Origin of the sequence: Paenibacillus sp. NPDC093718, assembly GCF_050279985.1 — a bacterium.
Classification (GTDB): domain Bacteria; phylum Bacillota; class Bacilli; order Paenibacillales; family Paenibacillaceae; genus Paenibacillus_AQ.
Genome location: NZ_JBNNUS010000007.1, coordinates 1 through 57,671, shown reverse-complemented (window position 1 = coordinate 57,671; position 57,671 = coordinate 1). Strand labels below are relative to the sequence as shown.

The 57,671-nt window shown below is 48.6% G+C and carries 54 protein-coding genes (1 of these 54 running past the window's edge); 46 read left to right on the top strand and 8 right to left on the bottom strand.

Annotation, left to right across the window (positions count from 1 at the left end):
• A protein-coding gene (locus ACQKPA_RS20945; protein WP_427494437.1) for a DUF4855 domain-containing protein crosses the window boundary here: on the top strand, window positions 1-2,574 show its 3' portion. Its footprint begins 381 nt before the window's first position; the window shows 2,574 of its 2,955 coding nt (coding positions 382-2,955); its start codon lies off the left edge, out of view; the stop codon is at window positions 2,572-2,574.
• Between the two features lie 162 nt (window positions 2,575-2,736).
• Here the strand turns inward: ACQKPA_RS20945 and ACQKPA_RS20940 are convergent, their stop codons facing one another.
• Entirely contained in the window at window positions 2,737-3,435 is a 699-nt protein-coding gene (locus ACQKPA_RS20940) for a MerR family transcriptional regulator (RefSeq protein WP_427494436.1), read from the bottom strand.
• A gap of 155 nt (window positions 3,436-3,590) precedes the next feature.
• Between ACQKPA_RS20940 and ACQKPA_RS20935 the strand changes: the two genes are divergently transcribed.
• From ACQKPA_RS20935 to ACQKPA_RS20905, 7 genes are all read left to right on the top strand, one after another.
• A complete protein-coding gene (locus ACQKPA_RS20935; protein WP_427494435.1) occupies window positions 3,591-4,079 on the top strand; it encodes a DUF6022 family protein in 489 nt (162 codons plus the stop codon).
• Window positions 4,080-4,184: 105 nt separating this feature from the next.
• Window positions 4,185-4,418, top strand: coding sequence for an XRE family transcriptional regulator (locus tag ACQKPA_RS20930; RefSeq protein ID WP_427494434.1), 234 nt, complete (start codon window positions 4,185-4,187; stop codon window positions 4,416-4,418).
• A 305-nt stretch (window positions 4,419-4,723) separates the two neighbouring features.
• The gene (locus ACQKPA_RS20925) at window positions 4,724-5,335 is read left to right on the top strand and encodes a TetR/AcrR family transcriptional regulator (protein WP_427494433.1); all 612 of its coding nucleotides are present in this window, start codon (window positions 4,724-4,726) and stop codon (window positions 5,333-5,335) included.
• A 7-nt stretch (window positions 5,336-5,342) separates the two neighbouring features.
• The gene (locus tag ACQKPA_RS20920) at window positions 5,343-5,936 is read left to right on the top strand and encodes a GNAT family N-acetyltransferase (RefSeq protein ID WP_427494432.1); all 594 of its coding nucleotides are present in this window, start codon (window positions 5,343-5,345) and stop codon (window positions 5,934-5,936) included.
• A 162-nt stretch (window positions 5,937-6,098) separates the two neighbouring features.
• Complete coding sequence (locus tag ACQKPA_RS20915) at window positions 6,099-6,575, top strand: N-acetyltransferase family protein (protein WP_427494431.1); 477 nt, start codon at window positions 6,099-6,101, stop codon at window positions 6,573-6,575.
• Between the two features lie 150 nt (window positions 6,576-6,725).
• Window positions 6,726-7,238, top strand: coding sequence for an HIT family protein (locus ACQKPA_RS20910; protein WP_427494430.1), 513 nt, complete (start codon window positions 6,726-6,728; stop codon window positions 7,236-7,238).
• Window positions 7,239-7,447: 209 nt separating this feature from the next.
• Window positions 7,448-7,822 carry a hypothetical protein gene (locus ACQKPA_RS20905; protein WP_427494429.1) on the top strand — a complete coding sequence of 125 codons (375 nt, stop codon included), beginning with the start codon at window positions 7,448-7,450 and terminating at the stop codon, window positions 7,820-7,822.
• Window positions 7,823-8,103: 281 nt separating this feature from the next.
• Here ACQKPA_RS20905 and ACQKPA_RS20900 read toward each other — a convergent pair whose 3' ends face one another.
• Window positions 8,104-8,313: a hypothetical protein gene (locus ACQKPA_RS20900; RefSeq protein ID WP_427494428.1), complete on the bottom strand. Its 210-nt coding sequence runs from the start codon at window positions 8,311-8,313 to the stop codon at window positions 8,104-8,106.
• A 1,062-nt stretch (window positions 8,314-9,375) separates the two neighbouring features.
• Between ACQKPA_RS20900 and ACQKPA_RS20895 the strand changes: the two genes are divergently transcribed.
• From ACQKPA_RS20895 to ACQKPA_RS20870, 6 genes are all read left to right on the top strand, one after another.
• Window positions 9,376-11,691: a helix-turn-helix domain-containing protein gene (locus tag ACQKPA_RS20895; protein WP_427494427.1), complete on the top strand. Its 2,316-nt coding sequence runs from the start codon at window positions 9,376-9,378 to the stop codon at window positions 11,689-11,691.
• A 266-nt stretch (window positions 11,692-11,957) separates the two neighbouring features.
• On the top strand, window positions 11,958-12,932 hold the full coding sequence (locus tag ACQKPA_RS20890) for an ABC transporter permease (protein WP_427494426.1): 975 nt from the start codon (window positions 11,958-11,960) through the stop codon (window positions 12,930-12,932).
• 25 nt (window positions 12,933-12,957) lie between these two features.
• A complete protein-coding gene (locus tag ACQKPA_RS20885; RefSeq protein WP_427494425.1) occupies window positions 12,958-13,878 on the top strand; it encodes a carbohydrate ABC transporter permease in 921 nt (306 codons plus the stop codon).
• A 58-nt stretch (window positions 13,879-13,936) separates the two neighbouring features.
• Window positions 13,937-15,595, top strand: a complete 1,659-nt coding sequence (locus ACQKPA_RS20880) for an ABC transporter substrate-binding protein (protein WP_427494424.1) — start codon at window positions 13,937-13,939, stop codon at window positions 15,593-15,595.
• Window positions 15,596-15,620: 25 nt separating this feature from the next.
• Complete coding sequence (locus ACQKPA_RS20875) at window positions 15,621-15,746, top strand: hypothetical protein (protein WP_427494422.1); 126 nt, start codon at window positions 15,621-15,623, stop codon at window positions 15,744-15,746.
• A gap of 244 nt (window positions 15,747-15,990) precedes the next feature.
• On the top strand, window positions 15,991-16,878 hold the full coding sequence (locus ACQKPA_RS20870) for a sugar phosphate isomerase/epimerase family protein (RefSeq protein WP_427494421.1): 888 nt from the start codon (window positions 15,991-15,993) through the stop codon (window positions 16,876-16,878).
• 291 nt (window positions 16,879-17,169) lie between these two features.
• On the opposite strand, the gene ACQKPA_RS20865 is transcribed toward ACQKPA_RS20870, so the two are convergent.
• Both ACQKPA_RS20865 and ACQKPA_RS20860 read right to left on the bottom strand, forming a co-directional pair.
• The gene (locus ACQKPA_RS20865; protein WP_427494420.1) at window positions 17,170-17,373 is read right to left on the bottom strand and encodes a hypothetical protein; all 204 of its coding nucleotides are present in this window, start codon (window positions 17,371-17,373) and stop codon (window positions 17,170-17,172) included.
• A 93-nt stretch (window positions 17,374-17,466) separates the two neighbouring features.
• Window positions 17,467-18,309 carry a helix-turn-helix domain-containing protein gene (locus ACQKPA_RS20860; protein ID WP_427494784.1) on the bottom strand — a complete coding sequence of 281 codons (843 nt, stop codon included), beginning with the start codon at window positions 18,307-18,309 and terminating at the stop codon, window positions 17,467-17,469.
• Between the two features lie 117 nt (window positions 18,310-18,426).
• Between ACQKPA_RS20860 and ACQKPA_RS20855 the strand changes: the two genes are divergently transcribed.
• The 6 genes from ACQKPA_RS20855 (at window position 18,427) to ACQKPA_RS20830 (ending at window position 27,723) form a co-directional block, all read left to right on the top strand.
• A complete protein-coding gene (locus tag ACQKPA_RS20855) occupies window positions 18,427-20,679 on the top strand; it encodes an FAD-dependent oxidoreductase (RefSeq protein WP_427494419.1) in 2,253 nt (750 codons plus the stop codon).
• 61 nt (window positions 20,680-20,740) lie between these two features.
• Window positions 20,741-22,285: a response regulator transcription factor gene (locus ACQKPA_RS20850; protein ID WP_427494418.1), complete on the top strand. Its 1,545-nt coding sequence runs from the start codon at window positions 20,741-20,743 to the stop codon at window positions 22,283-22,285.
• A 41-nt stretch (window positions 22,286-22,326) separates the two neighbouring features.
• A complete protein-coding gene (locus ACQKPA_RS20845) occupies window positions 22,327-24,108 on the top strand; it encodes a sensor histidine kinase (RefSeq protein ID WP_427494417.1) in 1,782 nt (593 codons plus the stop codon).
• A gap of 287 nt (window positions 24,109-24,395) precedes the next feature.
• Complete coding sequence (locus tag ACQKPA_RS20840) at window positions 24,396-25,298, top strand: ABC transporter permease (protein ID WP_427494783.1); 903 nt, start codon at window positions 24,396-24,398, stop codon at window positions 25,296-25,298.
• Window positions 25,292-26,152 (top strand): carbohydrate ABC transporter permease, encoded by an 861-nt coding sequence (locus ACQKPA_RS20835; RefSeq protein ID WP_427494415.1) that lies wholly within the window; start codon window positions 25,292-25,294, stop codon window positions 26,150-26,152. Before ACQKPA_RS20840 ends, ACQKPA_RS20835 begins: the two co-directional genes overlap by 7 nt.
• A gap of 32 nt (window positions 26,153-26,184) precedes the next feature.
• A complete protein-coding gene (locus ACQKPA_RS20830; protein WP_427494414.1) occupies window positions 26,185-27,723 on the top strand; it encodes an extracellular solute-binding protein in 1,539 nt (512 codons plus the stop codon).
• A gap of 50 nt (window positions 27,724-27,773) precedes the next feature.
• On the opposite strand, the gene ACQKPA_RS20825 is transcribed toward ACQKPA_RS20830, so the two are convergent.
• Window positions 27,774-28,571 (bottom strand): helix-turn-helix domain-containing protein, encoded by a 798-nt coding sequence (locus tag ACQKPA_RS20825; protein ID WP_427494413.1) that lies wholly within the window; start codon window positions 28,569-28,571, stop codon window positions 27,774-27,776.
• A 119-nt stretch (window positions 28,572-28,690) separates the two neighbouring features.
• Between ACQKPA_RS20825 and ACQKPA_RS20820 the strand changes: the two genes are divergently transcribed.
• A complete protein-coding gene (locus ACQKPA_RS20820) occupies window positions 28,691-29,506 on the top strand; it encodes a phytanoyl-CoA dioxygenase family protein (RefSeq protein WP_213646853.1) in 816 nt (271 codons plus the stop codon).
• A gap of 553 nt (window positions 29,507-30,059) precedes the next feature.
• Here the strand turns inward: ACQKPA_RS20820 and ACQKPA_RS20815 are convergent.
• Window positions 30,060-30,347, bottom strand: a complete 288-nt coding sequence (locus tag ACQKPA_RS20815) for a helix-turn-helix transcriptional regulator (protein WP_427494782.1) — start codon at window positions 30,345-30,347, stop codon at window positions 30,060-30,062.
• Window positions 30,348-30,613: 266 nt separating this feature from the next.
• Between ACQKPA_RS20815 and ACQKPA_RS20810 the strand changes: the two genes are divergently transcribed.
• From ACQKPA_RS20810 to ACQKPA_RS20740, 15 genes are all read left to right on the top strand, one after another.
• The gene (locus ACQKPA_RS20810) at window positions 30,614-30,823 is read left to right on the top strand and encodes a hypothetical protein (protein WP_427494411.1); all 210 of its coding nucleotides are present in this window, start codon (window positions 30,614-30,616) and stop codon (window positions 30,821-30,823) included.
• A gap of 93 nt (window positions 30,824-30,916) precedes the next feature.
• Window positions 30,917-31,651, top strand: coding sequence for a phosphonate metabolism transcriptional regulator PhnF (gene phnF, locus ACQKPA_RS20805; protein ID WP_427494410.1), 735 nt, complete (start codon window positions 30,917-30,919; stop codon window positions 31,649-31,651).
• Between the two features lie 27 nt (window positions 31,652-31,678).
• Window positions 31,679-32,638 (top strand): phosphate/phosphite/phosphonate ABC transporter substrate-binding protein, encoded by a 960-nt coding sequence (locus ACQKPA_RS20800; protein WP_427494409.1) that lies wholly within the window; start codon window positions 31,679-31,681, stop codon window positions 32,636-32,638.
• 28 nt (window positions 32,639-32,666) lie between these two features.
• Window positions 32,667-33,410: a phosphonate ABC transporter ATP-binding protein gene (phnC, locus tag ACQKPA_RS20795; RefSeq protein WP_427494407.1), complete on the top strand. Its 744-nt coding sequence runs from the start codon at window positions 32,667-32,669 to the stop codon at window positions 33,408-33,410.
• Between the two features lie 14 nt (window positions 33,411-33,424).
• Complete coding sequence (gene phnE / locus ACQKPA_RS20790; RefSeq protein ID WP_427494405.1) at window positions 33,425-34,234, top strand: phosphonate ABC transporter, permease protein PhnE; 810 nt, start codon at window positions 33,425-33,427, stop codon at window positions 34,232-34,234.
• Window positions 34,231-35,076 carry a phosphonate ABC transporter, permease protein PhnE gene (phnE, locus tag ACQKPA_RS20785; RefSeq protein ID WP_427494404.1) on the top strand — a complete coding sequence of 282 codons (846 nt, stop codon included), beginning with the start codon at window positions 34,231-34,233 and terminating at the stop codon, window positions 35,074-35,076. Before phnE (ACQKPA_RS20790) ends, phnE (ACQKPA_RS20785) begins: the two co-directional genes overlap by 4 nt.
• Window positions 35,077-35,080: 4 nt before the next feature.
• Window positions 35,081-35,518 (top strand): phosphonate C-P lyase system protein PhnG, encoded by a 438-nt coding sequence (gene phnG, locus ACQKPA_RS20780; protein WP_427494403.1) that lies wholly within the window; start codon window positions 35,081-35,083, stop codon window positions 35,516-35,518.
• Window positions 35,505-36,158, top strand: a complete 654-nt coding sequence (gene phnH, locus ACQKPA_RS20775) for a phosphonate C-P lyase system protein PhnH (RefSeq protein WP_427494402.1) — start codon at window positions 35,505-35,507, stop codon at window positions 36,156-36,158. Before phnG ends, phnH begins: the two co-directional genes overlap by 14 nt.
• Window positions 36,159-37,325 carry a carbon-phosphorus lyase complex subunit PhnI gene (locus tag ACQKPA_RS20770; protein WP_427494401.1) on the top strand — a complete coding sequence of 389 codons (1,167 nt, stop codon included), beginning with the start codon at window positions 36,159-36,161 and terminating at the stop codon, window positions 37,323-37,325. It abuts the gene before it with no gap.
• Window positions 37,294-38,187, top strand: coding sequence for an alpha-D-ribose 1-methylphosphonate 5-phosphate C-P-lyase PhnJ (locus tag ACQKPA_RS20765; RefSeq protein ID WP_427494399.1), 894 nt, complete (start codon window positions 37,294-37,296; stop codon window positions 38,185-38,187). Before ACQKPA_RS20770 ends, ACQKPA_RS20765 begins: the two co-directional genes overlap by 32 nt.
• Window positions 38,184-39,032, top strand: coding sequence for an ATP-binding cassette domain-containing protein (locus ACQKPA_RS20760; protein ID WP_427494398.1), 849 nt, complete (start codon window positions 38,184-38,186; stop codon window positions 39,030-39,032). The genes ACQKPA_RS20765 and ACQKPA_RS20760 overlap by 4 nt, the downstream gene beginning before the upstream one ends.
• A 24-nt stretch (window positions 39,033-39,056) precedes the next feature.
• A complete protein-coding gene (locus ACQKPA_RS20755; RefSeq protein ID WP_427494397.1) occupies window positions 39,057-39,782 on the top strand; it encodes a phosphonate C-P lyase system protein PhnL in 726 nt (241 codons plus the stop codon).
• A gap of 27 nt (window positions 39,783-39,809) precedes the next feature.
• A complete protein-coding gene (locus ACQKPA_RS20750) occupies window positions 39,810-41,003 on the top strand; it encodes an alpha-D-ribose 1-methylphosphonate 5-triphosphate diphosphatase (protein ID WP_427494396.1) in 1,194 nt (397 codons plus the stop codon).
• Between the two features lie 15 nt (window positions 41,004-41,018).
• Window positions 41,019-41,978 carry a sugar phosphate isomerase/epimerase family protein gene (locus tag ACQKPA_RS20745; protein WP_427494395.1) on the top strand — a complete coding sequence of 320 codons (960 nt, stop codon included), beginning with the start codon at window positions 41,019-41,021 and terminating at the stop codon, window positions 41,976-41,978.
• On the top strand, window positions 41,975-42,853 hold the full coding sequence (locus ACQKPA_RS20740) for a PHP domain-containing protein (RefSeq protein ID WP_427494394.1): 879 nt from the start codon (window positions 41,975-41,977) through the stop codon (window positions 42,851-42,853). The genes ACQKPA_RS20745 and ACQKPA_RS20740 overlap by 4 nt, the downstream gene beginning before the upstream one ends.
• Window positions 42,854-43,137: 284 nt before the next feature.
• Here ACQKPA_RS20740 and ACQKPA_RS20735 read toward each other — a convergent pair whose 3' ends face one another.
• The gene (locus ACQKPA_RS20735) at window positions 43,138-43,587 is read right to left on the bottom strand and encodes a MarR family winged helix-turn-helix transcriptional regulator (RefSeq protein ID WP_427494393.1); all 450 of its coding nucleotides are present in this window, start codon (window positions 43,585-43,587) and stop codon (window positions 43,138-43,140) included.
• A 752-nt stretch (window positions 43,588-44,339) separates the two neighbouring features.
• Here ACQKPA_RS20735 and ACQKPA_RS20730 point away from each other — a divergent pair.
• Window positions 44,340-45,176 (top strand): alpha/beta fold hydrolase, encoded by an 837-nt coding sequence (locus tag ACQKPA_RS20730; protein ID WP_427494392.1) that lies wholly within the window; start codon window positions 44,340-44,342, stop codon window positions 45,174-45,176.
• Between the two features lie 550 nt (window positions 45,177-45,726).
• Complete coding sequence (locus ACQKPA_RS20725; protein WP_427494391.1) at window positions 45,727-46,887, top strand: Gfo/Idh/MocA family protein; 1,161 nt, start codon at window positions 45,727-45,729, stop codon at window positions 46,885-46,887.
• A gap of 64 nt (window positions 46,888-46,951) precedes the next feature.
• On the opposite strand, the gene ACQKPA_RS20720 is transcribed toward ACQKPA_RS20725, so the two are convergent.
• Window positions 46,952-47,827 (bottom strand): AraC family transcriptional regulator, encoded by an 876-nt coding sequence (locus tag ACQKPA_RS20720; RefSeq protein WP_427494390.1) that lies wholly within the window; start codon window positions 47,825-47,827, stop codon window positions 46,952-46,954.
• 929 nt (window positions 47,828-48,756) lie between these two features.
• On the opposite strand from ACQKPA_RS20720, the gene ACQKPA_RS20715 reads away from it, so the two are divergent.
• From ACQKPA_RS20715 to ACQKPA_RS20680, 8 genes are all read left to right on the top strand, one after another.
• Entirely contained in the window at window positions 48,757-51,027 is a 2,271-nt protein-coding gene (locus ACQKPA_RS20715; RefSeq protein WP_427494389.1) for a helix-turn-helix domain-containing protein, read from the top strand.
• Between the two features lie 118 nt (window positions 51,028-51,145).
• Entirely contained in the window at window positions 51,146-52,237 is a 1,092-nt protein-coding gene (locus ACQKPA_RS20710; protein WP_427494388.1) for an ABC transporter permease, read from the top strand.
• Between the two features lie 14 nt (window positions 52,238-52,251).
• The gene (locus tag ACQKPA_RS20705; protein ID WP_427494387.1) at window positions 52,252-53,151 is read left to right on the top strand and encodes a carbohydrate ABC transporter permease; all 900 of its coding nucleotides are present in this window, start codon (window positions 52,252-52,254) and stop codon (window positions 53,149-53,151) included.
• A gap of 53 nt (window positions 53,152-53,204) precedes the next feature.
• On the top strand, window positions 53,205-54,857 hold the full coding sequence (locus ACQKPA_RS20700) for an extracellular solute-binding protein (protein WP_427494386.1): 1,653 nt from the start codon (window positions 53,205-53,207) through the stop codon (window positions 54,855-54,857).
• A 73-nt stretch (window positions 54,858-54,930) separates the two neighbouring features.
• Window positions 54,931-55,974 carry a glycoside hydrolase family 88/105 protein gene (locus tag ACQKPA_RS20695; RefSeq protein WP_427494385.1) on the top strand — a complete coding sequence of 348 codons (1,044 nt, stop codon included), beginning with the start codon at window positions 54,931-54,933 and terminating at the stop codon, window positions 55,972-55,974.
• A gap of 258 nt (window positions 55,975-56,232) precedes the next feature.
• Window positions 56,233-56,526 (top strand): hypothetical protein, encoded by a 294-nt coding sequence (locus ACQKPA_RS20690; protein ID WP_427494384.1) that lies wholly within the window; start codon window positions 56,233-56,235, stop codon window positions 56,524-56,526.
• A gap of 69 nt (window positions 56,527-56,595) precedes the next feature.
• Window positions 56,596-56,805, top strand: a complete 210-nt coding sequence (locus ACQKPA_RS20685) for a hypothetical protein (RefSeq protein WP_427494383.1) — start codon at window positions 56,596-56,598, stop codon at window positions 56,803-56,805.
• 336 nt (window positions 56,806-57,141) lie between these two features.
• Window positions 57,142-57,671 (top strand): IS110 family transposase (locus ACQKPA_RS20680; protein ID WP_427494381.1); only part of this gene is annotated, 530 nt, incomplete at its 3' end.

Here is a 57,671-nt window from a genome sequence, read left to right as displayed (position 1 = left end):
AAGATTACAGCACACTTCTTCCAAGATTATCCTACCAATTCGATCCTCGTACCTTTGACCGTATCGATGTATGTCTCCGACGATAAAGAAAATTGGGGACTGCTGTCCCATAACGCCACTCAGCTGCTCTGGGGGGCTGGACCGCCAAGACAGGAGACCTTTGAATGGGACGGCAGCCGGGATGGAATCAAAGGCGGGAATACGGACGGCAAGCTGGCTTATGCCCGTTATGTTAAAGTCACCTTTACGATGCATCCTACACAATGGACATATATTGATGAGATTGAAATTTCGGGCACCGATGGACAGGCTGAAGGATCGGTAAAGGTTCCTGCCGAGCATCCGCAGTTTATGGCGCCGGGAGAAGCCACTGCAGGCATCCGCAATCTCGGACTGCTTTATAATGGGCATTATGCGGATGGTTTAGGTGATTGGAGTAAAGAGCGGATCATCCCGAATATCAGCTATGTAAATCAAGAGGGCAACCCGAAAGATTGGTTGTTTGACGGCATTTTGTATCTGGGACTTAACTCGCCTCAAGGCCATGATTTTGGCTTAGGAGAAACCAACCTGAATGAATGGAATTGGTATTTGGATAAAACGTTTAAAGCGGATGGCGACATGCAGCATTTAAACGAAGCTACCAAAGAGGTTGCTGAGAAACTCGGCCAGCCGGACTATAAGGAAAAAGTCGTGTTGATGGTTCCAAATCCCGGAGAATCAATGAGAGACTTTGGTGTCATTAACGGAGAAAATTTAAGTTTTAACGCAGCTGATGGCGGAGAAGAAGTAGCCTTAGCAAACCGAGTCAAGGCGATACAGTGGTGGCTTGATGAGGTTGAACATAGATGGAATGCTGCCGGGTATTCTAATCTGGAGCTTGTCGGGATCTACTGGCTCGATGAACAAATCAGCACAAGCCAATCGGGTCCGGCTTTACTCCAGGCTGCCAGCGAAAAAATTCATAATAAAAACCTTAAGTTTTTCTGGATTCCGCATTTTATGGGATACAAAGTGTTTATGTGGAAGGACGTAGGTTTAGACAACGTTGCCTTCCAGCCGAACTATTTCTTCGAGGCCTTGGATTACGACCGTCTGGAGGATGCCGCGAACCTGGCGAAGCAATACGGCATATCCAACGAAGTCGAGTTTGATGACCGGATGTTGACCGACGGCGTGTTCCGTGAGCGATTTATCGACTACTTGAACAGCGGCGTTGAAACAGGCCTGATGCAAAACGGATACAGAGCCTATTATCAAGGGAATAATGCCGTTTACAATGCGGCGGTCAACCAAGATCCTTCCAATCGCGTTTTGTATGATTGGTTGTATCAATATGTGAATGGAACATATGAAATCAATAATGCGGCTCCTCCGGAGGCAGCCGTGCAAATGAATGGACAGCCTCTTCAAAGTGACGTTTTGGTAAATGAAACAGAGCCGCTCCAGTTTACATGGCAGTTAAAGGATGACGACGGCTTGACGAAAGTGACGGCTCAGTTTGACGGCAAGCCTTATACGGCCGGAACTACCCTGAATCTGATGGGCGCGCCCGGAAAACATGAATTGCTTATTACGGTAACGGCAGGAAAGTCGCAGAAAACGTCTTATATCATCAATGCCCGTGCAAATGCGGACAGCATGAAAACATCGGTGAACCGATTTGTAGAGCAGAATCAATTGACGAATGCCGAAGCGGCTCGCTCTTTGAACAATTATCTAGAGCTGATGAAACGCTATGAAGGAACGGATGCGACCCAATTCGACAAATATCTGAGAGGATTTAATGCGAAACTTGATATTTTGTTGAAAGAGGGCCTTATAAAAGAAACGGCGTACAGTGCGCTAAAGGAAGACGTTTATTACCTGATTGGAGACTTGGCGCACAATAAAAAGGTGGAAGCCTCTTCGGTAGAAGGCGGCAGCCCGAACTTGCAACCTGAAAAAGCGGTGGACGGATTCCAGGCGACAAGATGGGCCAGTGATTACACAAATAATAGCTGGTTCCAGGTCGATCTTGGCGAAGCCAAGGAATTCGATAGCGTACGAATTCATTGGGAATATGCGCGAGCTAAAACCTACAAACTTCTTGTATCTGACGATAAGCAGAATTGGACCAGTGTGATCAAGAACAACGAGGGAATCATTACGGCACGTGAAGGAAAAGAAACGCTTCATTTTGAGCCGGTCAAAGCCAGATACGTCAAATTTCAAGGGCTCGAAAGAAATACGGATTATGGTTACTCCTTCTATGAGTTTGGCGTGTACAACCTTGCGGGAGGCGATGCGGTAACTCCGATCGACGGTGTAAGAGCTGTGGCAGATGTCGGCGCAGGGAAACTGACGATCGATGGTCTGGTAATGAATGGAAGCAGCCAGTCCAAAGTGAATTTGAAAGTACTCGATTCGAAAGGGAAAGTTACGTATGAAGGCCAGACGACAAGCACAGTAACGGGAAGTTTCCAATTCACGATCAAGCTTACCGGTAACCTGAAGGGAACTAACGTTGCCTATCTCTCAATGGATGGTATGTCGACTCCCGTGAAGTTTACATTTGATTACAAGCCACAGTGAATGATAATTATTTCTCGGGCAAGCGACAATTCGATAACAAACGGGATGCATGATAACTTGGAATTCCTAATAAAAGCCATGGACGCAGCGTTATTTGCACGCTGCGCCCTATGGCTTTCGCTTTTAAATCGGTGTCGATGTTATTTTGTAATCATCTCCACACTAACAGTAGTCTTTAATCAAGCGATATAGAAAATAGAGCGCTCGCATCTGAAATTTGATCGTTTTGTGCAGGTAAGCCTGGATACGTTCAGTTAGATTCATCGCATGCTCGATGTTCTCTAGTTCTAAGCGTGCAATGGATTGTTTTAAGTACACGGTTTCCTCGGAATAAACAGAGCTCTGAAGTACCTGAATCATCCTAATTTTAAAGAGATGCGCTTCATTATAAAGACGGTAATCGTTATCAAGGTCTCGCATAGCGGTGAACAGGCCGCTTTGCTCCCAGTAGCGGATTGCCGATTTAGGAACCCCCGTCCGTCTGGAGACCTCGTGGATGCTGAAATATTGGTTGAAATCGAGAGCTCGGCTACCTTCAGAATACGATTTCAACTCCCTTACCAGTTGATCCAAACTTGCTTTTTCCCGATGCAGCATGACCTCTCGATCCCTGACGATCCACAATGCGTCATCGAACTCGTTGCGTCCAAGACAATGCATTACCTCGCTCGTTACTTCCATACCGAATGCGGCAGCCATGGCTTGAATACATGCCAGATAAGCTTCATGGCGTTCTGTATACATACGATATCCATTTGAAGAACGTTCTGCAGGAGGTATCAATCCCTTCGCTTCGTAGTTCCGCAGGGTGCTGCTGCTTACCCCGTACTTTTCTGCCAGTTTTTTCGGTCGAAAGTCCATGTTATCTCACCTTCATAAAAAAATGCGCAAACATTAAATCCAATGTAATGTTATTCTGGATTTTTTGTTGATTACCTTCATATTCATTTCTCAAACCTTCCAATTGGCTTTCATGTTGTACGATGGAGATAATCCAATTCAGAGGAGGAGTTTATATGATAGTAAAACCAGTATTCCGGTACGACATGACCATTGAGGAGATTGGCGTGGCAGGTAATCAGTATATCGAATCGGTGTGGAAAACATTTTACGATTCGATGTTTGAGGAGTTAACGATCGCTTTTCGTGAAATCGAGGATGCTGCCTATGGGCTTTATTTGGACCAGTTGATGCCCGCATTATTTGATAGCCTAAAAGACGCCGGGTTCGAAGCAGCGGAGCCCCTCAAGGAGCATGATTTCGTCATCGGGAAATGTTTGCTATTTCGCAATTCGCTTGAAAAATGGGGAACTGAGGAAAATAGGTCCAGAATTTTTTGGAACGTTATACGTAGTACGAATGGTCAACAACCCATTGGAACTCTATTGACGGAAATCCCTCATTCTCATCTGAAATTCGACATTCCTAGGGCACCTGTATTATATTCACTGAGCGAGCATGAGAGGGAACAAATCGCGCGAGGGATTCGACGGATCAAGGAATAACTTTACCTTCATCGTTATGGCTCCCTTTATGAAGTATATTCATACTGGCAATGGACAACGCTTAAGGTTAAATCGATATAATCTTACGCGGGAGGTCATCGCTTCTTGAAATTTGCACTTGGACGTTGCTTGCTGAATGATCGATTGATGGAATCCGGAAAGTCAGCGGAATGGCTGGCCAAAGACTTGCTTATTAAACCGGAACGAGTTTACGACTTTATTGAAAACAAAAGAGTGATGCCACTCAAAATTGCCATATCGATCGCCGATTCCATCGGTTGTGATGTTGGTGCCTTGTATGAATTAATTCCGAACGAATATGAAGTAAAGAGAGATTAACGGAATAAATGGTAGGTGGCATCGAGGCTGCAAAATATTGACTAATTGTGATGTCGGTGTACATAAACATGGTCCCTTTAAAAGTCGCTATTTTAGCGGCTTTTTTGTTTTATCGGTACAAGTTCTTGTCCAGAGCCAACAACAAGAACTTGTATCATCCATTACCGTAAAGGACAAGAACATGAGTCGGTTACCGAATAGATAAGTACGGGTTGATTTCGCTAATTTGGAGTTGAATGTTGTTATTTCACTCTCAATATTATATATTGAGGAAATTTCATTCATTAAAAAAAGGGGGGAACTGTTTGCCACGTAGCAAGGAACAGTTTGAAGAAATGCGCAATGTTACTAGGGGAAAAATCCATTCAGCCGCGATGCAGTTATTTGTTAATCAAGGTTTTGGCTCGACGAATGTTCAAGATATTGCGGATACAGCTGGCATTAGTATTGGGCTGCTGTATCGTCATTACAAAAACAAGGATCAGTTATTTAACGAGTTGGTTGCTTACGCGGTTGGAGGATTGAAACGTAATATTACATTCTTTGAATCCGACCAATCCCCTAAAAAGTTAATGGCACAGTTTGTCGACGAAGTCTACACTGACATGATCAGGGGGGAGGAACTAACCCATCTACTGATCCTTATTAATCAATCTCTATTAGCTGGAGCTGCCACAGCCTCAAAACATTATGAAGAGATCCTCCAGGTAAATGCCAGGCTGCTTGATTCTACGGCACAGCTCATTCGAAGGGGTCAAGAGCTTGGGGAATTTCACTCGGGTGATGCGCAGGAAATGTCAGCTCTTTTTTATGCTTCAATTCAGGGATTGGCTCAGATGAAAGTATTACTAAAGAGCAACTTTACCATGCCCTCTCCATCTATCCTCACCGCATTTTTATTTAAGGAAAGGGAGTGACCATACCATGATTAACGTGGTTAAAGCTGATCAAGCCGAGTTTGATGTGAGGCGAGGGATATCCGAAATATTCGCAGAGGGATTCACACAGTGGCTAGGGTTTTTCTCCAAGAATCCTAAGAAGATTGCTGCAGCGTTCGCTCATATGTTCGCTCTGGATCAATTTTATGTAGCTTTATACAAGGGACAAGTGATCGGGATGGCTTCTTGCACGGATGGAACTTCTCTCTCGGTTAAACTTAATACAAAGGAGCTTCGCAAACATTTAGGCTTTTATAAAGGAAGTTTAGCTGGTATTTTCCTAAAAAAGGAATTTGCATCACCCTTTGTTAATCCTTCACCTGGTGTAGGCTCAATCGAATTCGTAGGAACAGCTGCCGAATTCAGGGGGCAAGGTATTGCTTCTCAAATGATTCGTCATATCCTTGAGCATACACCTTATGAGGCTTACTTGATTGAAGAAGTTGCTGATACCAATATTCCAGCCATGAAACTCTATTCTAAATTAGGTTTTGAAGAATATAAACGCAGGCAAATACCTGTGAAAAGGGCAAAGAAGATCGGGATCAACTACCTTATATCATTGAAATATTCGAAATAATGCAGATTAGAAAAAGTTTGTTACATCCCCGATATGATTTCATTGTCGGAGGATCGCAAAGATGACTGTTTATTAAACTAACCGGGCAGATATGCTCAATAAACCTACTTTGGCCGAAAATAAATCATGATATAATATGTTAAAATATTGGAGGCCAGAAATATGGATATATCTATCCGAAACGCTCACCAAGATGACTACGAGTCTTTGTTACCTTTGTTTAGGCAGGTTCATGATCTCCACGTTTTTGAAAGACCCGATTTGTATAAAGAAAACCCAACTCCAGTCGGGAAGGAATTTTTCTTAAGCCAGCTAAATGATCCCAAACAGCATATTTTTGTTGCTACCATAGGCTTAGAGATAATCGGACTAGTTGTGACGAAGGAAGAAGACATAACGGAAAATTCATTTGTAAATGCGAGAAAGATATTATATGTAAATAGTTTGTGTGTTTCCGAAACGTACAGAAATAAGGGCGTTGGAAAGAGACTTATGCAATATGTTATGGATTTCGGAGGAAGCCTGAAAGTCGATAGTATTGAATTAGGGGTATCGGAGAACAATGCTTCTGCATATTCATTTTATACATCATTTGGAATGACAACGAAGAGTAGAAAAATGGAGTTTAGGTTGAACTAACGGACGAGTAACTATAGCTTGATAAATAACTAAAACGCGGCTGCCGGCATGGATCGGCCAGCCGCGTTTTGCTAACTATAACGCAACGAACAGAAGTTGCCTGCGTCTAATAGCTGGTTGGAGAAATATGAAAGGAGTTGAATGGGAAAGATGACAGCATCATTTTCACATAAGCCCGAAGGATACGAATGTCCATTTTGTCGTATTTGGGGTATCGAGCGACCTAATCAGGGAACAAAACAAAGGGAAATCATCTATCAGAATGAAAAGGTAACGGCATTTATAGCGAGCAAATGGTGGCCAAACAATAAAGGACATGTTCTTGTTGTTCCTAATCAACATTTCGAGAACATCTTTGAACTCCCTGTGGATTACGCTGTGGAAATTCACCGCGCGGCTCAGCTTACAGCATTTGCAATGAAAAGTACATATGGATGTGATGGAATTTCTACGCGGCAACATAATGAGCCTGCTGGCAATCAAGACGTGTGGCATTATCATCTCCATGTTTATCCTAGATATGAGAATGATCAACTTTATCTGACAAAGGGTTCTCAGTCCGATCCAGATGAACGCTCTTTCTATGCCGATAAGTTGCGTTCTTGGATAAAGGAAAACATTGAAGGTCTAGGAGGAGCGTATGATAACCCTAACAGGAGATGAACCTGAGATTACATGGTTTGTTGCATTGTCCGTTGACTGCTTTCTTACCAGGGAGGGCTTATTCCCAGTCCTTCAGGACATGGCCCCAGGGAGTCCTTTGTGGAGCCGATGGGTGTCATCGTCGAACCGATATCTTTTTATGAAACATCTCATCTAATAACAAGATTTCTGCTTTTTGGCAACGATTTCACCGAAGGGAGTTGGGGAACATGCTTTTGTTAATCTTGGCATTTTTATGGTTCATTTGGTTTTTGATTGTTATTCTGTATTATTTATGGACATCTTTATTCTGGTCGATGATATTTCGTGCCCAAAAACTTGAAAATGAGGGAAAACGTACGCTTTCAGGTTTTGTCGCTTTGGTCTCCATTGCCTTGAACATATCTATCTTGAAATTCATTTGCTACTTTACGGATACTCCGAGTTTGTTCCAATACTCTAAAATTACCTCAACTTGTTTTACGGTTGCATTTATTTATATCGTCGTATTAGGAATTGCAACCATTCCTTTTATCAAAAAAGACGGAGCCTATTTGCTGAGGCTAGCAATATATGGAAAAAAGAGGAAGAAAAAGAAATGGTAAAAAAACTACCCAATCGTTTTAAAGAAAGGCACCATTTTAGAACTATATATTCAATGCCGAGCAAGCGATAGAGATTATTAAGAGAAATAAAATGATAGGTCATTTAGGATGACAGCTACTTCATAAAATCTCATAATCACCCATTGGAGCTTAGCGGTTCCTTGGTCTCCCGTGAGGAGATAGGCAGTGAAGCAGAATCAGGAGGACGCTTCCGCACCGACTAACCGCATCGCGGCCGCCCCGTCGGGGCAGTCGTGAGATCCAATACATGTGCACTCCATTCACTTTTTCTTTTTTTTGAAGAAATCGAATTTGATCACAAAATCAAAGAGAGAAGTGATTACAACAGCTCCAAGTGGAATCATTGCGTATGCCCAAGGCGGATTATTTGGAGCTTCACCAGGGGGTGCATCAATTAAAATCTCAAAAAGAACAATACAGTAAATTACGGCCAATACAATACCCGTTACGTTCCTTTCTTTTTTACGCATAGCTATGTTTCACCTCCCTTAACATGAACAACCCTTGAAAATAAATCCTCTTATGAAAGATCATAATAATTATATTGTTTTAATTGTATATAAACCATTTTCAATGCAAATAACGTTAATGGCGATTAGAGAGCTGCTACGTGACAACAAAATAGAGAGTGGAGGAAATCTAGTAAAGGATGGTTACCATTAGTCTTGGACACAGGATTAACTTTTATTCTAATCAATTTGCTTGATATCTTTATGGAGGATATTACGATAACATGGCAAGGAGCTATTATATTTTCATTAATTTCTGGGCTCATAAGTAGGAAATTGAAAGAGAAGGAAAAAGAGCCATCAGTTATGGATAGTAACGAATACAGAAGAATAAAAAGTGAAATTGAATCCAAGAAAAATGCTTAAAAGGTAGAGATTTAGTTGAAAAATCAAACTTGAATAGCCATTCAACTAACGAAAAACATTAGATCAGTGATCCAAAAGAGCAGGTACGTCAGTTGGTAGCTGCTCTTTTTCATTAAGCTAACGCAGTTATGTTCAATGAGTCGATACTTTAATACAAAGCAGAATGAAGGGAGAACAATCACATTATGTTCTTTGAGAGACCGGAACATCTCTCAATGTAACATGGAGCAACTTCTGGGCCCATCTTCCCGCGCAAAGTGTTACGACCTTTGTAGGCGAACTCGGGCGGTAACTCATCGTCCACGGTACTGGTATCAATGGTAAAGCGTTTTAACAAAGAGCTGTCTCCAGGTCATACAGGCGACTTGGAAGGGCAGCTCTTTGTTCTGAGCTGGAATTGAACCGAAATGTCAGCCGTATACGGTTGGATGCATGAAAGGGAGCAAAGCAAGAACCGGGTTCCCCTACGCCTTAGTGATAGCTCCGGTTTATCTTATTGCCTCGTAAAGGAGTTTGCGTACTTTCGCTCCTAGCCGATAGCCATATCGTAAGCAAATTGTACCCCGAGGAAGGAATTGTACCTTTTTCTTGCGAACAGTCAAGTGTATCATCGAATTGCCTTGTTTTTGAAAACGCTTACTGTTGAGGAGGGTACGTATGCAGCGTTTATGGTCCAAGTTCTCCCCGGTGTTCCGCAGATTTCTGATTTCCTACTTGATTGTGCTCTTAATCCCCCAAATTGCGGGCTATGCATCGTACAGGACTTCGATTGATGTGGCGAAAGCAAGCTCAATCGAAAACAGTCTGAGTTCCCTGAATCTGGGAAAAGAGATCATCGAGCGTCATCTGGTGGAGGTGGAAGCCTTCACGAAGCAGCTTGCGATCAATCAGGACCTATATCGTCTGATCGCTGATCCCAAGCCGCTCGACATCAACAACGTTTACGGACTGGGACGAATGCAGCGCAGCCTGTCCATGTACAGCAGCACGAATGATTACCTCACCAATTTCTTCATCTACATACGTAATTATAATGCCATTATTACGCCGAATACCGTCTATTACCGGCCAGAGCATTATTACGAGGCGAATCGGCTTGAAGGGTTGACGTTCGAGGAGTGGGAGGAGGCCGTATTGAAGAAACCGCATCTAAACGAGATGATTCCGCTTAAGAAATATAGGCGGGAAATCCGCGACACGGTGTTTGTCGAGACACCGGCCGTCACGTTTCTGCAGTCGATCCCGCTTAACAGCTTCAACAATCCGCAGGCGATGATCGGCGTACTGATCGATGAAGAACATATGGGCAGCCTGCTGCAAAATATTGTGGACCAATACGGGGGCTGGGCGCTGGTTGCGGACCGGGAAGGCAGCTTGATCTTGTCCCGGGGCATCGGAGAAGAGGAAGCCAAGCGCTTCACCCAAGCGCCTTCCGATGAGAACGGCGAGGTTAGCCCAACGGGAGACGGGCGGCTGTTGATATCCATCCGGTCCGACCTGAACGGGTGGACCTATATGGCCGGAATACCCGAGCAGGCGCTGATGGCGAAGGCTGACACAATCCAGCGGGTCACGACGACGTTTACGCTGTCTGCGCTGGTCATCGGTTTGCTGATCGGACTTGTGCTTGCGTACCGGCACAGTGCAAAGGTCCAGTCGCTGCTGTCCGTGTTTCGCGAGCAAAGCCATGTTTCCCGGGAGAAGATCGGGAACGAGTACGATTTCCTGGCCGGTAATATCGCGGCTCTGATCGCAAACAACAAATTGCTGGAGTCCTCACTGAACGATCAGCTCCCGCTGCTTAGGGATGCGTTTATTAAACGGCTGCTGACTGGCGACTTCTATACGCTGCGCGAGCTCGATGCGGTCTCCGGTCAGACGGGAGTCCCGCTTCGCGGCGAGCATGGACGCGCAGGCATTCTTAAAGTCGCCGGATATGGCAGTGCCGACAGCGAAGAAATCATCCAGGAACTCAGCGTCGCCCGGTTGATCGTCCGGCAGGCCTTGAGCCGGCTGGAACCCGATGTGCTGGTTACGGACTGGGGTTCGGACCAGATCGCTTTTGTGCATCCGCTTGCCGAAGAGGCGCTGGACGACTGCACTGGTCGCCTGGAAGCCGGTTTGCTTGAATTGGTCGATACCGTATATCGGCAGCACCGATTGTCGATAACGATCGGGCTGGGTTCGGTGTTCGACGCGTGGAACGGCGTGGCCGACTCGTTCAACGAAGCGCAGCAAGCGCTGGAATACGCCGTCCACACCGGGGCGGTCGGCATCACCCGGTTCGAGGATGCGATGAAAGCAACGGAGCTGTATTATTATCCGATTGAATCCGAACAGCGTATGCTCAATACGCTTAAGGCCGGAGAGCTGGAGGAAACAAGCCGCCTTCTTGACCAGCTGTTCAGCCGGAACTTTGAAGAGAGGGAGCTGTCGTACGATATGACGCAGCAACTCGTGATGGAGCTCAAGGGAACCTTTCTGAAGCTGGCCGAACTCAAAATATTCCACGACGAGTCGCTCACTGACCATATCAAAGAGCAGATCGCTGCCGTTTCGACGACGGACGGGGTCGATCAGCTCAGGGAACGATTCGGGAAGCTCATTCATGATATCTGTATGGACGTCCGGAAGAAAAAATGCGACATGCATGCCGAGACCGTGGGTGAGATTATCCGCTACATCCACGAGCGTTATTCCGACGCAGAGCTGACGCTTTATCGTATCGCGGAGCATATTGGGAAGCCCGAGAAGTATATCTCCCAAATGTTCAAGGAGCATACGGGAACGAATCCTTCGGACTACGTTGAACTGGTGAGGATCAGCAAGGCGGCCGAGCTGCTGCAGCAGAACCTTTTGACGATTGACGAGATCGCCGCGCAGGTAGGGTATAACAGCGCTCATTCGTTTCGGAGGGCCTTCAAGCGGGTTCGCGGTGTGTCGCCCAGTACATATCGGCAAATGGCCGATTAAGGAGAAAACGGGCTTGCCGTCTTTAACGGAAGGGTTGGTCAGTATTTGCTTAACGAGTGGATCAAACGTCTGGCATATTTTTTATCATATTCGCCAAATGAAAAAAACGAGGAACATCAAGGCTTGGAAAGCATCCGTCTCCGAAATTGTACGGCCAGGGAGAAAGTGTGCCTTTACGAAGCAAAGCATGCAAATTTATGATTGCACACAAGAAAGCGCTGCCATAAAAGTTCATACTTCATTGGCAGCTACTCATCGAAGGAGGGATGGAACTGAGTACGCTATTTTCCAAGTCCAAAACGGTCAGAGCTCCGAGCGGCAAACGCTCGGAAATCGGGAGGTTTGCTTACCGAAGCTTCAGAAGACATTGGCAGCTGTATCTGCTGGTCATTCCGCCGGTCTTGTATTTCATCATCTTCAAGTACTTGCCTATGGCAAACGCCGTGCTTGCATTCAAGAACTATAACGTGATGAAAGGGATTTGGGGGAGTCCCTGGGTCGGCACGCAGTACTTCGAGATGTTTTTTCGCAACCCGGCGTTCGCGACGCTGATCAAGAATACGCTGTACATTTCGTTCTATCAATTGATCGTCGGGTTTCCGATTCCGATTCTGCTGGCGTTAGCCTTGAACGAGGTGAAGAGCGCAAGGTTCAAAAAAACCGTACAGATGGTCACCTATGCGCCATATTTCATCTCCACGGTGGTCATGGTGTCTATCATCATGCTGTTCTTGTCCCCGCGTCTTGGGATCGTGAATACCATTGCTGGCGCGCTTGGCTTTGAAGCGATCAATTATCTTGGAGAGCCTGGCATGTTCCGAACGATCTACGTGCTGTCCGACGTATGGCAAACCATGGGCTATTCCGCCGTGATTTATCTTGCTGCTCTGGCGGGCGTGGACCCGTCATTATATGAAGCGGCCAAGGTGGACGGCGCCAATCGGTTCCAGAAGATCCTGAACGTCGATCTTCCCGGCATTCTCCCGGCCGCGGTCATCATTCTGATTCTCAGTGTAGGCAACATTATGGCGCTCGGCTTCGAAAAAATGTACTTGTTGCAAAATCCGCTGAACTTGTCCTCGTCCGAGATCATTTCCACGTACGTGTACAAAATCGGATTGCTGAACGCGAACTACAGTTTCGCCACGGCAGTCGGATTGTTCAATTCCTTGATCAATCTGGTGCTGCTCCTGGTCGTCAACGCCATTGCCAAGAGGGCTTCCAATACGAGCCTCTGGTAAATTTCGAAAAAAGGGAGTGAGTGACATGAACGCATTGCAGGCCCATTCCGGAAGCCGGCGGAGCGTGAGGATCAGGGAGTCGCTGGGGGACCGCATCTTTCTGACCGTGACCTATATCTTGCTGATCTTGGTTTTAATGGCCGTCCTGTATCCGCTTATTTACATCGCAAGTTCATCCCTGAGCAGTCCAAGCGCTGTCTCTGCAGGCAAGGTGTGGCTGTGGCCGGTCGACGTATCGCTGGCAGGGTATGAGGCGGTGTTCCGAAATGACCAGGTGCTGACAGGTTATGCTAATTCGCTGTTTTATACCGTTGCCGGTACATTCATCAGCGTATCCCTGACCATTATGGTCGCTTACCCGCTGTCGAAAAAGTCATTCTTCGGCCGCACGCCGCTTATGGTTTTCATTACTTTCACCATGCTGTTCTCCGGCGGGTTGATCCCGACCTATCTGGTCGTCAAATCGATGGGCATGATCGATACGCGCTGGGCGCTGCTCATTCCGAATGCCGTGTGGGTATGGCAGGTCATTATCGCCAGAACCTTCTTTCAGACCTCGATCCCGGATGAGCTATCCGAGGCGGCGGATATCGACGGCTGCAGCGACATCCGCTACATATTCAGCGTCGTTCTTCCGCTTGCCAAACCGATCATCGCCGTGCTATCGCTTATGTACGCGGTGGGGCAGTGGAACGCTTATTTCGATGCCCTGATCTACTTGAAATCGCAATCGCTCTATCCGCTTCAGCTCATACTCCGCAGCATTCTCATCTTGGGCAGCGGAACGGGCAATATGGACGCCGGGGAAATGGTGAAGCAGCAGCAAATGGCCGAGCTGATGAAATACTCGCTTATTGTGGTGGCAAGCCTCCCGGTGCTGGTGATCTATCCGTTTGTACAGCGCTATTTCGTACAAGGCATGCTGATTGGCTCCGTGAAGGGCTGATCCTGGGCCGGGCTATTCCCATTGTGTTGCATTACCAATTCATGAGGAGGAGATTGATTTGAGAAAAACAAGAGCCCGTCTGCTTGTTCTTATACTGATGCTTAGTTTCGCGCTTGCCGGATGTTCTGGAGGTAATGGTAACGCAGGCAGCGAGGGGCCGGATGGCGGCACGCCGGATTCCGGTCAGAAGGTTACAATCAACGTATTTGCCCATCAAAGTTCGGATGTGGATCTGATAACCAACAAGTTTACGAAGAAAATGGAAGAGAAGTTCAATATCAAGTTCAACTGGACAACTGTTCCGTTCGACGGCGCGGCCGAAAAGCGGCAAATTTCGCTTGCGTCCGGCGACTATCCGGACTTGTACATGCTCATTCCGTGGGTAGACCGTTTCTCGCAGACGGATTTGCTGAAGTTCGGACAGCAGGGGGTGATCATCCCGCTGAACGACCTGATCGATGAGCATGCTCCCCACATTAAGGAAGTTCTGGAGAACAACGAATATTATAAAGCCATGAACACCGCGCCGGACGGCAATATTTACGGATTGACCGGCTTAAACGAATGCTTCCACTGCTCATACCCGAATAAAATGTGGATCAATACGAAGTGGCTTGATCAGCTCGGGCTTGCCAAACCGACGACGCCGGAAGAATTCAAAGCGGTCCTTGAAGCCTTCAAGACGCAGGATCCGAACGGAAACGGCAAGGCGGACGAAGTGCCGCTCAGCGGATCCGTCGAAAATTTCGGCGTTCATGTGATTCCGTACCTCATGAACGGCTTTATTTACAACGACGACAGAACGTACCTCATCATGAAGGAGGGGAAGGTAGACACTGCCGCGAACAAACCGGAGTGGCGGGAAGCGCTGGCTTATATTAAATCGCTGTATGACGGCGGCCTCATCGACCCGGGGGCCTTTACGCAAAATGCAGGCGCGTACAAAAAAATCGGGGATAACGCGGACGCACAGCTTTTGGGTGCCGGAGCAGGCATGCATCCCGCCCTGTTTTTGACAACGGGAGAAGACGCACCCTACAGCAAGGACTACAACCCGCTTCCGCCTCTGCAAGGACCGCATGCCAATTATGCAACGTTCAACTATCCGATCGATCCGGGCGCTTCCTTCGTTCTGACGAATAAAGCGAGCAAAGAGACGCAAATCGCCGCCATAAAAATGCTGGATTATTTCTATACGCAAGAAGGGGCGATGCTTTCCTATCTCGGTGAAGAGGGCAAGAGCTGGCGCAAGCCGCAGGATGGGGAAATCGCGCTGAACGATAAAGTGGAACCGCTCTATAAATCGATCCCGCTTGAATCCGGGGAGCAGCCCCGCAATGACAGCTGGGGGGCATTAACCCAATATAACCATCACCGGGCATACCGCGACGCCGAGGTTCAGGGCACGGATATTTACGCGAACGATGGTTACGAACGCCGCCTTTACGAGGCAACGTTATTGATGGAAGGCAAGGAGCCGAAGGAAATATTCCCCCATTGGGCACTATGGGTAGACCCGTTGGTCGCCGATGAAGCCAGCATGATGCAGACCAACATCAAAGACTATGTCGACCAGAACGCTTTGCTGTTCATTACCGGCGCCAAGAGTCTGGACAAGGATTGGGATGATTACGTGAAAGGGCTTGAGGGATTGAACATGCAGCGTTATCTTGAAATCATGCAGGCTGCCTACGATTCATCAACAATATCGAAGTAAACCACGGTGCGATAAGCTCGGCTTCTTGGGGGCAGGAGTCTACGCTCAGGACACGGGGAGCCAGCTGCCGCCGGAACGTCGTTCCGGCATCCCGATCCGGAGCTTGATGGCAACGGCGGCTGGAGATGTTGAGCCGGGTTCCATAGGCTGAACTAGGACCACGGCCTGATCGCGAGTATCAATTCGGCCTATACCCTGCTCATTGCCTTCAGTCGGCCGGGCTCTTCTTTCCGCTATGCAATTGGATCCGATGGGCAGGCTGGACGAGTCAAGGCTAGAAACTTCCGCAATATTGAACTAGTAAAGCACAAGATAGGACGAGAAAGGGCAGGGAAATCTAGTTATACTAAACTTGCTTACGCACACTAAACGTTAAATCGGGAGTGGTAAACTACATGGCGAATGTATTGCGCATCGGAACGCTGGTTGGCGGCGGGGACGCTGTACGCGTAATTCCTCAGATTGCGCCCCACGGCTTTGAATCGTTCAGCCTTACCTTCTGGCAGACGACAGGTGCTACCGATCTTGTGGAGACGGCCAAGAAAGTTCGTGAGCTGCAAGCTGAACACGGTTTTATCGTGTCGACGCTTGGGATCTTCGGCAATCCGCTAACCGGAGAAGGCGGGAATGCTGATACTTTGGCGAGCTGGGAGCGTCTGATCGATCATGCCCATCTGTTCGGCACCGATATCGTTTCCGGTTTTACCGGACGATTAACGGGCGAATCCATCGAAGCCTCGATTCCGCAATATGCGAAGGTGTTCGGCGAGCTGTCCAAAAGAGCGGCGGATCAAGGCGTCCGCATTGCGTTCGAGAACTGCGACATGGGCGGGACATGGGAGACGGGGGATTGGAATATTGCCCATAACCCGACGGCGTGGGAGATGATGTTCAACGCCATCCCGTCGAACCATATCGGCCTGCAGTGGGAGCCCTGCCATCAGATGGTGTCGTTGATCGATCCGATTCCGCAGCTGCGGAAGTGGGTGGATAAAGTATTCCACGTCCATGGCAAGGATGCGACGATTGCTTGGGATATCGTGAGGGAATATGGAATTCACGGGCCGAAGCCTTATGTATGGCACCGTACGCCCGGATTCGGCGACACCGACTGGACCGACATCATCACGATTTTGCGGCAAGGCAACTATGAGGGAACGATCGATATTGAAGGCTGGCACGATCCCGTATATAACGGGGAGCTTGAGATGACTGGACAGGTTCATGCGCTTCATTATTTGAAGCGATGCCGAGGTGGAGATTTCGTACTGAATCCGGTGTGATTTCTACTACTTTAACAGTCGAGCGATAAGAATATGGTCCCATTGAAAGTCGCTATTTTAGCGGCTTTTTTATTTTACCGTTACTAGGTCTCGTCCTCAGCCAAGGACAAGAACTTGCCCGATTGCCGAAAAGGACAAGAACATGTTCCAATAACCGATTGGATAAGCATTTAACTACATTTTACTGCTTTAGATCATTAAGCCAACAGGCAGTATTAGTAAATAAAATAACAAAATATCTAATATTGTAATACCCGATGGTGTCCACATTATTGGTTTAGGCGAAGCAACTCATAACAATCCGGATCGGCTGCTTAGCATCTCCGTCTCCCTATACGAGAGAGACGATTCGTGGTGTCCGACAACGTCCAAGGCATACCACTGCCGGAACAGGAAGATCATCTTCGAGCAGTTCATCCGCGGCGAGAACAAAAAGCATGCCGTTCGCTGCCTGGCCTTGGCCATACGTTCAGCAGCCAGCAGGCGCAAGCTCAAGGCAGGCAGCTAACGCTTATGGAAAGCTCGGAACAAGGAACTGTATTTGTCCTTTCGCTTCCGACAATTGTATTGAGGGGATTGTGGCAGGCATTAGACCCGGTTCGTTTTCCGGTAAGCGGAAGGACTGACTTTCATCAGCTTCGAGAACACGCGGCTGAGGTAGAAGCCATTGTTGAAGCCGCAAGCTAATGCGATCTGCTCCAAATTCAGATGGGTATCGACGAGCAAGGACTTTGCTTGCTCCAGCCTAGTATGGCTTAAATAGCGTGAAGGAGTCATCCCCACGCTTCGGGTGAATCTGCGGGTGAGCTGAACGGGACTGATGCCCAGCTCGTCCGCAAGCACCAGCATGCTCATGTCCTTATAGGCGTTCTGCTGGATATAGAGCCGTGCCTGTTCCATCAGAGGATCGGCAGGTTCTTTGTCTTCGCCAACCACGCCGGCCGCTATCGACTGCAAACAAAACAGCCAAATATCGTTCAGCGCATGGTTTTGCCAATAGCTCCGCTGATCGATCTCCGCGGCAGCTTCGTCCTGCCTCTTGAAACATCTCAGATTATCGGCAAACCTCTCTTTATGCGTGACGACGGGCTTGTAGGCAGAAGCCGCCAAACGAAGGTGGACGTGCTGCTCTGCCTCTTGCCCTGGAACCGCCTCTCCCGATATAGAGCCTAACGAAAATCCGATGAAATGAAAGGACGGCGCATGGATAACGTCACGATGAAAATCGACGCCCGGCGGGCAAACGATGACGTCGCCCATCTGCGCTATTCCCTCGCTATCGCCGATCCCATAACGGAAGCTGCCGCCCTCCAGCGCAAATAGAACCCAATGTCCGTAGGTGTCCACGCTGTATTGAAATTTCCTCTTATGATTCCAAAAGACATGATGCATTAGGCTGGGATATAGGATGGAGCTTAGATTCGACATCATCACCGCAATCAGCCTCCAGAATGAAATAAAGTATATGCCAATATGATAGCGCAGTGCATGTTAAATAACGACCCCCTCGATTAAGATGATAGTAATTCCAGACTTGGGGGGATTCGATTGAAGTTTGAATTAGCAAAATCCGACATTACCGTTATTGGCGGAGGCTTGGCCGGCGTATGCGCTGCCGTTGCAGCCGCACGTCTAGGCCAAACCGTGTCGCTCGTGAACAACAGACCCGTACTCGGAGGCAATTCTAGCAGCGAGGTAAGGGTATGGGTATGCGGCGCTACGGCGCATGGAACGCAGCGTTATGCGAGAGAAACCGGCATTATGGGAGAGATGTTCGTCGAGAATCAATTCCGGAACCCGGATGGAAATCCGTATTTATGGGATCTTGTAGTACTCGAGACAGTCCGAGCAGAGCCGAACATTACCTTGTTTCTCAATACGGATGTGCACGAGGTCGAATCGGAGGGCGCGGAGGAGGAGCGCATCATTAAGTCGGTCACGGGTTGGATGATGGGCTCCGAGCGGAAAATCCGGTTTGAAAGCGATATGTACATAGATTGTACAGGGGATGGCCTTGCGGGTTTTCTGGCAGGCGCTAAATACCGGATCGGCCGCGAGGCTGCAGAGGAATACAACGAGGACTGGGCGCCGGAGACGGCGGACGATATTACGCTTGGCAGCACGCTCCTGTTCTATACGAAGGAGGCCGATCGGCCGGTCAAGTACATTCCGCCGAGCTTTGCGAAGGACATTACCCAAACGGCGATCCCGATGAAGCGGGTCATTCGCAGCGGCGACTCAGGCTGCCACTATTGGTGGATCGAATGGGGCGGCGAGCTGGATACGGTGCATGATAATGAACGAATTCGCGATGAGCTCTGGTCGGTCATTTATGGGGTATGGGATTATATCAAAAACTCAGGCAATTTCGATGCCGATCGCATGACGCTGGAATGGGTCGGATCGATCCCCGGCAAACGGGAGTACCGCCGATTCACCGGAGATTATATGTTGAATCAAAATGATATTATCGCGCAGGAGCCATTCACCGATCGCATCGCCTTCGGAGGCTGGTCGATAGATCTTCATCCCCCGCAAGGCATGTATTCGACGGAAAGCGGTTCGAAGCATTTATATTCGGACGGCATCTATCATATTCCATTTCGGTGTCTGTACTCCAGCAACGTCAACAATCTGATGTTCGCAGGCCGCGATATCAGTGCAACTCACGTCGCATTCGGCACAACGAGGGTAATGGCAACCTGTGCCGTCATCGGCGAAGCAGCTGGGAGCGGCGCCGCACTGTGCGTGCAGAAAGGGATATCGCCGCGTGAGCTGCACCGTGACCATATGAACGACCTGCAGCAGACAATGCTCAGGCAGGATGCGTCGATAATCGGGATCGCGGCAGACGACCCTTACGATCAAGCCAAATCGGCCCATATTACGGCATCCAGCACAATGACCAAAGTTTCGCTGACGGACTCAACCTATACGTACCCGTTGGACAAAGAACTGGGCATCCTGTTTCCAGTGAATCCCTCGCTTGAATCTGTGGAGTTGCTGATCGATGCGGCAAAGGCTGCTACTCTTGAAGTGGAGCTGTGGCATACTGATAAAGGTGAAAACTACGTGCCAAAGCAGATGGTGGCTGAAGCATCGGTGTCAGTAGCCGAAGGTACCGGGCAGTGGGTTAAGCTGGACCTGGTTTGGCAGCCCGATGCGGCCTGCAATGCATTCCTTATTATTAAGGCGAACGAAGCGATTCAGCTACACGGATCGGATTGTCCGATGACCGGCGTGCTGTGCTTTGAGAAGGGGCCAAAGCCGATCGTCTCTACTCTTTTAGAGGATCGCCAGCCGGATCAGCCGGTCGTACAGTGGAGCATGCGCCGTTGGAACCGCAAGCCGCTATGTCTGCAGGTTACGCCAAATACGGAAGCATACGCTGCCGCAGCGGTGACGGACGGGTATATTCGGCCGTTCGCCGGTCCGCATTTATGGATGTCCGAGCCGATGTCTCCAGGCAAACCGGAATGGCTGCAGCTGGAGTGGGCTGAAGTGCAATCGATCGCCGAGGTCCACGTCACCTTTAACGACGACGTCAATGAAGACTTAATAAATTTGCACCATCATCGCACCTCTTTCGAAGCGATTCCCGAGCTCGTTCGAGCTTATCGGATAGAGGCACTCATCGGTGAGGAATGGGTCACGCTGGCTGAAGAGAAGCACAACCATAAGCGCAAAAAAGTGCATAAGCTCAGCCGTTCCATCACGTCACATAAGGTTAGACTATGGATCGACGAAACGAACGGAGGACCACGCGCGGAGGTTGCCGAAATAAGAGTGTATGCTCTATAATAGAATAAACTAAATGACAGCGCTTTCAATTTATTTTATGAGCATTAAAGGAGAGGATATCATGGCCATAAAGCCGCTTGGCGTATTGATCGTCGAAGATGAAATTCCTCTGCGGCAAGAGCTTCGGATATTTCCATGGGAGGCGTGCGGAGCCGAATGGATAGGGGAAGCGAGCAATGGCTCGGAAGCGATGCAGTTATGTGCTGAACGCACGCCAGATGTCGTGATAACGGATATTACGATGCCGGTTATGGACGGCATTGCGCTCATTAGGGAACTCCGGAAGCGGCACCCGAACGTCCAGATCATATTGTTAACCTGTCATAGCGATTTTCATTACGTACAAGAAGCGCTCCATCTCGGAGCGCTTGAATATATTTTGAAGGTGTCATTGGAGGAAGAAGAGCTTAAGCAGGCGATGAACAAAGTGAGAGCTGCGGTCGTCAAGGAGCGCATGGTGCAGGAGCATGCGAGAAGGGAACAGAGGCAGCTGCTAGCCGCCTTATTCGGCAAGCTGCTTCACGGGCAAGAGCCAGCCGGCTCCGATTGGCAGTCGATGACGCTAAGCGTAGATCGTCCGATTCGACTGGTACGGCTTCAGCTAGACATTCCTCCATTAGCCTATCTGCCTGTGAAGGAAACGGTTCAGCAGAGGCTGACCGAGCAGGAGAACAGGGATCCAAACTGGCTGACTTGGCTGACGGTACGGGAGCGGGAATATTTTGTTCTGCTTGAAGGCAGAACTCCTCCCAATGCTGTTCTTGAATCACTCCGCACGGTCGTTCAACATTTGACGGAGCTGTTGAATCGGGAAGAGACCAAGCAGGAGCGGCGGGCCACAGCACATGCCCTATTTAGCAAACCGGTCGCATCGAAGGAAGGAGTTGCATTGGCGCTCGCCTATTCGAACGAGTGGAAAGATGCGCTGTTTTACGACCGATGTCCCGAGGAAAGCGCTGTGTACGCTCAGCATTCGTTGCCTCTATCGGATCTGACGGAAAAGAAAATGAAGGAATTAAACGAGCTTCTGAGAAAAGCATCATGGTCTCCTGCTAGCTTGAAGGAATGCTTGCTTGGCAAGTTCAGGGACTGGTGCATCGCAGAGAGAGTGAAGCCAACTCAACTGAAGGAGCGGATACTCCATTGGCAGGTTGATTGGCACAGACAGCAAGAGGGCGCTGAGCTGAGCGCAGCCCGTATGGGGCTATTAATGGACACAGGAACATTAGCTGAGATGATCGCGAATATCGTTCAGGATATGGAAGCTGCCGAGCTTGGGAAGTCGCGTTCGCGCTTCGAGATTCGTTTGGCCGTGCAATGGATCAAAGACCATCTCAAGGAGCCGATCTCGCTGCCCGTTATTGCGGAGCAGGTAGGGCTGAGCCCACATTATATCAGCAAATTGTTTCGCGAGGAAACGGGGAGTACGGTCAATCAGTATATTACCCGTCTTCGTATGGAGAAGGCGATCGAGCTTCTTAGGCATTCGAATAAGAAGGTATATGAGGTCGCGGAAGAGGTCGGCATTCCGAGCTACCGCTATTTTACCGTTACGTTTCGAAATTGGACCGGGGTATCGCCGACAGACTATAAACGGAATGGCTGAAAGCACGGGAGCGTAAGAACGAGCGCGAAGGAAGGGTGGAAATGACGAAACTGTTTCATTGGTATGCCAGCCTTGGTCTCGCTACCAAGCAGTTTATTTATTTGTTCATCGTGACGCTGCTGCTCGTTCAAGTGCTTGCATGGCGCAACCTCCACGAGGCTGAAAGTCTGCTTCAGAATCAAGTCATTCGCGATGCAGAGCTGCTCGTCAGCCGGACGAATCAATATATCGATGCAAGTTTGGACAGTGTGGAAAATATGCTGCTGCTACTCTCGACACGCGCCGATTTGCTGGAGGAAGGGAATGAGGAGGCAGCCGTCGAGACGCTTCGCAAGTTCGCGGGAATTAACAACTCCATTGCCAGAACGTTGTACATGATTCGAGCTGACGGCCAAGTATTTGCAAGCTCGCAGGTCGTACATGACATCATTGGCAATCCAAAGCTGAATCAGCTCTATGAGCTGGCGCTTATTAACTACGGGGCTATTAACGTGAGTGAACCTTATGATTCGCCAATGTCGGGGCGAACGCTTGCTTACGTATTGCCGATTGCGGATGCAGGCAATAAGGTGAAGGGTGTCGTAGTCGCCGAACTTAATCTCGATTTGCTCACGGAGCGTATTGCGCCGATGATCTATCAATCTTATATACTGTTTACGAAGGAAGGCAGCGTCATTAATCGGCTGGATTCCCGCGATAAGCTGCTCCCCTTCCAAGCCGCCTCGTATCCGCCGAAGCTGGAGGAGAGCTTTCGCGGGCAGCTCGCCTTGCTCAAAGTCGGCGTCAGCGGCATAGAAGGGGACTCCTTGAATCCACTCGTTGCCGTGAAGTCGACCAAAAACCGTCTAGGCTGGTCGCTTGCGGCGTTCATCGAAGAGGATTATTTCTATCAGGACCTGCAGAGGCTGAACAACAACTACCGAACCGCGAGTATCGTGTGGATCATTATGCTTCTGATCAGCGCGTATCTGCTCAGCCGATCGTTCACGCATCCGATTCGCCGATTTGTCGAGAAAATGGACCGACTTAACAACTTTGAGGTCGTGGCGAAGCTGCCTGTCACGAGAATGGACGAAATCGGCAGGCTAACGCAGAGCTACAATGCCATGCTCGAGAGGATTCAGAGCCTGCTCCAGAAGACGAAAAATGCGGAGGAGCAGAAGAAGGAATACGAGCTGAAGATGCTGCGAAGCCAGATTGCGCCCCATTTTCTGTATAATACCCTTGCCTGCATCAGCAGCTTGGCAAAGCAGCAGCGTATCGACGAGCTGCGCGATACGATTCGTTCGCTGGTCAAGCTGTTAAGCTTCAGCTTCGACAAGCAATCGGAATACGTATCGCTTGAGGAGGAGCTGGAAGGGCTGCGAATGTACATGCATATTCAGCAGGTGCGCTATGGGGAACAATATCAGTTTATGTTCGATATCAATCCTGACCTTCTGCAGAATCGCATACTTAAGCTTACGCTGCAGCCGCTCGTAGAAAACGCACTCTTCCATGGACTAACGCCGAATCACGGCGGGCTTATCGTCGTGAAAGGCGGGCTGAGGAAGGGGATGCTGAGACTCTATGTGCGCGATAACGGGATAGGTATCAAGCGGGAGAAGCGGAGCAGGCTGCTGTTAGAAAATCAGGACGGTGGGCTGAGCTCCATGTACCGGTTTACGGGCATCGGGCTGCGGAACGTGCATGAGCGGATTCGGATCCATCACGGCGAGACGTACGGCTTGCGGATCGGAAGCGCGGAGGGGGCAGGAACTGTTGTCCGCGTCGATATGCCCGTCCTGACGGAAAGCGACGAACGATTAGGTATTTGGCGTTAACCCAAAACGATTCTAAGGCTGTCACGTGGTTTTTCAGACCATTCGTGACAGCCTTTACTCATTAATCAAAATATGGATAATGATGCAGATGGATCCATATTCGAGGCTAATGTTTATGAAGGAAATACGTACATTTTTTACGTTTTTGTGTATATCGAGGAGACGTCAGTACCTTTATACTTACCTTATTGGAAGCGCATTCAAACTATGGAGGGATACGTATGGAAGCCAATCATAGCCTAACGCCAGCCCCTCGGATACGGCCTTCTCCGCGGACAAAGCTGCTTATGATTTTAAAATTGGCATGGCGGTTTAAAGCCTTTTACGTCATGCTGCTGCCCGGCATTATTTATTTTGTCATATTTCGGTACTTCCCGATGTACGGAGTCATTATTGCCTTCAAAGATTTTGCAATCCTGGACGGCATAACGGGCAGCTCGTGGGTCGATCCGTGGTATAAGCATTTTCAGAGCTTTTACAAGTCGCCTTACTTCAGCCAGCTGCTGACCAATACGCTGTTGATCAGCCTCTACAAGCTGTTATGGGGGACGCTGCCGCCGATCATGCTGGCCGTACTGCTGAACGAATGCCGCGTCCGCTGGCTGAAGTCGATCGTACAAACGCTGACCTACATGCCGCACTTCTTGTCTTGGGTCATTATTTTCGGCATTCTTTTGACGCTCTTCTCCCAGAACGGCGGTCTCATAAACCGCTGGATTGTAGAAGCGGGGGGAAGCTCAATCCCGTTTCTGACCTCAACGGAATATTTCCGCAGCATACTGGTCGGATCGGAGGTATGGCAAAATCTCGGTTGGGGTGCGATTATCTATTTAGCCGCGATGGCGGGCATCGATCCGACGCTATACGAAGCGGCGAAGGTGGATGGTGCGAGCCGAATGCGAATGATTTGGCATATTACGCTTCCTGGCATTAGAAGCATTATCGTCCTGCTGTTCGTTCTGAAGCTTGGCCATCTGCTTGACGCAGGCTTTGATCAAATTTACGTTCTGTACAATATTCAGGTGTACCCGGTTGCGGACATCATCGACACATGGGTTTACCGAACCGGTCTGCAGCAGCTTAATTTCAGCTTGGCGTCGGCAGTCGGATTGTTCAAATCGGTCATCGGACTCATCCTTGTGCTAGGTGCTAACCGCGTGGCGAAGAAATGGGGTGAGGGCATATGGTAAGAGGCCTCGATGATAAAATTTTTAACACCATCATATACGTCATTCTCGGAATATGCGGACTTGTCGCCATTCTGCCGATCCTTTATGTCGTATCCGTATCCATCACTCCGTTCGGAGAAGTGCTGCGTAACGGCGGATTCATATTGTTCCCGAAGGAAATTACGTTTTCCGCTTACCGCACGCTGCTGACGGAGTCCAATATTCCGAAGGCGTTCCAAATAACTGTTCTCATTACGGTGATCGGAACAGCGGTCAATCTCGTCTTGACGGGACTGATGGCGTACCCGCTCAGCCGCCGGAATTTGCCGGGAAGAAACTTTTTTCTGCTCATGATCGTGTTCACCTTGTTGTTCAGCGGAGGGCTTATTCCGACCTATCTGGTCGTTAAGTCGATGGGGCTGCTTGATTCTATCTGGGCGATGATTTTGCCAAATGCAATATGGAGCTTTAACGTACTTATTATGAAAAGCTTTTTTGAAGGGCTGCCGGAGGAGCTGTTCGAGTCGGCTCGAATGGATGGAGCAAAAGAGTTCCGTATCCTGCTGCAAATCGTTACGCCGCTTTCCGTTCCTGTCTTGTTGACTGTTGGATTATTTTACCTGGTCGGCCATTGGAACGAGTTTTTTCAAGCGATATTTTATGTGACCGATCGCACGCTGTATCCGCTGCAGGTCGTCGTCCGGGAAATTCTGATGCAAAGCCAGCAGCCGCTGGAGAACGCGGAAAATATGATGCCGACACAGACGATGCAAATGGCATCTGTCATGATTGCGAGCTTGCCGGTCATCGTGATCTATCCGTTTCTTCAAAAGCATTTTACAAAAGGAATGCTGCTTGGTTCGATTAAAGGTTAACCGATGAAACCATTCAGAGAGGGGTTTTAATCATGAAGAAATTAGGGACCTTGCTAGTAGCCGTTTCATTAGCGGGGGCCATGCTTACGGCTTGTTCGGGAGGAAACAGCAGCGATAATCCGGGAAACCATTCGGACGCTACCGCCAAGCCCGGAGCGGAAACGACGGAGCAGCCTAGCGGCAAACCGGTTAAGCTAGACATTATCGAGACGGGGAACAATCTCCCATCGCCCGATAAAGACATAATTAAGCAGGAATTGGATAAGGCGCTGAATATCGACCTGAACCTGACAGTGTATCCAGCAGCGGACGATTACAACAATCAACTAAACGTTCGGATGTCCTCGGGGAACTTTCCCGACCTGTTCATGGTCGACCGGCAGCAGCTAATTCAATTTTCCAAGCAAGGGCTGCTGCTCGATCTGACGCCGCATATGGATAAGCTGGAGCAAACGGGAGCGTTTATTGGGGAGGACAGCGTCAAGAAGGGGATGGTCGACGGGAAAGTATATAGCATCTCCAAATCTCCGCAAATCCCTTACAACACCCTATGGATCCGCAAGGATTGGCTCGACAAGCTGAAGCTGGAAGTGCCGACGACCGTGGAGCAGTTGGCTTCCGTTGCGGAAGCGTTCACGAAGAACGATCCGGATGGAAATGGCAAGCCGGACACCTTCGGTCTAACGGGCGGCAAGCTGAGCGCATTCTCGACCGTTTTCGGAGCCTTCGGCGTTGGAATGCCAGGCAATTTCTACGAGAAGGACGGCAAAGTCGTCAATGCGCTGCATGAACCGGCAATGAAGGATGCCTTGGCCTTTATTAAGGACATGATCGCATCTGGATCGGTTGATCCGGAGCTGCTCGCCAATAGCGGATTGCAGCATCAAGAGAAGGCGATCAAAGGGCAGGCGGGCATCGTCTATATCGATTGGCCGAACATGACGAAGGAGCAGTTCGTGGAACAAATCAAAACCGTTAATCCGAATGCGGAATGGCTGCAAATCGCCGCTCCTTCAGGTACAGGAGGACAATTTGACGGTTCATGGGATATCGGCGCGGCGCCTGGGAGATATGCCATTCCGAAAGCACTTGAGAAAGACCCAGAGAAACTGCAGCGGGTATTCGATCTGCTCAACTATATTTCGAATCCGGAAGGAGGCTCGCTGCTCGTGCAGTTCGGGGTGAAGGATACGCACTTCACACTTGAGGACGGCAAGCCGTTGATGACCGACAAAGCGGGCGAGGTCGGCCATTCTTGGCTGTACCAATTCACCGGCAGACCGGAAATGGAGTATTTGCAAGCAAAGTTCGCCGCACAATCGGCTGCAATCGAATTCGCGAACGATCAACCCCGTATTGAAGCGTTGAATGGATTTGTCGACAATCCGGAGGGGTATAACCCTGCCGATGCGAATCGGTACATGGAAGAGGAGATCGCGAAGTTTATTTACGATAAACGTCCATTGACCGAATACGATGACTTTATCAAGACGCTGGAAACGTCTATGAACTACAAAGTGTTAGTGGACAGCGCCATGGAACAGCTCAAGGCGCTCGGTTACGGGGAATAAATAACGGGAACGAAAGGCCGACCTCATCCAATGCTGGTCGGTCTGTTCTATCATACGCTATGAGTTTTTCGGTACGACGAAGGATTGACACCGCACAGTTTTTTAAAGCTTTTGCTTAAATGATGTTCGTCGGTAAATCCGCAATGCTCGGCGATTTGGGCAAGGGTAAGCGAAGAGTATACAAGGAGTTGCTTCACCTTGTCCATTCTAAGATTAGTCGCGTAGGCGCTTGGCGTTATGCGGAACTCGCGTGTAAACCGTCTTGTCAGCTGCACCTGGGTTAGACCAAGCTCCACAGCGATCGACTTCAACGACAGGCCGAATTCTGCTTGCTGCTGAAGCAGATGCAGGGCTCGCCCAAGGGTCGGATCCTCGCTGAACAAGTTCATCGTATACTGCTCGGATTGCTCGATCTGAAGCAAATAGAGCAGATCCTTGAGAAGATGTTTCTTGTACGAAAGCCCAATCCCTGCATGCAAGTATTGGGCTTCGCGAAATTGAGAGAGGGTGGATTGGAAGCGTTTGTTGTTCAATAGCCGAAGCTTGCCGATAGTAGGGAAATCCGCCACACGCAGCGGCTCCTCAAGGGAATTGATCCATTGAAACCCCATGAGATGGAACGATAAACCGTCCGTTTGCCGGTAGAAGGTTAGATCGGGCGGGCATAATACGATGTCATCCTTGACCGCCCTTCCGCTTTGGCTGCCCATTCTGTAATTAAAAGCGCCTTCTTCGACGATGAACAACGCCCAATGATCATATGTATCATGCGTTTTCTGAAATTGAGGGGTATCCTCCACGTAGACATGGTAATGCAGATCGGGATCCAGAAATCGGCTGAATTCCATTGCATGACAACACCTTTCATTGAATGAAATTATTTACAAGTAAAATCGACTTTTCTTACATTATAACATCATGGTCCGCCAAATATAATTAAATTAAATACAAGGAGGAGGTATAAAGGATGAAGACAGCCAATTTGGAAATACCGAAATTAATGGAGCAATTTCATGAACAAGGGTATTTGGTTATACCGGATATTTTGTCGCAGGAACAGGTGAGCCGGCTGAATGCCGCGATCGACGAAATTGTTTTGACGGAACCAGAAGCGCTTTCGCATAATATTTATAACAGCGTAGAACGCCATGCCGAGATCGCGGCATTAATCGATCAGCCTGCCATTCTTCCGTTAATCGTTAATTTGCTTGGCCACAACATTCAGCTTCATATCTCCCACCTCACGATCAGACAACCGAATCCAAGCGAAGCCCAAACGGCCACACATAGCTTTATCGATTGGCATCAAGACGGGCCGCATCCGCAGTTTCCTGTCATTAACGGCTTGACGGCAACCTATTATATTAAGGTTTGCTATATTTTGAGCGATATGTCGGAGCCGGATCGCGGCAATACGAAAGTGATTCCGGGCAGCCACAAGCAGCCGTACAATCCGAATCACAAGGATGTGCGCCAGCAGCTAGACGGAGAGGTACAAGTGTGCGGAAAACCAGGTGATGTCTTCGTGTTTGCCCAAAACTTGTGGCATGCTGGCTCGCCGAATCGCTCCGCATTCACAAGAAGGCAGCTGTTCCTCGGCTACAGCCCGATCTGGATGCGTCCTATCGACTATCATTCGGCGTCTGTGAGCCTGCTGAAGGACGCCGATCCGATACGCCGCCAGCTGCTTGGACAGATCAGCGACAATAAATTCAATTATTACGTTCCGGAGGATTCGATGGTACCTCTCAAATCCATGCTGATCCATCCATCCTCGCAGTAACCGATCTGTGTTTATCCACTCCTTTTAAGGTTATATCATAGTTATTACGTCTAGCCATGCTCAAGAGGCGATAAAGCTGGAACTCGAATCCAGGAAACTGCAACGAATAGTGCTTAATAATCGTCAACAAATTCTTAAAGTAAATGAAAGAAAATATCAACTTAGAGTTCAAAAGGCGAAGAAGTAGCACAGGGGCAAATAGTCAAAAACAAACTAGCGGTCTCAGAAGAAGCAGGTCTTAAATACTTGCTTCTTTTTATATTAATATTTTTCTACAAGCTAATGGATTGCTAAAGCTCAATACAACGGCAGCAAGAGCGGTGTCCAAAAGATTAATCCAAGGGAAAACAGAGCTCCGCAGGATACACCTACACGTGCTGAAGCTGTCGTAATCCTCTGGCAGGCTTTGCAGTATTTGAAGTTCATGAATTAGTTAGCTCGGCTCAACGATTTCGTTGAGCCGAGCTTTGTTTCATGGCTTCGTTATAAGCATGTACATACTGTCAGCATAATTTTGGGTCAGGTTGTTTTTATTTCCTGACGGCGGCAGGCTTTAGGTGTCACTCCGATATACTTCTTTGAATACAGTCGCAAAGTGTTGACTGGTTTTATAGCCCAGATCGTGAGCAATGTCCGTAATCGATGCCGGGGATTGAACAAGGAGCCGACAGGCTAAGTCCATTCGCGCCCGTTCCATATACGAGGCCGGCGACTGTCCTGCTGTATCACGAAACACACGAGAGAAATAGGATTCGCTCAAGCACAACTCCGCAGCCAACTGGCTGGTGGAGAACGTCCAGGAATGGGAAGCGTATCCTCTAGGAAACACGCTGCTGTCCATAATGAAAGAAAGCTCGGATTGACATATATTACGACTTCCCGGATAAGGACCTTCGTCTGCGTATATTGCAGTTATAACGGTTGAAAAGTTGTATATCAAAGTCTCCTATTAGATTCTTTATAAAATATTTACACTGACTTGACCTCCCCAACATGTAAACAACTTACGATAGTTGCAACTTGAGGAATGGAGGGAGTTCATGTTTCGGAAACGTATAATGACCATTCAATTGTAAAGAAAATATATTCGCCCAAGCCCGCAAATCCATGAAACGGCAGCAATCCGCAAAAACCTCAGCGGGGGAATGGACGGTGATCGGCGCATGCAGCCGTATCCAGGAGGTCGCTTCGGAGAATACAGTCGATAGACTGTTTGCCATCGATTGGTGGAACTGGACGAGAGAGCAGCTGGATGAGGGAGTTGATGATTTAGGCGACGTCGAAACGTTCATCGGGAAGTATGAATCGAAGCTCTGAACTTTATAAAGAGCCCCATTCCTCTTGATATTCCCCTGATGTCGACAAGTTACATTCGAATCAGAGCCGAGTCTGGATAGGAGGTGGACCATCGTGTACCAGACATTGGAGAAGAATGAACCGATTCCAAAATACATCGAAATTGCGGACATTTTACAGTCTGAAATTGAAGAAGGCAGGTATAAAGTCGGAGACAAAATCCCTTCGGAAGCGCAGCTGTGCCGCAGATTTCATGACAACCGCTATACGATAAGGCAAGCACTCGATCTATTGGTCAATACGGGAATCGTCCGTTCCCATCAAGGAAAAGGGCATTTCGTATGCGAAAAGCCGTTGGATATCCGATACACGATCACTTCGTCCATGCGTTTCTCCAAGATCATGAGGCAGGTGGGCTGCGTGCCGGAAGCAAAGGTGCTGAGGAAGGAAATTATGAGCCCGCCGGATCATATCAGGCAGACCCTCGATTTAGAGGAGGATACACAGGTATACCGATTAGATATTCTTCGGTATGCCGACGGAACTCCGTTAACGCTGAATGTCACCTGGCTTCCGGCTGATCTGTTTCCGGATTTGCTGTCGCGCTTGGAATCGCTGGTGTCGTTGTATTCCATTTTGGAGGATGAATACGGTGTCTTCCCGGTAAGGATGCGGTCAAATGTTCAAGCGATATACCCCAATGCAATTGAAGCGAGTTATTTACAAATTCCGCCGAATCAAAATTTGCTGCACATTGAAAGTGTAATGCGCGACAATTACGGCCGTCTTGTAGAGTACACCTCCGCGAAATACCGTGGAGATTTATGCAGCGTTTCAATTGATTTTTAAGCCAATAAAAAAAGGAGATGAATCAAAATGTTTAAAAAGATGCTGGCTTTGGTTTCCGTATTCGGTTTGTTTGTCATTACCGCTTGCGGCGGAGGTACTCAATCGGGGGCAGCAGAAACGCAAGCCGCGAGTGCACCGGCAGCGGCTGCCGCTGCGGTCGAGGATCCGAAAGCGGATTGGCCGGAAGTGCTGCGCTTGGGGGTTCTTCCGGGTGAAGAAGAAGGCAAGCTGTCCCGCGGAAACCAGAAATTTGTTGATGATTTGGGCGCAGCCCTCGGCATCAAAACGGAACTGTTCGTCGGCGACGACTATACCGCCGTCATCGAAGCGATGCGCACGAAGAACATCGATATCGCCACGTTCGGACCGTTCTCTTACATTATTGCAAACGAACGCAGCGGAGCGCTGCCATTGGCGGTTAAGGAGAAAAGTAAAGAGGAGGCATTCTATAACAGTCTTGTCGTCGTTCCGAAGGATTCTCCTGCTCAAAAGGTTGAAGATTTAAAAGGGAAGACGTTCCTGTTCTCCGATCCGGCATCTACTTCGGGCCACTTATTCCCGCGAGCGAAAATGATCGATGAGCTTGGCATTACGAACGACGAAGTAGAGTCCTTCTTCTCAACGGTTTCCTTTTCCGGGGGCCACGATAAATCGATTATTGCGATTTCCAAAGGGATTGCAGACGGGGCTGGTGTGTGCGACACCTGTATTCAACGGGTTGTTGATGCAGGTTTGGTGAGTGCCGATTCTTATCGAGTGATTGCGACATCCGACCCGATTCCTGCCAGCCCTCTGACTTATCGCGACGATTTGCCTGAGAGCCTTGTGGAAGCGATCAAAGCGTTCATTTTCGAATATCACACCCAAAATCCAGATTTTTTCAGTGATGGCACAACGAAATACATTCCGGTCGACGACAGCGATTACCAAGTAGTAAGAGATACAGCAGAAGCGCTCAACATGAGCCCGGAAGAATTGTTGAAATAATAATTGAGGAAGAGGTGAACATGTTCTAATGTCAACGATTCTAGAAATACGAAACCTGAAGAAAGTGTATACCGACGGAACCGCAGCGCTCAAGGGAATTGATTTTCAGGTAAATCGTGGAGAGTTTATTGCGATCATCGGGCCGAGCGGAGCAGGAAAAAGCACCCTTCTTCGCTGCATCAACCGGTTGGTAGAGCCTTCGGAGGGACTGATCCAATTCAACGGGATGGATGCGACGAGAGCCGGCGCGAAGCAAATCCGAAAGATGCGGCGCGAGGTAGGCATGATTTTCCAAAGCTTTAATCTCGTTCAACGGGTTACGGTGCTTCGGAACGTGCTTCATGGTCGCCTCGGTTATATGAATCCTGTAAGGGGAAGTCTGGGAATCTACTCCAAGAAGGATATCGAAGAAGCGAAACAAATTTTGACCCGGTTAGGGCTGCAGCAGCAAACGTTCAAGCGCGCCGATGAATTAAGCGGTGGGCAGCAGCAGCGGGTAGGCATCGCACGTGCGTTATCCCAAAAACCCCTCATGATTTTAGCGGACGAGCCGATTGCAAGCTTGGATCCCGTAACGTCGGATTCCATCATGCAGCATCTTCAAACGATCTGCTTGGAGGACGGCATTACATGTATGGTCAATCTGCATCAAGTGGAAGTCGCCAAGAAATTCGCGACCCGGATCATTGGAATTCATAAGGGAACGGTCGTGTTCGACGGAACGCCTGATCAATTGTCCGATGATATGATCGAGAAGGTGTACCAGCAATGAGGGCGGCGACGAACTTGTCCAATACGCGAAGCCGGTCCGAGGATCATCTGGAGGAGCTTCTGAAACAGAAAAGAAGGCAAACCTGGATGATTTCCATCGCGATTCTCGCGGTCACGGTATGGTCCGCTTGGACAACCGAATTTTCCTTCTTCGAGGTATTTACAGGCGTGGAAGAAATTATTCGGTTTATCTTTCTCGACTTCCTGCCCCCGGATTTTTCTACGTTCAACCGATTGATCGGACCTGCGCTGGATACGATCTATATTAGCTTCGTTGCGATGGTCGTCGGTGCATTGCTTTCTATGATTCTGGCGTTTTTTGCGGCGGCGACGACAAGCCCTTCACGTACAATCCAAGTCGCGGTTCGTGCGTTCTGCTCCATTTTGCGAAATATTCCTACGCTCATTTGGGGGATTTTGCTTGTGGCGGCTTACGGGTTAGGAACGCTTGTCGGGACGCTTGCGCTTATTTTTACAGCCATCGGCACCCTTACACGGGCTTACGCTGAAATTCTTGAAGAAATCGATATGGGTCCGGTGGAGGCCGCCCGGTCGACGGGAGCTTCCTATTTCCAAGTGCTGGGACAAGCGGTATTTCCGCAATTTATGCCGGGGTTTATCGGTTGGTCGTTGTATAAGCTGGAATTAAATGTTCGGGCATCCACGCTCATTGGGATGGTTGGCGGCGGAGGTCTGGGGTTCGCCATTCAGAACGGACTGAAGCTGTTTCAGTATAAAGAGGTAAGCTTGGCGATCATTATGGTGATTGTACTTGTTCTTGTAACGGAGTGGATGACTAGCAAATTAAGGGAGAGGATCATATGAGCACAGAATGGGCACAGTCGGGCGGCACGATCGGCCCAACGAATGCGGAGAAACCCGATCACGGACTATATCCCAAGAAGCCGAAACGGGACCCGGTGCTCGTTATCGTCGGCGTTGTCGGAGCCGTCTTCTTTATATTCTGCTTAGTTCAGTTGAACTTTGATTACAGTTTGTTGTTTTCGGGCACTTTGAAATTTTTACAATCGTTCACTTACATGTTCCCTCCGAACGCATCGGAATGGAGACATGTTCTTGCTGCGGCGCTGGAATCGCTGCAGATCGCGATCGTGGGCACCGCGCTCGCTGTTGTGTTTTCGTTCGTCCTGTCCTTCTTGGCTGCTGAGAACGTTTCACCCCGAACGGCATGGTTTTTCAAAGGTTTCGCTTCGTTTCTTAGGGTCGTACCGACGCTGGTGTGGGCATTGATATTCATCGTTGCAGTCGGGATGGGGCCATTGCCAGGGATTCTGGCGATTTTCACGCACGCTGCGGGCATGCTGGTGAAGGTCTTCTCTCAATCCATTGAAGAGATCGACGACGGCGTTCTGGAAGCACTGCGCGCTACCGGGGCAGGCTGGTCGCAGATCATGCTGCAGGGCGTACTGCCAAGCGTCATTACTTCCTTCCTCGCGTGGAGCGTGTTCCGGTTGGAGGCGGATATCGGGGAATCGTCCATTCTGGGCGTTGTGGGCGCGGGCGGCATCGGCTGGGAAATCGCTAACGCAATGCGCGCTTACGAATTCGATACGGCCTTCTTTGTAGCTTTGGTCATCTTTGCAATGGTGTTCTCGGTCGAATTTTTCAGCAATCGCCTAAAAATCCATATTCGAAAGAAGGTTTGACGCTTTGAAGAAATCTCAAATTACACGAGTGCTGATCGAAGGGGACCGCGAGCTTCTACGTAAGCTGAGCGGCGAAATTGAGGAGCGTTATCCCGTTGCAATCGTCAGAACGCCGGAGAAATCGCTGGTGATGAGCAAAGCGAGAGATGTGGTTTCCCAGCAGCCTTTCTTTATGGGTGAAATTCTGGTGTCGGAATGCATCGTAGACATTCAGGGGACGCACGGCTTTGGAGCACTCATCGGCGAGGATGCGGAAAAAGCATATGAGCTGGCTGTCATCGATGCCGCCATGAACGCCTCTTTGCCGGAAACGAAGGACTGGATCTCCGTATTGAGGACCGAAGAGGAGCGCATCGCTACTCGGCTGTTGCAGGATAGGGAATTGGTTATGCAGACGAAGGTAAATTTCGACACGATGGAGGAAGCATATGGAAAACGTTAAAGAGTGGGCTGCTGCCTTGGAGACTTCCGATCGATTCGACGCCGTGCATGACACGCAGCACATTTATCGTGCGCTCTTGGAAGCAATGGCCTTCCCCGGAACCGTGCAGGATATCGGACCTGTCATACAAAAATTAGACGATTCCTTAGCGTTTAACCGCACAGCGGCGGGCATTGCACTCACCTTGCTTGACGCGGAAGTCAGCCATGCGGTTCAAATGGCGGAAGCTGCGCTGCTGCCGGATTACATCCGGAGAATGACGTTCAGTCCGGTAGCGCCGATGAACGATGCCGATTATGTGTTTGCGGACGGCGATATGGATGCGGAGGCCATTGCGCGAATCATCCAATCCGTTAAATGCGGAACGCACGAAGGTCCGGATGCTAGCGCGACGTTACTGTTAAAAGTGACGGGCTTTGCAGAGGAACAGGGAACGAATGAACGGCGGCTGGCGCTGTCTGGACCGGGGATTGCCATAGAAAACGAATGCCGTGTTGTCGGATTAACAGCGGAATGGTTGACAGAACGGGAAAGGGCGAACGGGGAATATCCGGTCGGCATCGATCTCATTCTTTATAACGGCGAGGGTCATCTGGTTGCGCTGCCTCGGACGACAAACCTCAAGGAGGTGGAACGGTAAATGGCATACGTTGCAGTCACCGGGGGGCAAGAAGCCATTGCCCAAGCCGAAAAACTGATAAATTATTATCGTTTGAAGGATGCGGCGTTCGAGCTTCCGGTAGAAGCGATCGAGAAGCAAATGCGTCTCTTGGTGGATCGAATCATGAGCGAGGGCGGCATGTATTCGCCGGATTATGCGGCTTTGGCGCTTAAGCAGGCTGAGGGGGATCCTTCGGAAGCCGCCTTCTTGATTCGGGCGTATCGGTCTACCTTGCCGCGTAATCATTACTCCTTGACGATCGAACCGTCGCAAATGCGGGTTATTCGCCGGATTTCCTCATCGTTCCGCGACATTCCGGGCGGGCAGCTGCTGGGGCCGACGAACGATTACACACACCGGATGCTGAATTTTTCCCTGAGAGAGGAGAATGCAGACGACATCCGCCGTTTTGTCGAGGAATATTGGGGAGAAGCCGCGATGGAGGAGTCGGATTCGCCGGAACAGTCGGAAACGCTAACCTTCATGAAAGTAGCGGATTTGCTTCGCGAACAAGGGCTGATGAAGCGCACGGAATCGCAAGCGGAGCTCGAGCCGTTCGATATTACCAGAGAGAAGCTTTCTTTCCCAACCACCCGTTCTGCCCGCCTGCAGGCGCTTTCCCGGGGAGAGACCGGCGCGATGACGGCGCTCGCTTACAGCAGCATGAGAGGCTACGGAGCGGTGCATCCGACGATCGGAGAGCTTCGGGTAGGATATGTGCCAGTGTATATTCCATATCCGCTGGATCATGCTTCGGATGAGGGTGAAGGGATCTATATCGGCGAAGTGCTTCTAACGGAAGTGGAAACGATCAACTCGTTTACTCAGGACAAAGAATCGGGGAATGTTCAATTTCTTCTCGGTTACGGACTGTGTTTCGGCCAAAATGAGTTAAAGGGGATCGCGATGGCGATTCTCGAGCGGAGTCTGGAAACCAGCGGGACCGCCCCTGCCCAGGATGAGGAGTTTGTTCTTATCCACATTGACAGTGTGGAGTCGGCGGGCTTCGTCTCCCATCTCAAACTGCCGCATTACATTACATTCCAATCCTCATTGGATCGCATACGGGATACGAAGACGAGATTGGATACAAAACAGAAAGAGGGGGAGCCGAATGCGTCCGAACTTCAAACCAGCAGCATATAATTTCGCATTTCTTGATGAAGGTTCAAAGCGGGAAATACGCAGAAAATCGCTGAAAGCGGTGGCCATTCCCGGTTATCAGGTTCCTTTTGCGTCCCGGGAGCTGCCGATTGGACGCGGGTGGGGGACAGGCGGATTACAGCTGACGCTTTCGCTCATCGGCAAGGATGATGTAGTGAAGGTCATCGATCAAGGGAATGACGACAGCGTCAACGCGGTCAGCATCCGGCGGTTGGTCGAGGAGACGAGCGGCATCGGCACGACGGAGGATACGGCCGAAGCGACGGTTATTCAATCCCGTCACCGGATCCCCGAAGAGCGTCTGACGGAGAAGCAAATACTTGTTTTGCAAGTGCCGCAGCCGGAGCCGCTTCGAAAGGTGGAGCGCAGCGAGCGGATGACAAGACGCCAGCATGCAGAGATGGATTACAGCGCCGTTTGGCTGACGTTGTATGAAGGTATCGTGAAGTGGGGCGATATTACCTTGGGCGCGGACTATCCCGTGATGGTGCACGACCGGTACATTATGGCGCCAAGTCCGATTCCGCGCTGGGACAACGAGAAGCTGCATCAAGCGGACCATCTGACGCTGTTCGGAGCGGGAAGAGAGAAGAAAATTTACGCGGTTCCCCCGTACACGAATGTACAGCCTTTGCAGTTTGAGGACTACCGGTTCAAGAAGGAATCGTTCGAAGGAAAATCGTGCCGCCATTGCGGAAGCACGACAACATTCCTGGATGAAGTGACCGACGAACAGACAGGCAGCCAGCTTTATCAATGCTCGGATACCGCGCATTGCAAGAAACATCAAAACCGAAAGCAAGCGCAGACGGCCATTGATGCGAAGGGAGTCGGGAGTAGATGAGCGCAAGCACGGAGAGAAAGCTGCTGGAGGTACGCGGATTGACCAAGCGGTTCGGGCCCGGCTGCCAGTATTGCGAGCAGCCTTTGCAAAGCCAGGAGCTATCGGCTCGTTGTCGTTATTGCGGAACGGTTTGGGCGTGCCGGTCCATCGATTTGGACCTGTACCCAGGAGAAATTTTGGGTGTTGTAGGGGAGAGCGGATCGGGGAAGAGCACGATGGTGAAATGCATTTACTTCGATGAGGAAGCGAGCTCGGGCTCCATGACGATCTCCACCTACAAGGACGGACAGTCGAACGTCTTTGCCGAGTCGTCGCAGCAGAAGCGCTACATTCGCAATCATCTGATGGGTATGGTGTACCAAAACCCGTATTTGGGATTACGAATGAACTATTCCTCAAGCGGGAATATCGCCGAGAAGCTGTTTGCCGCAGGACATTTTCATGTGGGCAACATCCGCGAACGTGCATCCGAGCTGCTCACGCGCGTGGAAATTCCGGTTATGCGAATGGATGAGCCGCCGAAGCAGTTTAGCGGCGGGATGCAGCAGCGAGTGCAAATTTCCAAAGCCTTGGCGAACCGTCCGCCCATCCTCCTCTTGGATGAGGTAACGACCGGACTTGATTTATCCGTCCAGGCCAAGGTGCTTGATTTGATCCGAAGCATTCAAAGAGAGCTTCAGGTCGCGATGATCGTCGTGTCCCATGACCTGGGCGTCATCCGCATGCTTGCGGACCGGACCGTTGTCATGCGTAACGGAACCATCATCGAGCAAGGGCTGACCGACCAGATCCTTGAGGATCCCCAAAACGCTTATTCGCAATTGCTGGTACATTCGCTGCTATAACGAACAAGCGGATATCGAATTCAGATGAAAAACGAAAGCGGTGAAAATGTGCTCACAGTTGAAAGATTATCTAAAACTTTCGAATTGTCGTTAACGGAACGAATGGTTGTTAATCCATTCTTTGATCTGTCCTTTCACATTCCGAAAGGACAATTTCTAGGCATTGCCGGTCCGAGCGGCATCGGCAAATCTTCCATTCTGAAGTGTGTGTATCGCAGCTATCTGCCGACGAGCGGGAACATCTGGTATGACTCCGAACGCTACGGCCGTGTCAATCTGGCGCAAGCCGACGAACGACAAATCATCCATCTGCGCCGGAATGAGATGAGCTATGTGACCCAATTCCTGAAGGTCATTCCTCGTGTTTCCGCACAGGATGTCGTCGCTGAGCGGCTGCTTCCGAAGGGATATGACCTGGAGAGCGCCCGCGCGAAAGCAAGAGATATGCTGAGCAGGCTGCGGATACCAAAGGAGCTGTGGGATGCGTTTCCCGCTACCTTCTCCGGAGGAGAGCAGCAGCGCGTAAATCTGGCAAGAGCCTTAATCGCGCAGCCGAGGCTGTTAGTCTTGGATGAACCTACGGCGTCCCTAGACAACCAAACGAAGGAAATCGTGTTATCGATCTTGCGTGAAATGAAGGATGAAGGAACAACGATGCTCGGCGTATTCCACGATTGGGAGGTAATGGGCCAAATCGCCGATGACATTTTAGATTTAACCCAGTGGAAGCAAGAGGCTATAACCAGCTAGTAACTTCGAGGGTTTTGGAGGGAAAACATGGCAGACGATGTCTTGAGAATATACGGCGGGAACATTGTAACGCCGGAGGGTACGATCGAGAACGGAACGATCGTCGTGGAGAACGGCCTCTTTGTGGAAATTAGCAGAGCGAACACAGGCCCCCATGGGCTGCGGGATGTCGACGCGTCGGGGTGCTGGATTCTTCCTGGCATGATTGATACGCACAGCGACGCGATTGAACATGAGATGCAGCCGCGGCCTTCCAGCCGGTTTCCGATCGAGTGGTCTTTTCCGGAGCTGGAACGGAAGCTGGCGGGGCAAGGCATTACGACCATCTACCACTCTTTAAGCATGTGGGATGATGGTGCTTCCAATATGGCGCGGCGCAATTCAAGCGTTACGCAGTACGTTCAAGAAATTCACCGTATGAACGAGCGGCCGCGACTGATCCACAACCGGATCCATATCCGGTTCGAAATTACGAATAAGAATGCGGTCCCTTTCATTGAACAATTTTTGCAGGAGAGGGCAATCGATCAGCTGTCGTTTATGGACCATACGCCGGGACAAGGACAATACCGAGATCTGGAGGTTCACAAGCGCTTCATTATGCAGCGGCAGCAGAAGACGGAAGAAGAAGTGCTGCAAATCTTCGAAGAGAGGAAGAGTCGGGAGAAGACTAGCTTCGATACGCTTCAACGGTTGGCCGAACTTGCCGATCTCACAGGCGTTCCGCTGGCTTCACACGACGACGATTCCATCGAGAAGTTAGATATCGTTACGCAATGGAATGCTTCCATTAGCGAATTTCCGGTGGACTTATCCGTGGCGATTGAGGCTAAACGGCGCGGAATGTACGTTGTCATGGGAGCGCCCAATGTCATGCTTGGCAAATCCCATAGCAATAATCTTTCCGCTCTTGAAGCGATCAAAGAGGGCGTTGTGGACATTTTATGCTCCGACTATTACCCGCCGGCGATGCTGCAATCCGTGTTCCGGCTGCATCAGCTTGGATTTGAATTACACCACGGGGTAAACATGGTCTCGCTGAACCCGGCGAAAGCATTGGGCATCGATTCGCTAACAGGCTCAATCGAGCTGGGAAAAAACGCCGATTTGATCATAGCGGGCTTCCATGGGGAACGACCGATGATTGACAGCGTATGGGTCGGCGGAAATAAGGTGTGCCAGATGGAGTACCAACAATTTTCTGCGGTTTCCGCCTACTAAGAAGGAATGGTGAGTATGCAAACTAGAGGGATAGGTGTCAGTTTAGCTCCTAACGAATCGGTGGGAAACCTAGAGCTTCTTAAGAAAAAGCTGGAGAAAATCAATATGCTGGGTTTTGATTGCGTTGAAATTCCGATTCAAGGGATGAAGCTCATCCGTAACGGCTGTATCGATGAGAGCCGTCTGCTCGTTTACATTGAAGCTTTGAAGCAATTTCCGCTGCATTATACGACACATGCTCCTTTCAATATTAATCTTTTCCGCAGTGAGGATCGCAACATCGATCGGCTGGGGCTGATGGCCTCTTTAGAGATCACTGGCGCTATTGGAGCCGAAACGATGGTCTATCATGTAGGCCGGTATGTAGGCGAAGAAACATTTTTATATTCACATCAATGGCCTGTCTTAAATGATGGCGCCAAGGAACGATTGATGGCGGAAGAAAGAGCGGTAATGCGGGATGCCGGCCAACGGGCTGCCGAATTAAATGTCCGGATCGGCATGGAAAATATGCGTCCTTATCTAGACTGTCCCGATTATTGTTATTCGGTCTATCCGCATCTGCTGGCGGAGCAGGTCCGCACGATCAGCCATCCGAATGTGGGGATCACACTGGATACGGGGCATGCCTTCCTTGCTTCCCGTATGTATGGTCTGGATTTGCAAGCTGAGATCGAGGCGATTCGTCCTTATATTGTTCATATGCATGTTCACGACAATTTCGGCCGAGCATGCTATTCTACGGAAAAAAACCAGAATGAGCTCTTGGTCCTCGGGCGGGGAGATATGCATGCGCCCATCGGCGACGGAGCGATCCCTGTGCGGGATCTCCTTGGTTGGCTAGGAGGCTCTGTCGACGGTTATTTCGTGCATGAGCTTCGGGAGATCTATGAGTCTCAATGGCCTACGTTAACGGATCGTCTGAAGAGGATGGAGTACAGTTCTTACGCTTCGAGGGAGGCTGCTAATTCATGAACGAACATACGAATCCGATTGTAGATTTACATTGTCATACCCATGTATCTGATAATTCGTATTCCATTGAAGAAGTCGTAATCATGGCGAAGGAGGCGGGAGTCACGCACTTGGCGATTACTGACCATGATACGACAGCGGGGCTTGCAGAGGCGATGGAGTGGGGAAGGATCCACGGCGTCGACATTATTCCTGGCATCGAAATTACTTCGTCGGACCGTGTGCGCGGCGGAAGAGCGCATATTCTCGGGTACGGTGTGGAGCCCGGTCATCCAGACTTGACGTCTCTCTGTCAACCCACCCTACGGCAACGGCACGCCGCCTCTGAACAAATGGTGGAGCGTCTCATTCAGGAAGGCTATTCTATTACTTGGGAACAGGTGACGAAATATGCGCTTCACGGATCTGCCGTTTACAAGCAGCACATTATGCATGCGCTCATGGATCAAGGATATTGCAATGAGATTCACGGTGAGCTTGAAAAACGGTTGTTCGCCCGAGGCGACTCAGGCAAACCGCCGGGAATCGCGTATATTCCGATCCAGTACGTGGATGCCGTCGATGCCATCCGGGCGATTGCAGCCGCAGGCGGGGTTCCGGTGCTGGCCCATCCCGGTCAACTGGGCAACTTCGGTGCGGTGGAAGAATGGGTTGCACATGGCTTGCAAGGCATTGAAGCGTACCATCCGTCCCATAATGAAGAAGATATCGCGAGATGTCTCGCTTTGGCGGAACGGTTTGATCTCGTGGTTACCGGAGGAACGGATTACCACGGTTTATACGGCAGCGGGAAGTTTCCGCTCGGCAGCATAAATGCGGGCTACGAGAGCGTAGTAGGGTTAAGAATGAAGAGTAAAGAAAATCAATCCGTATAAAATGGAGCGGAGGGATCAACTTAAACGGGAAACGCTATTCCAAAACAGCAAGGAGCAGTTGGCCGGTTGAAACTTCTCCTTTTTCATAAAGCTCATGGACTGTTTAGCGCAACGGTATGAGTTAGAACGAGAGTGAGGAGTATAGCGTGAACTTGCTGCCCGATCGGCGTTCCGAAGGGGGGAGACTACTTCACAAAATATGGATCATTGTACAGATGTATGCTGATGATCATTAAGCAGAAGGGCAGCCTTAAATGGCTGCCCTTCTAAATTTACCTATCAAATTACTCTAAAGACGAAGAATTTACTTGCTGCATCAGATGTTTAATCATCACATTTAGCTCTTGGATTTCATCCATAGACATGCCAGAAGAAGCGATTAAGGACTGGGGGATGCAAGTGGCTTTTTCCTGGAGTGCTTTGCCTTGCTCTGTAATGCGAATATTTACTACCCGTTCATCTACAGAGTCACGACGCCGCTCAAGCAACCCGGCTCCTTCCATTCGTTTGAGCAGAGGGGTCAGCGTACCGGTATCAAGATCAAGAGCATCTCCAAGTGCCTTAATTGTAAGCTGCTGCTTCTCCCATAGCGTTAGCAGAACCAGATATTGCGGATACGTAAGTTGAAGTTCATCCAAGTATGGGCGATAGAGCCTTAGGATTGCCCGGGAACATGCGTACAACGAAAAGCACAAGTGTTCTTCCAGTTTTATATTCTGCGAATTGTTATCCATAGTGGTTACCTCGATCTGTAAGGATGGTTTATTAGCTTGTTAATCATATTTTAACATATCAAGATATATTTTTCAAAATTAAATTTTACAAAATATATTATTCGAGTCCCTGTTTGTATCTCCCGGCTGTAGTTTACTTGGATGTCGCGGTAGTCACACTATGCTGCAGACGTAGGATGATTTTATTCAGCTCTCCCATTTCCTATTCCGTCATACCCGAAGATCGAAGCAGTACTCTAGGTATGCACGCCACTGAATGCTGCGGCGCCTCACCTTCCTTGGTAATAGTGACATTAACCACACGTTCATCTGCAGCGTCACGACGGCGCCTAATAGCCTCATCAACTCCAGGCGTCTAAGCAACGGGGTCAGCGTACCGGGGTCCTGGTCCAGTTCCTTTCCAAACTCTGTTACTATCTGTATTAATCTCCCACAAGATGAGAAGAATAAACCAAGTATTGCGGATAATGGGTTGAGATCGAAATAGTCGTATATTCCTCGGGAACAAGCAACAAGCAGGAAGCCCAACTGATTTTCAAGCCGCTCCTATCCTCACATAAGCTCATGGATCATCAACTCCTTAGCATGTATTTTGTTTGGCTACATCTTATAAAAAACGGTCAGAATTGAAAATTATATTTCGCAAAATTAAATTGTTGACAATATATTTTATCCGAGGTATGATGACACCAGTAAGTGTATTGCGCAAAATAATATTTTGCAAAATAAAATAAGTATTGGAGGAGATTCAGATGGCAAAAGTAACAGTAGGAATCGAAAATGGAGCACCTATCGAGTTGTACTACGAGGATCATGGAGCAGGCAAACCGGTTGTGCTCATTCACGGATGGCCGCTCAGCGGGCGCTCTTGGGAGAAACAGGTCCCGGCGCTGGTGGAAGCCGGGTATCGCGTGATTACTTACGATCGCCGGGGCTTCGGTCAGTCATCCCAGCCATGGAGCGGTTACGACTATGACACCTTCGCGGCGGACTTGCACAAGGTCATCACCCACCTCGATCTGCAGGATGCAACGATTGTCGGTTTCTCGATGGGTGGAGGAGAAGTAGCCAGATACATCGGAACCTATGGCGATGAGCGCGTTACAAAGGCAGTATTCGCGGGCGCTGTTCCGCCGTACCTGCACAAGACAGCGGAGCATCCAGAAGGCGGGTTCGATGATGCGACTATTGCTAGTCTCCAAGACGGCGTCAAGACCGACCGGCTGGCTTTCATCGACGGATTCACCCGTGACTTCTTCGCAGCTGGTGACCGGACCGACCTGGTCAGCGAAGCCTTCCGTGTCTATAACCTAAACATTGCTGCAGGCGCTTCGCCAAAAGGAACACTGGACTGCATCGCCGCTTTCAGCCAAACCGATTTCCGCGGGGATCTGGCAAAGTTCCAGGTGCCGACGCTCTTCATTCACGGTGATTCGGATGCGATCGTACCATTGGTGGTCAGCGCTGAGCGTGCGCATAAGCTTGTTGCTGGCAGTGAGCTCGTAGTTGTCGAGGGCGGTCCGCACGGCTTCAATGCCTCACATGCAGAAGAATTTAACAGCGCACTGATTCGCTTCCTGCAAGGCTAATCGTAGGGGATTGCCTATTTATAAATCTAGATTTTCATACAATTTTATAGCCAAAAAGAAAAAATTCGCCCACAAGGGTGAATTTTTTTTATTTCTTTCACTTCCAATTGCTGATTCCTGCCTGGAAGCTATCGTAGTTAAGAGATAGGTCCGGATCGAGCAACCCGAATCACGGGATACCCCGTATCATGTGCATTGACGGCATTTCTCTTGCCTCCGGTAATCGTAGCAAATGGTTGCTGCCCCCAGAACAATCCCCCAAATTGGCATAAGCAGAAGCGGCGTTGTGCTCCCCAATTTTGAAAATCACCGCTCATCGTAATTCCTGGAATTGAGATTGAGATCCGTTTGTAGTTGAAAATATTGGGGGGTGACGGAAATGGTGGAATCCCAGCACTGCTTTTATCCTGAGACATTATTTTATTGGTTTTTTACATAGTCATAACCGCAATACAGCGTTATTTTTTAACAACATAGAAGGACTAATAAATTGGAGTATCATTTATGATTATCTTGAAGTTCAGTGAGTTAAACATGAGGAGGGATTTACATGTTAAAGGTGGCAATAATCGGAGCTGGAGCCATTTCGAATGCACATATTGGAGGTTATCTGGAATTCAAAGATCGCTGTAAAATTGTAGCAGTATGCGATGTTTTCCTCGAGAAGGCCAAATCAAGGATAGAACAGCATGGACTCGATGCGAAGTACACTCATGATTACAAAGAATTGCTCCAAGATGAAATCGATCTTGTATCCATTTGCACCCCACCGTACTTACATGCAGAAATCGCCGTTGATTTTTTGAAAGCGGGCAGTCATATCATCATCGAAAAACCGATGGCCTCATCACTTAAGGAATGCGACGACATTAACGAGGCAGCCCGTATAAACGGCAAACTGGTGTCCATTATTGCTCAAAATCGATTTACAAACCCGTTGATGAAATTAAAGTCTGTTCTAGATAGCGGCCTAGCCGGCAAGATTCTTCATGCCCAGGTTGATTCCTTTTGGTGGCGTGGACACTGTTATTATGACTTGTGGTGGCGTGGAACATGGGAGAAGGAAGGAGGAGGCCCTACTTTAAATCATGCGGTACACCACATCGATGCTTTGCTATGGATGCGGGGGCGTCCTAATCAGGTTCAAGCCATGATGAGCAATGTTGCGCATGATAATGCCGAAGTTGAAGATTTATCGATCGCAATGCTGCGTTATCCAGATGGAACTCTTGGACAAATCACAAGCTCAGCAGTACATCATGGTGAAGAGCAGCAGATCATTTTCCAAGGAGCGAATGCCCGAATATCCGCTCCATGGAAACTTCATGCATCAACTTCAAAACCTAACGGATTCCCTATTCAGAATCAGGAGTTGGAATCAAGAATCAAGCAATATTACGACAGCTTGCAAGATCTTCGTTATACGGGACATACGGCACAAATTGATAATGTATTAACAGCCATAACTACGAATACCTCCGTGCTCATTGACGGAATCAGCGGACGCGACACACTCGAGTTGATTATGAGCATATTTAAATCTGCAAGTACCGGCGCGATCGTCCAACTGCCACTACAGCCGGATGATCCTTTTTATACGAGAGAGGGGGTGCTAAAAAACGCTACCTATTTTTACGAGAAGAACCGTCATGTTGAGAATTTTGATGATCTGGAAATTACGACTGGAAGACTTGGGGAAAGGGAGATGTAATCTGTATAACAAGAGCGGAATGTTACATTGCCGATAAACCATGCAATCCATAAAGATAGAAAGGTTAATTTCTTGTCCATTTTTTTCGATATTGGTGAGGGGTAATTCCCGTGTGCAATTTGAACAGTTTACAAAAATATGAGCTATTCGCTAACCCAATCTTCTCGGCTATGAGAGAGATGGGTTTTTTTGTTGTCGTTAACAGCAGAACGGCTTGATGCACTCTACGGGTTGCTATGTACTCAGATATGCTGATTCCGGTTGCTTCTTTGAAAAGATGCGATATGTGATTAGGAGATAAATGCAGCGATTTGGCCATATCATCCAGCCGGAATGGGACCATATAATTGGCCTCGATCCATGATAGCAAATTTTCGACCTGATGATTTATACGTAGAGTTTGGTAAAGTGAGCTATCTGTCCGCTCTTCCCAAACATGTTTTATCGTGCGAAAAAGCGCCACAAGAAATAGCGAGAATTCTTCAAATCTTTCTGCCTCAGATCGTTTTATTAAGTTATCATTCAAACTCTTATAGATATTGTCCAAGCTGTTGAGATCCTCACCATGTTCATATAAACACGGAAATGGGAGCTTTCCTAAATATATAAATTTATAGAAAGTGCGGAGCGATGGCCATTTTTCGAAATAGTTTTCGAACATGGTTGGTTCGAAGATAACAAGCGAACGTTCAAAAGACTGGCCCTCAGCGTACTCAAGTTTTAGATGATGGAGTTGGTATGGTTGAAAAATACAAAGCATGCCAGGTTTGATCTCGTATTGATTGTTGTTAACAATCATGTGGCCTTTTCCTTGATGGATATACAATAATTCAACGCCAAGGTGGGAATGAAAGGTTTCTTTATGCTCGTAGTTTACGCTTTTCCGTTTATATGCAAAATGCAAAGGTACTTCGCTATAGTTGCTCGCAACGAATGGCAAGTTGTTCGCCTCCTTCGCGTTAAAATATTTATTGTAACCAACATACTCTAATATATTGAATCATGTGCTTGCATACAAGTGATTATTGGAAAAGTTCCCAACCCTTCTCGAAATATAGCTGATAGCCTTAATATCACTTTAAAAACAGCCCTCGCTTGGTAATTAAGCGGGCGAGCGCTGTTTAGAGATTAAGTTGCGCTAAGTCTTGAAATGAAAAACTTTAAAGTGTGATGTGAAGCAAAGAATGGACCTGTACTGTGGTGACGTTCCCCCGTCAAGAATAGAAATCGAGTATGTCATTATTGATTATCAAGGCAAAAAATGATTTCATTAATAGAAGTGGATCAGATTTTGGTAAAGAATATCATTAATGGTGATTTACTAGATTAGTAATTTAGGCGTAACATAAGAGGATACCACCACAAGGACACTCAAGTCCAGGTGGTGCGTAAAGATGTGCATGCTTGAGGATTCGCCTGATAAATGGATTATATTTATAGGTTAAAGTACTATTTTTGCCCGTAAAAATGTAAGCGCTTAATAATCTAATTTATATTTTCCGGATTTATCTAAGAAAGTAAACTTTACTGGAGGAGGTGATATTAAGAAAGTCAACGGAAGACAAAATAATTAAAGAGAGGAACTTGGAACGGTGATAATGGTGCAGAGATTCTAGGCTACCTTGACATAGATCTTCACCTGTCTGTCGAAATACAATTAATTTCATTATCTTACAGGTTTACAATGACTATAAGCTGAGGCCTTCTGGTGGCTCAGCTTATTTCGTAATAAGCAACGTAGGGCCAGTCTGAGGATGGTAGGACTTTTAAAAAATTCATACATATGAAAGACGTTTTAGAAAGTCAATAAAGTGTAAGAACAATGGCTACTGGTTCTAATTCAACCTATTAAAGGGATGGAGGGGTCCAATGAAGAGAATTCCGATGATGATGCAATTGGCATTGATCCTGTTCTGCATCATGGCCATTCCGATGGCAATTTTAACCTGGTATAGCAGCTCTCAGATTCTACGGAATTCGGAGCATGCCTTCGCGGAAACTTCGCTTGCAGAATTAAATGCCAATCGCGAACTAAACGAGAACGCTCTTAACAATTTGTCCCAGAATACGGTACGCCTTGGCGGCACCGATATCTTCGATCGAGTCCGCCCGTTCAAGTCCCTTGCCGAGCTCAAGACGGATTATATGAATGTGAGCAAAGCGATGGCGGTGCTCAAGGAATTGTTGAATCTGAATCAGAGCGTCGATGGGGTGTATTCGTCTTTCTTTTACCTCGACGATGCGAATTACGTGATTTCCACGGACAAAGGCATTACGAGTTTGGACAAATACGAATCCATCGATTGGCTGAACGAGGCGCTTCTTGAGCAAAAAGGGATACGAGGCGTATGGTATCCGCGCAGGCTTGATTCGGGAGTAAACGTAATATCGTTTGCACTGCCTCTAAACCGTCTTTCAACAGCTACACGCGGAACGATTGTGGTCAATTTGAAGGAGCGTCAAATCGAGCAGTATTTGCGATCAACGAAATCGGGGAAACAAGGCTATTTGCTCATGAAGCCAAGCGGTACTATCATCTCCCATCATGACAAGGGTTTGTTGCTCAGGAACGCCTATGAGGAGCCGTTTATTCGCGATATCGCCAGACAAAAATTGTATGAAGGCTACATGTTTCGGGAGTTAAGCGGCGAGCGATTGCTGTACGCGTGGTCCCGTTCGAACGAATTCGGTTGGACCAACGTGAGTATATACTCAGTCGACGAACTGATGAACAAACCCCACTCTATGCAGAGAGGAATCATCTTGCTTACGATTGTTATAATTTTTGCGGGATCCATTCTGACCGTATTTATTGCAACATGGTTGTCCAAGCCAGCCAGGGAATTGGTCCGAACAATTCGCGGACGCGTCAATCCAGGGGTACAGGATAAAAATGAGCTTGTATTCCTGGAGGCGGCATTCAGACGAATGCAAGAAGAGGAGGAAGGTCTTTACAAGCTGCTGAGCATCCGCGAGCAGGATGCCCAGAGCCACGCCATTCATAGTTTGCTGCGGGGGGAAGTGACGCCTCAGGCCGAAGAAATCTTTCCGGCTTCGCACTTTCTTGTTGCCGTCGTTTCAATCGATGGCTATCGAAACTATATCAGTCGGAACAATCCGGAAACTCGCAGCTACCATCGCTACCTGCTTCTCTCGAAATGTGATCATTTGTTCCCGAAAGAGGTTTATTCGCGCTGCGTCTATCATGGTGACGGTCACTTTGTAGTTCTGATCAACTACAGACAGGAGGAAGATGACAACCATAGAACCGGCATTCTTAAAGCACTGGACAGGATGAGGAACACTGGGGCTGAATTGCTGGAGCACTCCGTAACGATCGGCGTAAGTAGTCCGGCAGATTCAATAGGTATGGTCTCGGATCGGCTTGCAGAGGCATTGGAAGCGATCAAACAGCGGATGATCGCCGGCAGCGGCGGTATAACGTACTGGAAGGAAGAGGAACCGCGGGACAAAAAATATATCTATCCCGCTAACAGCGAAAGACGAATACTCAACTTCCTTGGCAATGGCGATCTGGACAGCATCATCGAAGAACTGAGAATTATTCGTGACGAAATTCGCTCTGCCGAATACGTGTCCTACGATAACATCTTGTTCATCTATCATCAATTGGTCGGCGTGACCATTAAACATCTGAGAGAGAATAATGTCAGCACAGTGCGGATATTCTCGAGACGGGGCAACATTTACGCTGCCTTAGCTTCTTTTGATACGCTTGATGAGCTTGAAGAATATGTTATTGGATTTTACAGCGAGATTGTTCACTACCTAACGCGCTCGCCGGGCGCATCCAACAAATACGCCGAGCGAATTATTCATTATTTGAATGAGCACTACCGTGAAGAAATCGTATTTGATGAGATGGCTAAGGAAATCGGAATCAGTTACTCCTACATGCGAAAAATTGTCTACGAACAAACGGGGAAAAGCATATCGGACTATCTCAACTTGCTGCGGATCGAGAAGGCAAAAGAGCTGCTTCTGAACAGTAACCTGTCAATCGCGCAGATTGCATCCGAGGTAGGCTGCATGAATGTTCGAAGCTTCAACCGTCTGTTCCGAAAATTTGAAGGGATGCCGCCGAGCAGCTATAAGATGCAGAGGTCCAGAACATCGTGAGGATTCAACCAATCCGATTTCATAGTGAAGCGTTATATAACGCAACATTTGATTCGATTAGTCAATACTGATTCTTGTGCTCACTTGAATATCGAATCGGCTACATATGGAATCAATCATGACGGAAATGTATCAATATTCGGCGTTTACCTGCGGACGATCGGGGCGATATGATAAGTCCAACCTCGAGGTTACTGAACTAGGAAACCGAGTCGGGGAGATCGTGTATGGAGGAGGTGAGATTTTGAAAGGTCTAGTCACTGCATCCAAAAATGAAACCGCTTCAATCTCCTTAACAAATAAGAAACTGGGGATTCTCTATTATCTTCGTCGGGATTGGCAGCTCTACTTCCTGCTCCTCATTCCTCTATCGTTTGTATTGGTTTTTAAGTACGCGCCGATGAGCGGTCTCGTGCTTGCATTTAAGGATTTTAAGATTGCCAAGGGATTCTGGGGCAGCGAATGGGTCGGATTCGAAGTGTTTCAAGACATATTCGCAAAATCCGAATTCAGTCGCGCAATTCGCAACACGCTTCTGCTGAATGTGTCGGACCTCTTATTTAGCTTTACAATGCCGATTGTGCTCTCATTATTACTTAATGAGGTCAAGAATGTTCTATTCAAGCGGGTAAATCAGACCCTGCTCTATTTGCCGCACTTTCTGTCCTGGGTCATTATCGGCGCAATTGCTTATCAATTATTGGGTGAAGGAACCGGTATGATCAATAATTTGATCGCGCATCTGGGAGGGACACGCATTCCGTTCCTTCAAGAAGACGCCAATTGGCTGATCAGTTATGTTTTCATTGGCGTATGGCAGAGCATGGGGTGGGGGACGATCATCTATCTGGCCGCAATAAGCGGCATTAACCCAGAGTTGTATGAAGCGGCAGTCGTGGATGGTGCAGGCCGATGGCGGAAAATGTGGAACATAACCCTGCCCTCGATCCGAGTAACGATCGTGACATTGCTGATTTTGAACTTGGGCCACGTGATGGCAGGTTCCTTTGAGCGTGTCTTTGCCTTAGCGAATAAAGCCACTACGGAGTTCACCACAACCATTCCCGTTTTGGTATATCGCTGGGGAATTGAAGGCGGGAACTTCAGCCGAGCAACCGCTCTCGGGTTGTTCCAGGCTGTCGTGGGGCTCATCCTTATATTAATTGCTGATCGGGTTGCGAAGAAATTGGGCGAAGACGGTGTCATTTAGAAAGGAGGGAAGCGATGAAAACATCCGTTAGCAGCTATGCCGTTCGCCGCAGCAGGAAACTGGACTTATGGGATATCCTGATCCGTCTCTTTCTTATTGCTGCCTCACTTGCTTGTTTGCTTCCTTTCGTTCATGTCGTTGCAAAATCTTTAAGCGAAGACGCTTACGTCATTGCTAACAAGGTGTTTCTCTGGCCAGCAGGTTTCACGCTGGAGGCCTACGGCAAAGTTTTCGCTGATCAGAGTATTCTGAGGTCTCTTTATGTAAGCGTTGTTATTACGGTGCTGTTCACCATTATCGGTATGATCGTCACTATTTGTGCAGCATACCCGCTATCGCGAAAGCAGCTTAAGGGCCGTTCATTTTTTACCTTCATCTTTATGTTTACGATGTTTTTTGGCGGCGGCATTATTCCCGAATATATGCTGATCAACAGCCTGGGGATGCTCGATACGATATGGTCCCTCATCTTGCCGCTGTCTTTTAGCGCGTTCAACCTGCTGATATTGAGGACTTCGATCTCCAGCAATATTCCGGTCAGCCTGGAAGAGTCGGCTCGGATGGATGGAGCGGGGCATTTCCGGATCCTGTTCAGCATCGTACTACCGCTCTCAAAGCCGATTCTGGCGACATTGTCCCTTTTTTACGCGGTCGGACGCTGGAACGCTTATCAGGATGCCCTATTCTACATTAAGCATAATGTCGATCTGCGGCCGTTGCAGTTGAAATTGTATTACTTGGTTGTTCAGGCAAGCGAGAGCTTTCAACTTGAGATGACGCAAGTCTCGCTGAGCAATCCGGAAGTGCTCAAAGCAGCATGTGTTGTATTTGCGACTTTACCAATCATTTGCGTCTATCCGTTCATTCAGAAGTATTTTGTCCAGGGAGTCATGCTTGGGGCTATCAAGGAATAGTGCTTGAGATTCTTTTGCAGCGATAGGATGAGATTTAAAAAGGGGGATATACGATGAGCAAACGGAAGATCATGTCTATGTTTATGGCTTTACTATTCATTGCCGCTCTTATGGCAGGCTGTACGGGGAATAGTACCAATAGCTCGAAGGAGCCTTCTCCAACCGATGAGGGTACCAGCCCAAACCAAAACGCCGCAGGCAGCTATCCCGATTATTCGCAAGGTTTCCCGGAACGAGTTACCATGGAAATTCCCGTGTATGAACGAGCGTTCGAAGGCTGGAACGTAACCGATAACTACTACACGCGCTGGATTCAGAAGGAATTCGGCGACAAATATAACATCGAAGTGAAGTTCACCCCGATCGCCCGCACAAACGAAGTTACGACTTATCAGCAGCTGCTCGCAGCTGGCAAGGCGCCGGATATCATTTTTCACTATGACATGCCGCAGGCGCTTGCATACTACGGAGAAGGTGTTATGCAGGAGTTGGACTGGAAAGAGATTGAACACTATGCGCCAACCTATTGGAGCAATATGAGCGAGACGATTCAGCAATATGGCGTCGTCGATGGAAAAAATACATTTTTCTTCGGTAAGCGTCCGGACTTAAATAACTATGGCAACTTTGTCAATATCATTCGTAAAGACTGGGTGGAGAAAGTGGGGATGAAGGTTGAGGACTTGACCTCGCTTGAGAAGTACAATGAAATGCTCATGAAATGGAAGGAAGCAGGAATCGGCGTTGCCGGGGCCGGTCTGACACGAAATGTTTTCAACTACAGCTATGGCTTCCGGGATTGGCCGACCGACCCGAAGGTCCACGCACTTTATGCAGATCTATCTGTTGCGGACTTTACGACCTCGGCAACCGAAGGATGGTTGCGTAACTTAAGTTATCAATATCATAATGGACTTATTGACAAAGAGTTCTATCTTCGCGACGATGATAACAAGCTCAAGGCCGAGTTTGTTGCGGGCAATACAGGCACGTACGGACTGTACATTACCAATAACACCGACGTGTTTGAAGCAACACTGAAGAACAATCCGGGAGCTGAATTTGCTGTAATTCCTCCTGGGACTGGTGTGCCGGAGGGCAATGTGCCGCAAGGCCGCGCCGACTGGACGTTTGGCTTGATCATGGGAATCAACCATGCATCAACGACGGAGGAGCGCGCAGCCGTATGGATGTATCTCGAGTGGATGAGTCAACCGGAAAACCTGATGTTCCTGCAGAACGGAGTAGAAGGAGAAAACTATAAGCTTGATTCCGATGGCCTGCCGGTAAAAGACCCGGATTTCAAGGGCGAATCCGTACTATCCCAGAACAATAACAAGGACTATTGGGCACTTATAACGGAAGCGCCTACATTTGAAACACCTGAACTCACGCTTAAAGCCAACAAAAACAACTGGACGCCTGCCGGTTACGAGCAAATTGTCGAAGACATGATAAAATATCGGCAAGAAATAAAACCGTATCAGATCCAGGACCCGCTGTTCACCGTAGTTCTTGAGAAAGTAAACGAGTATAAGGCAGATTTAAACAACCTCTTTCAGGAGCTGTATCTGGACATTGTCCTTGCGCCGGAAGACCAGTTTGATGCGAAGTACGAAGCGGCCAAGCAGAAATTCCTCGATGCCGGCTATCAAGAGATCTTGGACGAGAAGCAAAAAGCGATCGACGCAGGTCAATTCCGGTAATCGGGATTAATGTAAACGAAAACTTCGGAGCTCCTGCCGCAAAGCGGGAGCTCTTGCTGATAAGGAGGGCAATATGAACCTGAAATTGGAACTCACTTCGGAAGATTTAAAGCAAACTGCGGAGCGCGTTGCAGACTATACGTTCGGCATGGATTTGACGTGGGACTGGCCGGGCGGCGTCGCATTCTACGGCGTCAGCCGACTGCTCGACGTGACTGGTGAACATGCTTACCTGAAACGGATGATCGATTGGGTTGAAGAATACTTGGAAGCGGGCATTCCGGAAGGATGGACCGTGAACACCTGCGCGATGGGGCATATGCTGCTCACTCTGTACGAACAGACGAAGGATCAAAAATATCTGGATATTATTTTAAGCAAGATCGATTATCTGGAACATCACGCTCTTCGGTTCGGAGATCGGGTCCTTCAACATACGGTGTCGGCTAACAATGACTTTCCTGAGCAGTGCTGGGCGGATACCCTGTTCATGGCGGCATACTTGGAGCTTCGGGTCGGCGTGCTGCTAGGGAAGAAGGCACTCATTGACGACGCGCTCCATCAATTTGAACGGCATATTCATTACCTGCAGGATGAGGACTCCGGTTTGTGGTACCACGGCTACAACCATGTCAAGCAAGACCATATGTCCGGCATTCATTGGGCGCGTGCCAACGCATGGGCGGCCTATACGATGTCGCGGGCGGCCCGGGGGCTGCCGGAAGGCTACCTCTATCCTCCCATGATGCACATATGGAGCTCACTACGTGACCAACTGGCGGCGATTAAACGGCTGCAGCATGAGGACGGCTTGTGGGGGACCGTACTCAATTACCCGGAGGCCTACGGCGAAGTATCCGCGACAGCGGGGATCGCCGCGGCGATGGTAATGCAGGGCAATCCGCTGCATGCGAAATATGTGCGAAAAGCCTTGGATGGCGTTCTTGCCAATATTGCGGACAACGGAAGGGTTCTGAACGTATCCGGGGGTACGGCTGTCATGAACGACATCGAAGGATATCTCGGCATCGACCGGAAGTGGGCACAAGGATGGGGGCAGGGGCTCGTGCTCGCGTTTCTCGCAGTCGTTATTGAAGCACTAGAAGCGCAAGGGTAGGCTTGCGGATACTTACTGTTAAAGTGGCAAAGATGACACCGATTATGTTGAGATATTCCGCTAAGCGGGTAGTTGCTGTTTTAGGCACTGCCCGTTTCCAACTTTTGAATGATAACCTTTTTGTTTATCATGACGAGAGCTGATTGTATTCACAGCTCGCCGAGATTGCTCAGATGTGTAATCAAAAATGGTTTTAACGATCAATTTTGACGGTTTAAGGATCGTTCGCATGGTTGATATAAAGGAAGATAACGGGCAGTGGAATTCAATTATGGATTACAGTTTTTTATGGGTACCGCGACATGGATGAATATACCTCCGGCAAGCGACGCCTGTTGGATTCAGACTGCTGACGACTTTGCCGTCTTAAACGGCGTTAATCCGGTGAGTGGCGCATTGCGTGGGCGGGGGCGGACCACGGGTAGTAGAATTCAATTTCGTGTTAAAATAAATTGTGGAATAGTTACCCATATGGATTTAGAGGAATGTTCGTGGCACGGCAAACTCATATTATTGCTTGAAAATGGTTTAAATACAATTAAAGCAATATAATTATTTTGAATTTTCATACGAGGATTTATTTTTAGTGGTTGTTCATGTTAACGGAGGTGAAAAACAGCTATGCGTAAAAAAGATAGGAACGTAACAGGTATTGTATTGGCCGTAATTTACTGTGTTGTTCTTTTTGAGATTTTAATTGATGCGCCCCCTGGTGAAGCTCCAATGAATCCGCCATGGGCATACGCAATGTTTCCACTTGGAGTTGTTGTAATTACCTCTCTCTTTGATTATGTGATCAAGTTCGATTTTTTCAAAAAAAAGAAAGAGTGAAGGAAGGGAGTGTTGTAAATGACCGGAATCGGTGCGTTCATGTGTCGGGGGAAAAGTAGATGTTCCCTTTGATAGTCGCAATTAGCGGCTTTTTCGTATTATTAGGTCAGCCAGAAATTTTGGTTGGCCTAATTTTATAGGTGCTTTAAGATGGTGGTAGCCGGGAGAACGTGGGGCTTTTAGGGGAGCAAACCCCGAAACAAAAACTGTTCCCCCACTACCGTCCAATGACCATGTTTGAGCTGGTAGGGGCTTTTGACCCCGTATCACAAGCGAAGCTATGGGTTTGGAACCATCGTGGGAGTGCCGGCAAATATACCAAGAGCGGAGGAAAGTATGGAACCAGTAATTGGAGTGGATGTATCGAAAGGAAGTAGTGTGTTTCAAGCGTTTACAGGAAGGAACGAAGTGTTTGGGAAAACCGAGGTCATGGCTCATGACACAGAAGGGTTTGCTCGGTTAAAAGCATGTGCAGAGCTGATATACGAACAGAACGGTCAAATGCCCATGGTTATTCTAGAAGCGACCGGACATTATCACAGAGGGCTTGTAGCCTTCCTGGTTCAGGTGGGGATTCCGCACTGCATCGTTAATCCCCTGCAGTCCAAAAGAGCGAGAGGAACCAAGCTGCGTAAAGTAAAAACGGATGCGGCGGATGCCTGGCATCTGGCCGAGATGTATTACCGGGGTGAAGTCTATCCTCACCGGACTTCGGAAGAGACCTACACTGAGCTTCAGCATGTCACAAGGCAGCACGAGTTTGTGACTGGATTATATGTGCAGGCCAAGTTGAATACGCGGGCTTTGCTGGATCAAGTATTTCCCGGCTTCGAGGGGATTTTTCACAACTTGTACTCCGAAACGGC

What these genes read in the sequence shown, in the direction of transcription:
- ACQKPA_RS20940 (WP_427494436.1), bottom strand. Translation starts at nt 3,435, where the DNA reads ATGGACTTTCGACCGAAAAAACTGGCAGAAAAGTACGGGGTAAGCAGC.
- ACQKPA_RS20935 (WP_427494435.1), top strand. Translation starts at nt 3,591, where the DNA reads ATGATAGTAAAACCAGTATTCCGGTACGACATGACCATTGAGGAGATT.
- ACQKPA_RS20920 (WP_427494432.1), top strand. Translation starts at nt 5,343, where the DNA reads ATGATTAACGTGGTTAAAGCTGATCAAGCCGAGTTTGATGTGAGGCGA.
- ACQKPA_RS20915 (WP_427494431.1), top strand. Translation starts at nt 6,099, where the DNA reads ATGGATATATCTATCCGAAACGCTCACCAAGATGACTACGAGTCTTTG.
- ACQKPA_RS20910 (WP_427494430.1), top strand. Translation starts at nt 6,726, where the DNA reads ATGACAGCATCATTTTCACATAAGCCCGAAGGATACGAATGTCCATTT.
- ACQKPA_RS20905 (WP_427494429.1), top strand. Translation starts at nt 7,448, where the DNA reads ATGCTTTTGTTAATCTTGGCATTTTTATGGTTCATTTGGTTTTTGATT.
- ACQKPA_RS20900 (WP_427494428.1), bottom strand. Translation starts at nt 8,313, where the DNA reads ATGCGTAAAAAAGAAAGGAACGTAACGGGTATTGTATTGGCCGTAATT.
- ACQKPA_RS20895 (WP_427494427.1), top strand. Translation starts at nt 9,376, where the DNA reads ATGCAGCGTTTATGGTCCAAGTTCTCCCCGGTGTTCCGCAGATTTCTG.
- ACQKPA_RS20890 (WP_427494426.1), top strand. Translation starts at nt 11,958, where the DNA reads ATGGAACTGAGTACGCTATTTTCCAAGTCCAAAACGGTCAGAGCTCCG.
- ACQKPA_RS20885 (WP_427494425.1), top strand. Translation starts at nt 12,958, where the DNA reads ATGAACGCATTGCAGGCCCATTCCGGAAGCCGGCGGAGCGTGAGGATC.
- ACQKPA_RS20870 (WP_427494421.1), top strand. Translation starts at nt 15,991, where the DNA reads ATGGCGAATGTATTGCGCATCGGAACGCTGGTTGGCGGCGGGGACGCT.
- ACQKPA_RS20860 (WP_427494784.1), bottom strand. Translation starts at nt 18,309, where the DNA reads ATGATGTCGAATCTAAGCTCCATCCTATATCCCAGCCTAATGCATCAT.
- ACQKPA_RS20850 (WP_427494418.1), top strand. Translation starts at nt 20,741, where the DNA reads ATGGCCATAAAGCCGCTTGGCGTATTGATCGTCGAAGATGAAATTCCT.
- ACQKPA_RS20845 (WP_427494417.1), top strand. Translation starts at nt 22,327, where the DNA reads ATGACGAAACTGTTTCATTGGTATGCCAGCCTTGGTCTCGCTACCAAG.
- ACQKPA_RS20840 (WP_427494783.1), top strand. Translation starts at nt 24,396, where the DNA reads ATGATTTTAAAATTGGCATGGCGGTTTAAAGCCTTTTACGTCATGCTG.
- ACQKPA_RS20835 (WP_427494415.1), top strand. Translation starts at nt 25,292, where the DNA reads ATGGTAAGAGGCCTCGATGATAAAATTTTTAACACCATCATATACGTC.
- ACQKPA_RS20830 (WP_427494414.1), top strand. Translation starts at nt 26,185, where the DNA reads ATGAAGAAATTAGGGACCTTGCTAGTAGCCGTTTCATTAGCGGGGGCC.
- ACQKPA_RS20825 (WP_427494413.1), bottom strand. Translation starts at nt 28,571, where the DNA reads ATGGAATTCAGCCGATTTCTGGATCCCGATCTGCATTACCATGTCTAC.
- ACQKPA_RS20820 (WP_213646853.1), top strand. Translation starts at nt 28,691, where the DNA reads ATGAAGACAGCCAATTTGGAAATACCGAAATTAATGGAGCAATTTCAT.
- ACQKPA_RS20815 (WP_427494782.1), bottom strand. Translation starts at nt 30,347, where the DNA reads ATGGACAGCAGCGTGTTTCCTAGAGGATACGCTTCCCATTCCTGGACG.
- ACQKPA_RS20810 (WP_427494411.1), top strand. Translation starts at nt 30,614, where the DNA reads ATGAAACGGCAGCAATCCGCAAAAACCTCAGCGGGGGAATGGACGGTG.
- ACQKPA_RS20800 (WP_427494409.1), top strand. Translation starts at nt 31,679, where the DNA reads ATGTTTAAAAAGATGCTGGCTTTGGTTTCCGTATTCGGTTTGTTTGTC.
- phnC (WP_427494407.1), top strand. Translation starts at nt 32,667, where the DNA reads ATGTCAACGATTCTAGAAATACGAAACCTGAAGAAAGTGTATACCGAC.
- phnE (WP_427494404.1), top strand. Translation starts at nt 34,231, where the DNA reads ATGAGCACAGAATGGGCACAGTCGGGCGGCACGATCGGCCCAACGAAT.
- phnH (WP_427494402.1), top strand. Translation starts at nt 35,505, where the DNA reads ATGGAAAACGTTAAAGAGTGGGCTGCTGCCTTGGAGACTTCCGATCGA.
- ACQKPA_RS20770 (WP_427494401.1), top strand. Translation starts at nt 36,159, where the DNA reads ATGGCATACGTTGCAGTCACCGGGGGGCAAGAAGCCATTGCCCAAGCC.
- ACQKPA_RS20765 (WP_427494399.1), top strand. Translation starts at nt 37,294, where the DNA reads ATGCGTCCGAACTTCAAACCAGCAGCATATAATTTCGCATTTCTTGAT.
- ACQKPA_RS20760 (WP_427494398.1), top strand. Translation starts at nt 38,184, where the DNA reads ATGAGCGCAAGCACGGAGAGAAAGCTGCTGGAGGTACGCGGATTGACC.
- ACQKPA_RS20755 (WP_427494397.1), top strand. Translation starts at nt 39,057, where the DNA reads ATGAAAAACGAAAGCGGTGAAAATGTGCTCACAGTTGAAAGATTATCT.
- ACQKPA_RS20750 (WP_427494396.1), top strand. Translation starts at nt 39,810, where the DNA reads ATGGCAGACGATGTCTTGAGAATATACGGCGGGAACATTGTAACGCCG.
- ACQKPA_RS20745 (WP_427494395.1), top strand. Translation starts at nt 41,019, where the DNA reads ATGCAAACTAGAGGGATAGGTGTCAGTTTAGCTCCTAACGAATCGGTG.
- ACQKPA_RS20740 (WP_427494394.1), top strand. Translation starts at nt 41,975, where the DNA reads ATGAACGAACATACGAATCCGATTGTAGATTTACATTGTCATACCCAT.
- ACQKPA_RS20735 (WP_427494393.1), bottom strand. Translation starts at nt 43,587, where the DNA reads ATGGATAACAATTCGCAGAATATAAAACTGGAAGAACACTTGTGCTTT.
- ACQKPA_RS20730 (WP_427494392.1), top strand. Translation starts at nt 44,340, where the DNA reads ATGGCAAAAGTAACAGTAGGAATCGAAAATGGAGCACCTATCGAGTTG.
- ACQKPA_RS20725 (WP_427494391.1), top strand. Translation starts at nt 45,727, where the DNA reads ATGTTAAAGGTGGCAATAATCGGAGCTGGAGCCATTTCGAATGCACAT.
- ACQKPA_RS20715 (WP_427494389.1), top strand. Translation starts at nt 48,757, where the DNA reads ATGAAGAGAATTCCGATGATGATGCAATTGGCATTGATCCTGTTCTGC.
- ACQKPA_RS20710 (WP_427494388.1), top strand. Translation starts at nt 51,146, where the DNA reads ATGACGGAAATGTATCAATATTCGGCGTTTACCTGCGGACGATCGGGG.
- ACQKPA_RS20705 (WP_427494387.1), top strand. Translation starts at nt 52,252, where the DNA reads ATGAAAACATCCGTTAGCAGCTATGCCGTTCGCCGCAGCAGGAAACTG.
- ACQKPA_RS20700 (WP_427494386.1), top strand. Translation starts at nt 53,205, where the DNA reads ATGAGCAAACGGAAGATCATGTCTATGTTTATGGCTTTACTATTCATT.
- ACQKPA_RS20695 (WP_427494385.1), top strand. Translation starts at nt 54,931, where the DNA reads ATGAACCTGAAATTGGAACTCACTTCGGAAGATTTAAAGCAAACTGCG.
- ACQKPA_RS20685 (WP_427494383.1), top strand. Translation starts at nt 56,596, where the DNA reads ATGCGTAAAAAAGATAGGAACGTAACAGGTATTGTATTGGCCGTAATT.